General features: G+C 60.1%; 55 protein-coding genes and 1 pseudogene (2 of these 56 cut by a window edge). 32 read left to right on the top strand and 24 right to left on the bottom strand.

Going from position 1 to position 56,600, the window contains the following annotated elements:
- The 6 genes from AB4O36_RS22315 to AB4O36_RS22290 form a co-directional block, all read right to left on the bottom strand.
- On the bottom strand, positions 1 to 673 hold the 5' portion of the coding sequence (locus AB4O36_RS22315; RefSeq protein WP_460118175.1) for an ABC transporter permease subunit. 338 nt of this gene lie to the left of the window's left edge; 673 of the gene's 1,011 nt are visible here — the first part of the coding sequence; it begins with the start codon at positions 671 to 673; its stop codon lies beyond the left edge, outside the window.
- Positions 674 to 747: 74 nt separating this feature from the next.
- Complete coding sequence (locus AB4O36_RS22310; protein WP_460118173.1) at positions 748 to 2,343, bottom strand: ABC transporter substrate-binding protein; 1,596 nt, start codon at positions 2,341 to 2,343, stop codon at positions 748 to 750.
- Positions 2,344 to 2,416: 73 nt separating this feature from the next.
- A complete protein-coding gene (locus tag AB4O36_RS22305) occupies positions 2,417 to 3,796 on the bottom strand; it encodes an OprD family porin (RefSeq protein WP_460118171.1) in 1,380 nt (459 codons plus the stop codon).
- 175 nt (positions 3,797 to 3,971) lie between these two features.
- Positions 3,972 to 5,573 (bottom strand): ABC transporter substrate-binding protein, encoded by a 1,602-nt coding sequence (locus AB4O36_RS22300; RefSeq protein ID WP_460140288.1) that lies wholly within the window; start codon positions 5,571 to 5,573, stop codon positions 3,972 to 3,974.
- Between the two features lie 307 nt (positions 5,574 to 5,880).
- Positions 5,881 to 7,506: an ABC transporter substrate-binding protein gene (locus AB4O36_RS22295; RefSeq protein ID WP_460140287.1), complete on the bottom strand. Its 1,626-nt coding sequence runs from the start codon at positions 7,504 to 7,506 to the stop codon at positions 5,881 to 5,883.
- Between the two features lie 425 nt (positions 7,507 to 7,931).
- The gene (locus tag AB4O36_RS22290) at positions 7,932 to 8,648 is read right to left on the bottom strand and encodes an SIMPL domain-containing protein (RefSeq protein WP_460118165.1); all 717 of its coding nucleotides are present in this window, start codon (positions 8,646 to 8,648) and stop codon (positions 7,932 to 7,934) included.
- Between the two features lie 248 nt (positions 8,649 to 8,896).
- Here AB4O36_RS22290 and AB4O36_RS22285 point away from each other — a divergent pair, with 248 nt between their 5' ends.
- The 4 genes from AB4O36_RS22285 (at position 8,897) to AB4O36_RS22270 (ending at position 13,508) form a co-directional block, all read left to right on the top strand.
- Positions 8,897 to 10,159 carry an ATP-binding protein gene (locus AB4O36_RS22285; protein WP_460140286.1) on the top strand — a complete coding sequence of 421 codons (1,263 nt, stop codon included), beginning with the start codon at positions 8,897 to 8,899 and terminating at the stop codon, positions 10,157 to 10,159.
- Entirely contained in the window at positions 10,152 to 10,712 is a 561-nt protein-coding gene (locus tag AB4O36_RS22280) for a response regulator transcription factor (RefSeq protein WP_007942792.1), read from the top strand. The genes AB4O36_RS22285 and AB4O36_RS22280 overlap by 8 nt, the downstream gene beginning before the upstream one ends.
- Positions 10,713 to 10,809: 97 nt before the next feature.
- Entirely contained in the window at positions 10,810 to 12,537 is a 1,728-nt protein-coding gene (locus AB4O36_RS22275; RefSeq protein ID WP_460140285.1) for an ABC transporter ATP-binding protein/permease, read from the top strand.
- Between the two features lie 221 nt (positions 12,538 to 12,758).
- On the top strand, positions 12,759 to 13,508 hold the full coding sequence (locus tag AB4O36_RS22270) for a FadR/GntR family transcriptional regulator (RefSeq protein ID WP_460118158.1): 750 nt from the start codon (positions 12,759 to 12,761) through the stop codon (positions 13,506 to 13,508).
- Positions 13,509 to 13,562: 54 nt separating this feature from the next.
- On the opposite strand, the gene AB4O36_RS22265 is transcribed toward AB4O36_RS22270, so the two are convergent.
- On the bottom strand, positions 13,563 to 13,940 hold the full coding sequence (locus tag AB4O36_RS22265) for a hypothetical protein (protein WP_460140284.1): 378 nt from the start codon (positions 13,938 to 13,940) through the stop codon (positions 13,563 to 13,565).
- Between the two features lie 326 nt (positions 13,941 to 14,266).
- On the opposite strand from AB4O36_RS22265, the gene kdgD reads away from it, so the two are divergent.
- From kdgD to AB4O36_RS22240, 5 genes are all read left to right on the top strand, one after another.
- Positions 14,267 to 15,178, top strand: coding sequence for a 5-dehydro-4-deoxyglucarate dehydratase (kdgD, locus tag AB4O36_RS22260; protein WP_460118154.1), 912 nt, complete (start codon positions 14,267 to 14,269; stop codon positions 15,176 to 15,178).
- A gap of 75 nt (positions 15,179 to 15,253) precedes the next feature.
- On the top strand, positions 15,254 to 16,699 hold the full coding sequence (locus AB4O36_RS22255; protein ID WP_460118152.1) for an aldehyde dehydrogenase family protein: 1,446 nt from the start codon (positions 15,254 to 15,256) through the stop codon (positions 16,697 to 16,699).
- Between the two features lie 121 nt (positions 16,700 to 16,820).
- Positions 16,821 to 18,182, top strand: coding sequence for an MFS transporter (locus tag AB4O36_RS22250; protein WP_460140283.1), 1,362 nt, complete (start codon positions 16,821 to 16,823; stop codon positions 18,180 to 18,182).
- 11 nt (positions 18,183 to 18,193) lie between these two features.
- A complete protein-coding gene (garD, locus tag AB4O36_RS22245) occupies positions 18,194 to 19,747 on the top strand; it encodes a galactarate dehydratase (RefSeq protein WP_460118148.1) in 1,554 nt (517 codons plus the stop codon).
- A gap of 198 nt (positions 19,748 to 19,945) precedes the next feature.
- Positions 19,946 to 20,887, top strand: a complete 942-nt coding sequence (locus AB4O36_RS22240; RefSeq protein WP_460118146.1) for an AEC family transporter — start codon at positions 19,946 to 19,948, stop codon at positions 20,885 to 20,887.
- A 119-nt stretch (positions 20,888 to 21,006) separates the two neighbouring features.
- On the opposite strand, the gene AB4O36_RS22235 is transcribed toward AB4O36_RS22240, so the two are convergent.
- From AB4O36_RS22235 to gatC, 6 genes are all read right to left on the bottom strand, one after another.
- Positions 21,007 to 21,387 carry a carboxymuconolactone decarboxylase family protein gene (locus AB4O36_RS22235; RefSeq protein ID WP_017336520.1) on the bottom strand — a complete coding sequence of 127 codons (381 nt, stop codon included), beginning with the start codon at positions 21,385 to 21,387 and terminating at the stop codon, positions 21,007 to 21,009.
- Positions 21,384 to 22,445, bottom strand: a complete 1,062-nt coding sequence (locus AB4O36_RS22230; protein ID WP_460140282.1) for a calcium/sodium antiporter — start codon at positions 22,443 to 22,445, stop codon at positions 21,384 to 21,386. The genes AB4O36_RS22235 and AB4O36_RS22230 overlap by 4 nt, the downstream gene beginning before the upstream one ends.
- A 50-nt stretch (positions 22,446 to 22,495) precedes the next feature.
- A complete protein-coding gene (locus AB4O36_RS22225) occupies positions 22,496 to 22,867 on the bottom strand; it encodes a septal ring lytic transglycosylase RlpA family protein (protein WP_460118141.1) in 372 nt (123 codons plus the stop codon).
- 88 nt (positions 22,868 to 22,955) lie between these two features.
- Entirely contained in the window at positions 22,956 to 24,401 is a 1,446-nt protein-coding gene (gene gatB / locus AB4O36_RS22220; RefSeq protein WP_460140281.1) for an Asp-tRNA(Asn)/Glu-tRNA(Gln) amidotransferase subunit GatB, read from the bottom strand.
- A gap of 10 nt (positions 24,402 to 24,411) precedes the next feature.
- The gene (gene gatA / locus AB4O36_RS22215) at positions 24,412 to 25,863 is read right to left on the bottom strand and encodes an Asp-tRNA(Asn)/Glu-tRNA(Gln) amidotransferase subunit GatA (protein WP_460118137.1); all 1,452 of its coding nucleotides are present in this window, start codon (positions 25,861 to 25,863) and stop codon (positions 24,412 to 24,414) included.
- Between the two features lie 16 nt (positions 25,864 to 25,879).
- Positions 25,880 to 26,167, bottom strand: coding sequence for an Asp-tRNA(Asn)/Glu-tRNA(Gln) amidotransferase subunit GatC (gene gatC, locus AB4O36_RS22210; RefSeq protein WP_460118135.1), 288 nt, complete (start codon positions 26,165 to 26,167; stop codon positions 25,880 to 25,882).
- Between the two features lie 213 nt (positions 26,168 to 26,380).
- Between gatC and mreB the strand changes: the two genes are divergently transcribed.
- The 8 genes from mreB to tldD all read left to right on the top strand — a co-directional run bounded on the left by mreB (position 26,381) and on the right by tldD (position 37,627).
- Entirely contained in the window at positions 26,381 to 27,418 is a 1,038-nt protein-coding gene (gene mreB, locus AB4O36_RS22205; protein WP_460118133.1) for a rod shape-determining protein MreB, read from the top strand.
- Between the two features lie 140 nt (positions 27,419 to 27,558).
- Positions 27,559 to 28,662 (top strand): rod shape-determining protein MreC, encoded by a 1,104-nt coding sequence (gene mreC / locus AB4O36_RS22200; protein WP_460126817.1) that lies wholly within the window; start codon positions 27,559 to 27,561, stop codon positions 28,660 to 28,662.
- Positions 28,662 to 29,153, top strand: a complete 492-nt coding sequence (gene mreD, locus AB4O36_RS22195) for a rod shape-determining protein MreD (RefSeq protein ID WP_460118131.1) — start codon at positions 28,662 to 28,664, stop codon at positions 29,151 to 29,153. Before mreC ends, mreD begins: the two co-directional genes overlap by 1 nt.
- 43 nt (positions 29,154 to 29,196) lie before the next feature.
- Positions 29,197 to 29,793, top strand: a complete 597-nt coding sequence (locus tag AB4O36_RS22190; RefSeq protein WP_460140280.1) for a Maf family protein — start codon at positions 29,197 to 29,199, stop codon at positions 29,791 to 29,793.
- Positions 29,794 to 29,850: 57 nt separating this feature from the next.
- Positions 29,851 to 31,308: a ribonuclease G gene (rng, locus tag AB4O36_RS22185; protein ID WP_460140279.1), complete on the top strand. Its 1,458-nt coding sequence runs from the start codon at positions 29,851 to 29,853 to the stop codon at positions 31,306 to 31,308.
- 75 nt (positions 31,309 to 31,383) lie between these two features.
- A complete protein-coding gene (locus tag AB4O36_RS22180) occupies positions 31,384 to 35,187 on the top strand; it encodes a YhdP family protein (RefSeq protein WP_460140278.1) in 3,804 nt (1,267 codons plus the stop codon).
- Between the two features lie 130 nt (positions 35,188 to 35,317).
- Positions 35,318 to 36,166, top strand: a complete 849-nt coding sequence (locus tag AB4O36_RS22175; protein WP_460140277.1) for a carbon-nitrogen hydrolase family protein — start codon at positions 35,318 to 35,320, stop codon at positions 36,164 to 36,166.
- Between the two features lie 18 nt (positions 36,167 to 36,184).
- Complete coding sequence (gene tldD / locus AB4O36_RS22170; protein WP_460118122.1) at positions 36,185 to 37,627, top strand: metalloprotease TldD; 1,443 nt, start codon at positions 36,185 to 36,187, stop codon at positions 37,625 to 37,627.
- Between the two features lie 49 nt (positions 37,628 to 37,676).
- Here the strand turns inward: tldD and yjgA are convergent, their stop codons facing one another.
- Positions 37,677 to 38,201 carry a ribosome biogenesis factor YjgA gene (gene yjgA / locus AB4O36_RS22165; RefSeq protein ID WP_460140276.1) on the bottom strand — a complete coding sequence of 175 codons (525 nt, stop codon included), beginning with the start codon at positions 38,199 to 38,201 and terminating at the stop codon, positions 37,677 to 37,679.
- 108 nt (positions 38,202 to 38,309) lie between these two features.
- Here yjgA and pmbA point away from each other — a divergent pair, with 108 nt between their 5' ends.
- From pmbA to AB4O36_RS22135, 6 genes and pseudogenes are all read left to right on the top strand, one after another.
- A complete protein-coding gene (gene pmbA / locus AB4O36_RS22160; RefSeq protein ID WP_460118120.1) occupies positions 38,310 to 39,656 on the top strand; it encodes a metalloprotease PmbA in 1,347 nt (448 codons plus the stop codon).
- 160 nt (positions 39,657 to 39,816) lie between these two features.
- Positions 39,817 to 40,224 carry a FagA protein gene (locus AB4O36_RS22155; protein ID WP_460140275.1) on the top strand — a complete coding sequence of 136 codons (408 nt, stop codon included), beginning with the start codon at positions 39,817 to 39,819 and terminating at the stop codon, positions 40,222 to 40,224.
- Positions 40,205 to 41,581 carry a class II fumarate hydratase gene (locus AB4O36_RS22150; RefSeq protein WP_460118116.1) on the top strand — a complete coding sequence of 459 codons (1,377 nt, stop codon included), beginning with the start codon at positions 40,205 to 40,207 and terminating at the stop codon, positions 41,579 to 41,581. The genes AB4O36_RS22155 and AB4O36_RS22150 overlap by 20 nt, the downstream gene beginning before the upstream one ends.
- A gap of 27 nt (positions 41,582 to 41,608) precedes the next feature.
- Positions 41,609 to 42,039 (top strand): annotated as a pseudogene (locus AB4O36_RS22145) (hypothetical protein).
- Position 42,040: 1 nt separating this feature from the next.
- Entirely contained in the window at positions 42,041 to 42,652 is a 612-nt protein-coding gene (locus AB4O36_RS22140) for a superoxide dismutase (protein WP_460140274.1), read from the top strand.
- A 30-nt stretch (positions 42,653 to 42,682) separates the two neighbouring features.
- Entirely contained in the window at positions 42,683 to 43,576 is an 894-nt protein-coding gene (locus tag AB4O36_RS22135) for a ZIP family metal transporter (RefSeq protein ID WP_460118112.1), read from the top strand.
- Positions 43,577 to 43,624: 48 nt separating this feature from the next.
- On the opposite strand, the gene AB4O36_RS22130 is transcribed toward AB4O36_RS22135, so the two are convergent.
- From AB4O36_RS22130 to AB4O36_RS22085, 10 genes are all read right to left on the bottom strand, one after another.
- Positions 43,625 to 43,897: an HPr family phosphocarrier protein gene (locus AB4O36_RS22130; protein WP_192309666.1), complete on the bottom strand. Its 273-nt coding sequence runs from the start codon at positions 43,895 to 43,897 to the stop codon at positions 43,625 to 43,627.
- Positions 43,898 to 43,912: 15 nt separating this feature from the next.
- Positions 43,913 to 44,770, bottom strand: a complete 858-nt coding sequence (gene rapZ, locus AB4O36_RS22125; protein WP_460118110.1) for an RNase adapter RapZ — start codon at positions 44,768 to 44,770, stop codon at positions 43,913 to 43,915.
- 2 nt (positions 44,771 to 44,772) lie between these two features.
- Entirely contained in the window at positions 44,773 to 45,237 is a 465-nt protein-coding gene (gene ptsN, locus AB4O36_RS22120; protein ID WP_460118108.1) for a PTS IIA-like nitrogen regulatory protein PtsN, read from the bottom strand.
- Between the two features lie 12 nt (positions 45,238 to 45,249).
- Positions 45,250 to 45,558, bottom strand: a complete 309-nt coding sequence (gene hpf / locus AB4O36_RS22115) for a ribosome hibernation-promoting factor, HPF/YfiA family (protein ID WP_368557050.1) — start codon at positions 45,556 to 45,558, stop codon at positions 45,250 to 45,252.
- A 72-nt stretch (positions 45,559 to 45,630) separates the two neighbouring features.
- Positions 45,631 to 47,124 (bottom strand): RNA polymerase factor sigma-54, encoded by a 1,494-nt coding sequence (locus tag AB4O36_RS22110; RefSeq protein ID WP_460118106.1) that lies wholly within the window; start codon positions 47,122 to 47,124, stop codon positions 45,631 to 45,633.
- A 182-nt stretch (positions 47,125 to 47,306) separates the two neighbouring features.
- Complete coding sequence (lptB, locus tag AB4O36_RS22105) at positions 47,307 to 48,032, bottom strand: LPS export ABC transporter ATP-binding protein (RefSeq protein ID WP_460118103.1); 726 nt, start codon at positions 48,030 to 48,032, stop codon at positions 47,307 to 47,309.
- Positions 48,033 to 48,581, bottom strand: a complete 549-nt coding sequence (gene lptA / locus AB4O36_RS22100) for a lipopolysaccharide transport periplasmic protein LptA (RefSeq protein ID WP_460118101.1) — start codon at positions 48,579 to 48,581, stop codon at positions 48,033 to 48,035. It lies immediately after the preceding gene.
- Entirely contained in the window at positions 48,568 to 49,140 is a 573-nt protein-coding gene (gene lptC, locus AB4O36_RS22095) for an LPS export ABC transporter periplasmic protein LptC (RefSeq protein WP_460118099.1), read from the bottom strand. The genes lptA and lptC overlap by 14 nt, the downstream gene beginning before the upstream one ends.
- A 7-nt stretch (positions 49,141 to 49,147) precedes the next feature.
- Complete coding sequence (locus tag AB4O36_RS22090; protein WP_460118097.1) at positions 49,148 to 49,672, bottom strand: KdsC family phosphatase; 525 nt, start codon at positions 49,670 to 49,672, stop codon at positions 49,148 to 49,150.
- On the bottom strand, positions 49,672 to 50,646 hold the full coding sequence (locus AB4O36_RS22085) for a KpsF/GutQ family sugar-phosphate isomerase (protein ID WP_460118095.1): 975 nt from the start codon (positions 50,644 to 50,646) through the stop codon (positions 49,672 to 49,674). The genes AB4O36_RS22090 and AB4O36_RS22085 overlap by 1 nt, the downstream gene beginning before the upstream one ends.
- Positions 50,647 to 50,918: 272 nt before the next feature.
- Here AB4O36_RS22085 and AB4O36_RS22080 point away from each other — a divergent pair, with 272 nt between their 5' ends.
- The 9 genes from AB4O36_RS22080 to hisD all read left to right on the top strand — a co-directional run.
- Positions 50,919 to 51,728, top strand: a complete 810-nt coding sequence (locus AB4O36_RS22080) for an ATP-binding cassette domain-containing protein (RefSeq protein ID WP_460118093.1) — start codon at positions 50,919 to 50,921, stop codon at positions 51,726 to 51,728.
- A complete protein-coding gene (gene mlaE / locus AB4O36_RS22075) occupies positions 51,728 to 52,525 on the top strand; it encodes a lipid asymmetry maintenance ABC transporter permease subunit MlaE (RefSeq protein ID WP_460118091.1) in 798 nt (265 codons plus the stop codon). Before AB4O36_RS22080 ends, mlaE begins: the two co-directional genes overlap by 1 nt.
- Positions 52,525 to 52,992, top strand: a complete 468-nt coding sequence (mlaD, locus tag AB4O36_RS22070; protein ID WP_460118089.1) for an outer membrane lipid asymmetry maintenance protein MlaD — start codon at positions 52,525 to 52,527, stop codon at positions 52,990 to 52,992. The genes mlaE and mlaD overlap by 1 nt, the downstream gene beginning before the upstream one ends.
- Before the next feature lie 11 nt (positions 52,993 to 53,003).
- On the top strand, positions 53,004 to 53,645 hold the full coding sequence (locus tag AB4O36_RS22065; RefSeq protein WP_460118087.1) for an MlaC/ttg2D family ABC transporter substrate-binding protein: 642 nt from the start codon (positions 53,004 to 53,006) through the stop codon (positions 53,643 to 53,645).
- Entirely contained in the window at positions 53,642 to 53,947 is a 306-nt protein-coding gene (locus tag AB4O36_RS22060; protein WP_460118085.1) for an STAS domain-containing protein, read from the top strand. The genes AB4O36_RS22065 and AB4O36_RS22060 overlap by 4 nt, the downstream gene beginning before the upstream one ends.
- A gap of 114 nt (positions 53,948 to 54,061) precedes the next feature.
- The gene (locus tag AB4O36_RS22055) at positions 54,062 to 54,301 is read left to right on the top strand and encodes a BolA family protein (RefSeq protein WP_460118082.1); all 240 of its coding nucleotides are present in this window, start codon (positions 54,062 to 54,064) and stop codon (positions 54,299 to 54,301) included.
- A 22-nt stretch (positions 54,302 to 54,323) separates the two neighbouring features.
- A complete protein-coding gene (gene murA / locus AB4O36_RS22050; protein WP_460118079.1) occupies positions 54,324 to 55,589 on the top strand; it encodes a UDP-N-acetylglucosamine 1-carboxyvinyltransferase in 1,266 nt (421 codons plus the stop codon).
- Positions 55,590 to 55,717: 128 nt separating this feature from the next.
- Complete coding sequence (gene hisG, locus AB4O36_RS22045; protein ID WP_460140273.1) at positions 55,718 to 56,353, top strand: ATP phosphoribosyltransferase; 636 nt, start codon at positions 55,718 to 55,720, stop codon at positions 56,351 to 56,353.
- Between the two features lie 125 nt (positions 56,354 to 56,478).
- On the top strand, positions 56,479 to 56,600 hold the 5' portion of the coding sequence (gene hisD, locus AB4O36_RS22040; protein WP_460118073.1) for a histidinol dehydrogenase. Its footprint extends 1,216 nt past the window's final position; only the first 122 of its 1,338 coding nucleotides appear in the window; it begins with the start codon at positions 56,479 to 56,481; the stop codon falls past the right edge of the window.

The following is a 56,600-nucleotide window of genomic DNA, read 5'->3' as shown; positions in this document are numbered from 1 at the left end:
TCGACGAACGGGTCATACGCGCGATCACCGCCAGCGGGATGGTGCCGAGCACGATGGCCGGCAGGATCAGATGATGCAGGGCGTCGAGGAACGCGCCTTCTTCATCGGCCAGCAAGGTGTCGATGAGCATGAAGCCGGTGCGCGGCTCGATGTCATACAAAAGGTCGATCCGCCCGGATACCGGGGTCCAGCCCAGGGAAACGGAGAAGAACATGATCAGGATCAGGCCCCACCAGAAGATGGGCATCGAGTAACCCGTCAGGGAGATGCCCATCACGCCATGGTCGAACAGCGAGCCTCGCTTGAGTGCCGCGATCACGCCGGCCAGCAGGCCGAGAATACCGGCAAACAGCAGTGCGGCCATGGACAGCTCCAGGGTCGCGGGAAACAGGGAGGTGAACTCGGTCCAGACGCTTTCACGGGTACGCAGGGATTCCCCCAGGTCGCCGTGGGCCAGTTTCCCGACATAGTCCAGGTACTGGGCGTAGAGCGGTTTGTTGAGACCAAGGCGTTCCATTGCCTGAGCGTGCATTTCGGGGTCGACCCGACGTTCTCCCATCATGACTTCCACAGGATCGCCAGGGATCATGCGAATCAACGCGAAAGTCAGCAACGTGATGCCGAAGAACGTGGGGATCAACAACCCCAGTCGGCGGGCAATAAAACTAAACATTGTGCGGTGTACCTCATCAGCCGGTTAGGCGTGCCTGGTGTCCCTGGGGTCAGGGACACCGGGAGTTTTCTTATTTACTTCACCTGGGTGGTGGCGAAGTTATTCGTGGTCAGGGGGCTAATGTAATAACCCTCTACGTTGTTGCGCATTGCGGTGAACATTCTAGTGTGTGCAAGGCTGATCCATGGCTGGTCCTGGTTGAAGAGCGCCTGGGCCTGCTCATACAGGGCTGCGCGTTCGGCGGGGTCGGTTTTCTCCCGGGCCTGGTCGAGCAGGGCCTGAAACTTGTCGTTACACCAGCGCGCGTAGTTTTCGCCGTTTTTCGCCGCCTCGCAACTCAGCAATGGCGTGAGGAAGTTGTCCGGGTCGCCGTTGTCGCCCGCCCAACCGGCGGAAACCATATCGTGCTCGCCGTTTTTCGCGCGTTTGAGCATTTCGCCCCATTCCATCACGCGGATGTCGATCTTGATCCCGATCTTGGCCAGGTCGGCCTGCATCATCTGCGCGCCGAGCATCGGATTGGGGTTGGTCGCACCGCCACCGTTGCGGGTGAACAGGGTGAACGTGGTGCCTTCCGGCACGCCGGCTTCCTTGAGCAGGGCGCGGGCCTTGTCCAGGTCACGGGCCGGGTTTTTCAGGTTGTGGTTGTAGCCTAGCAGGGTGTCCGGATACGGGTTGACCGCGACGGTTGCATTGCCCTTGCCAAACAGCGCGTTGACGGCCGCTTCCTTGTCGAAGGCGATGTCGATGGCTTTGCGCACACGGACATCGCTCAGGTATTTGTGCTGGGTGTTCATGGCGATGTAGGCGACGGTCATCGCGTTCATTTCATCGACCTTGAGCTTTGGATCTTTCTTGATGCTCGGAATGTCATCGGGCTTGGGGTACAGCGCAACCTGGCACTCGTTGGCCTTGAGTTTTTGTAGACGCACGTTGTTGTCGGTGGCGATCGCGAAGATCAGCGATTCGGCCGGGACCTTGCCACGGAAGTACTCCGGGTTGGCCTTGAAGCGCACCTGGGCGTCCTTGTTGTAGCGCTGGAAGACGAACGGCCCGGTACCGATCGGCTTGCTGTTCAGGTCGCCCGTCTTGCCGGCCTTGAGCAACTGGTCGGCGTATTCGGCCGGGTAGATCGAGGAAAACGCCATGGCGATGTCGGCCAGGAAGGGCGCTTCGCGGCGGGTCAGGGTGAACTTGACCGTGTTGTCGTCGACTTTCTCGACGCTTTTGAGCAGCTCTTTGAAGCCCATGCTTTCAAAGTAGGGGAAGCCCACGCTCGATTTGTCATGCCACGGGTGTTTCGGGTCCAGCTGGCGCTGGAAACTCCAGACCACGTCGTCGGCATTCATGTCGCGGGTCGGCTTGAAGTATTCGGTGGTGTGAAACTTGACACCTTTGCGCAGATGGAACGTGTAGGTCAGGCCATCTTCGCTGATGTCCCAGGAGTCGGCCAGGGCCGGAACCACATCGGTGGTGCCAGGCTTGAAGTCGGCCAGGCGATTGAAAATGGTTTCAGCCACCGCGTCGGCTGTGACTGCAGTCGTGTACTGAACCATGTCGAAGCCTTCCGGACTGTTTTCGGTACAAACCACCAGGGGTTTGGCCGAGACACCCACCGCAACACTCAGCAAGGCGGCTGCGACGGCCGCACGTAGGGGAAGCATTTTCATCGAGAACCCTCTGCAATCGGTTAGAAAACAAAAAGCCGTGCGGCTTGGTTGAATCAGCCGCACGGCAGGTGCGTTACAGAATGTTGAACGGGATGGTGGTCACGAGACGGAACTCGTTGATGCTGCCATCGGACTGGTTTTCGCTGGCGCGGTGAGTGGTGTAGGTCGCGCGGATAGCGGTGGCCTTGAGCGGGCCACTCTGAATGGCGTAGGACGTACCAATGCCGTATTCGTAATGGTGTTCGCCGTCCATTGCCTTCACGTCGCCGTAGCCGGTGCTGTTGTAGTGAGTACCGTCGATACCCCAGCCGCGAGCCTGGTAGATGTTGAACTTCAGGCCAGGTACGCCGTATTCAGCCATGTTCAGGCCGTAGGCGATCTGGAACGATTTCTCGTTCGGGCCGTTGAAGTCCGACAGCAGGGAGTTGGCGAGGTAAATGCCGTTGGTTTCGTGCAGGTAGTCGAAGTATTCGTTACCGTTCACTTGCTGGTACGAGAAGGTCAGGCTATGAGCCTGGTGGGTCAGGCCGAGCGACAGGGAGTAGGTGTCGTTGTCGATCTGGCCCAGCTTGGCTTTACCTTCGTCTACGGTTTTGTAGTAGTTCAGGCCAGTGGTCAGGCTCAGCTCCTGGCTGTCACCCAATACGTGGCTGGCGCCGAAGTAGTACTGGTTCCAGAAGTCTTCGGCCTGGGTGGCCCAGAGGCTGGTAGTCAGGCTTTCCAGCGGATTGTAAGTGATGCCGCCGGTGTAGATGTGATCGGACTCAACGCTGCGGGTGCCGTACTCTGAGCGGAATTTTTGCTGGCTCTGTTCCATACGTGGCGAGACGCGGTCAAAGGTCGCGAAATCGAAGGTCAGATTGTCCAACTCGCCGATTTTCAGCGCGCCACCCTGGAAGCTCGAAGGCAGCGCACGGTTGCCGATGGTGTCGACTTGCGGGCTGCTGTAGCTCATGCGACCCACTGTCAGGGTGCTGTTGGAGATGCGCGCCTTGACGTTGGCCAGGCCCAGTTTGCTCCACTGATCGACGGCGTCGCCATCGGAGTGGGCGAGGGTACGGTTGGAACCGCCCTTGATGTCTTCGCGGCTACGATCCAGCGCGATGGCATTGTACGCCGCGACTTCAGTGCTCAAGCCTACGGTGCCTTGGGTGAAGCCCGAGGTGTAGTTGAGGATGGTGCCCTGGACCCAGTTGATCCGGCGAGTACCGGTCTCGGTGACTCCGTGGCGCTCGTAGGTGTAGAAGCCGCCACGCTGCTTGTCCTCGTTCGAGTACCAGTTACGGGTCGTACCGCTCAAGGACTGGCCATCGATGAAGCCGGTCGCTTCGCTCTGTGCACTTTTCTCTTTCACGGTAACCGGTGTGAAGGCCTGGCTTTGGGTTTCCGCGTAAGCCGTGGCGGTGATGCTACTGATGGCCAGGGCCAGTATCGCGGTGCTGCTCAGTTTCATGGGTGAAGCTCCTTAACTTTCTTTTTTTTATGCCGGTTTTTTGTGGTGGTCCGGCTACTTGGTTGGAACTCATTCACGCAGTGCAAACGTTTGCCTTGTGCCAAATTGGCGGATTACGGCAATACGCCTGCATGAGGGCGCAAGGCGCCCCCGGGCGTTTAGCTACACGGTTTGGTTATTTATCGATGCTGACACCCGAGAACACGTTGCGGCCGAACGGGCTGACCTTGAAGCCTTCGACTTTGGCGCTTAACGGCTGGTTGACCGTCGAGTGAGCGACAGGCGTGATTGGCACTTGCTGCTTGAGCAGTTGCTGGGCCTGTTTGTAGAGCACGGTGCGCTGGTCGCGATCAGTGACGATCTTGGCCTGCTTGATCAGCTTGTCGTAAGCCGGGTCACACCATTGGGAGTAGTTGTTGCCGCCGATGGCATCGCAGCTGTACAGCGTGCCCAGCCAGTTGTCCGGGTCACCGTTGTCACCGGTCCAGCCAATCAGGCTGATGTCGTGTTCGCCATTCTTGGTGCGCTTGATGTACTCGCCCCATTCGTAGCTGACGATCTTCACCTTGAGGCCAATCTTCGCCCAGTCGGCCTGGAGCATCTCGGCCATCAGCTTGGCGTTGGGGTTGTATGGACGCTGCACCGGCATTGCCCATAGAGTGATTTCGGTGCCTTCCTTGACGCCGGCGGCCTTGAGCAGTTGCTTGGCTTTTTCCGGGTTGTAGGCGGCGTCCTTGATAGTGTCGTCGTAGGACCATTGGGTGGGTGGCATGGCGTTGACCGCCAACTGCCCGGCGCCCTGGTAGACCGCGTTGAGAATACCCTGCTTGTTCACCGCCATGTCCAGCGCCTGGCGCACTTCGAGCTGGTCGAACGGTTTGTGACGCACGTTGTAGGCGATGTAGCCGAGGTTGAAACCCGGCTTCTCGATCAGGGTGAGTTTCGGGTCATTCTTGAGTGCATCGACGTCGGCGGGGCGGGGGTGCAGGGTGATCTGGCACTCATTGGCCTTGAGCTTTTGCACGCGCACCGAGGCGTCGGTGTTGATGGCAAAAATCAGGTTGTCGAGTTTGACCCGGCTCGGGTCCCAGTACTGCTTGTTGCCGCTGTAACGGATGTTGGAGTCTTTCTGATAGCTCTTGAACACGAACGGCCCGGTGCCGATCGGCTTCTGGTTGATCTCGCTGGGTTTGCCCGCGGCCAGCAATTGGTCGGCGTATTCGGCGGACAGGATGGAAGCGAAACTCATGGCGATGTTCTGGATGAACGCGGCGTCCACGCTGTTGAGCGTCATGACCACGGTCAGCGGCCCGGTCTTTTCGACCTTGGCAATGTTCTTGTTCAGGCTCATCCCGTTGAAGTAAGGGAATTCGGTGGCGTAGGCCTTACGGAAAGGATGTTGCGGGTCAAGCATGCGATTGAAGGTGAAGAGCACGTCGTCCGCGTTGAAATCGCGTGTCGGCGTGAAGTACTTGGTGGTGTGAAATTTCACTCCTTCACGCAAGTGGAAGGTGTATTTGAGACCGTCCTCGGAAATATCCCAGCTCTTCGCCAGCCCCGGTACCACGTTGGTCGCGCCTTTTTCGAACTCGGCCAACCGGTTGTACAACGGTTCGGCGGCATCATTATCGGTGGCGGTGGTGTACTGCGCGGTGTCGAAGCCCGCCGGGCTGCCTTCAGAGCAAAACACCAGACTGTTATTGGCGGCATGGCTCATGGAAGTGGCGGCCAACAGGCCGGTGCCCAGCAATGCGGATAAAACCAAGGTATGGCGCATGACGCTCCCTCTTTCTTTTCGCTAAGTGTTCAATGAACTGCAGCCCCGTCCGGGGGCATGGCAGCCTTTTTGATTTCAAACCATGACGAGCAGCAGTCAGCCGATAGCCTGCACATACATTGTTCAGATACCGACGGTAAGAGCCGAAGGTCTGTCAGTAAATGCGAAAAGTCCTAAAAGCTTGTGGGAAAGTTCAACGCACCAGGCACCGCTGCCGTAATACTCAGCGGAATTGGATGTAGGTAATTTCCCAGTCTATCGGCAGACAAAACGGCGGCGACGTTATAAGCGTCGCCGCCGCCCGGTCTTATTTGCTGACGCTGACGCCGTAGAAGGAATTCAAGCCAAATGGGCTGATCTTGAAGTCCTGCACGTTGGCGCGCATGGGTTGGAACACCGTCGAGTGAGCGATTGGTGTCATTGGAACAGCGTCCTTGAGGACGTGTTGCGCCTGCTTGTACAGTTCGGTGCGCTTGGCCTGGTCCGAAGTGCGCTTGGCTTGCTTGACGATGTCGTCAAACTTCTTGTCGCACCACTTGGAGAAGTTGTTGCCTTCCAGCGAGTCGCAACCGAACAGCACGTTGAGCCAGTTGTCCGGGTCACCGTTATCACCGCTCCAGCCAATCAGCATCGCGCCGTTTTCACCACCTTTGGAGCGCTTGATGTACTCGCCCCACTCGTAGCTCTGGATCTTGACCTTCAGGCCGATCTTGGCCCAGTCGGACTGCAGCATTTCAGCCATCAGCTTGGCGTTCGGGTTATACGGACGCTGTACCGGCATGGCCCACAGGACGATCTCGGTACCTTCCTTGACGCCCGCTTCCTTGAGCAGCGCTTTGGCTTTCTCAGGATCGTACTTGGCATCCTTGATAGTGGTGTCGTAGGACCATTGGGTAGGCGGCATGGCGTTGACTGCCAGTTGGCCAGCACCCTGGTAGACGGAGTCGATGATCTGCTGCTTGTTCACCGCCATGTCCATGGCCTGGCGCACTTTCAGCTCGGCCATCGGGTTCGGCTTGTCGTCGCCCTTGATCTTGGGCATCACGTTGTAGGCGATGTAGCCAAGGTTGAAGCCGGCCTGTTCAGGCATCTTCAGCGTATTGTCTTCTTTCAGTGCCTTCAAGTCGGCTGGACGCGGGAACAGGGTGACCTGGCACTCGTTCTTCTTCAGCTTCTGGATACGCACCGACGGGTCGGTGGTGATGGCGAAGATCAGGTTGTCGATCTTCACGTCTTCAGGCTTCCAGTAGTCCTTGTTCCCGGTGTAGCGGATGTTGGAGTCTTTCTGGTAGCTCTTGAACACGAACGGGCCAGTACCGACCGGTTTCTGGTTGATGTCGGCAGCTTTGCCTTCCTTGAGCAGTTGGGCAGCGTACTCGGCGGACTGCACGGAGGCGAAGCTCATGGCCATGTTCTGGATGAACGCGGCATCAACGTCCTTGAGGGTGAATTTGACCGTGTGATCGTCGACTTTATCGATCTTGGTGATGTTGGTATCCATCCCCATGTCGGTGAAGTACGGGAATTCGGTCGGGTACGCCTTACGGAACGGGTCATCCTTGTTAATCATGCGATTGAAGGTGAACAGTACGTCGTCGGCGTTGAACTCACGAGTGGGCTTGAAGTACGGCGTGGTGTGGAACTTGACGCCTTCGCGCAGGTGGAAAGTGTAGGTCAGGCCGTCATCGGAGACGTCCCAGCTGGTCGCCAAACCAGGAATAACGGCGGTGCCGCCACGCTCGAACTGAGTCAGACGGTTGAACATGGTCTCTGCAGAGGCGTCGAAGTCGGTTCCGGTGGTGTATTGACCTGGATCGAAACCGGCCGGGCTCCCCTCGGAGCAGAACACCAGGTTAGTCGCAGCTTGAGCGAAGGGCGCGCTAGCCAGCAGACTGGCGCCGACTAAAAACGGAATGACCGCGTGTTTGAGCATGGTGGCCTCATGATTTGTTGTCATTTTTTGATTTTGAGGACGACCTTGTGAGTCGTGCCTGCGGATACTTATGCAGGGGCTGTACCCATTGCAAGATCCCATGAGTGTACAAGCCTTAAACGGTGGCACGAACGTACCTTAATGTCGCATTTGTATAATTTTGATGCATTTTAACGTTTGCGTGACAGTTTCAGCGTGTATCTCGCGCCCTGTTTTGGTGCCTGGCAGTTGCCCGGTTGCCCGCGATCAGGGCATAGGTGTTACCGATTTAAACCCCATCCTTGTGCACTTCACTGGCATCGGGTCTTGTGGCACTGAAACCAATCGCGAGCGTTTAGTTGTACCAGGTGCAACTGATGTCGCTTTTCGGGGTTTTACTCACAAAAAAGGCGATCAATACGATCGCCTTTTTTCAAATTAGCCAATCACGGCATCTGGACTTCGATCGAACCATCGGCCGTCATGCTGACCTGGCTGGTGCCGGCTTCGACTTGCGGGGTCACTGATTCGCTGTCCATGCTTGCGGCCTTCATCATCATCGGCGCGCGCATATAAGGTTGCGGGAAACCGTTGCTGTTGAAGTTCAGGTTGACGATTTTGTAGCCCTTGCCCCCCAGCGCATCGGTTGCCAATTGGGCGCGAGCCTTGAAGGCCGTTACGGCTTCCTTGAGCAGCTCATCTTCGCTGGCCTTGCGGGTTGGCGTGGCGATGGCGAAATCCATGCCGCCCATCTTCAGGTCGGTCAACAGCTCGCCGGTCAGCTGCGACAGCGCGGCGAAGTCGGTGCTTTCCAGGCGCAGTTCGGCACGCTCACGCCAGCCAGTGATTTTCTGGCCCTTGGCATCGTAGATCGGATAGCTGTTGCGGCTGCCCTGGCGCAGGGTGATGTCCTTGACCTGCTTGGCCTGGGCCAGCGCCTTGTTCATGGTGGTACTGACGCCCGCGGCGAGCTTGGCCGGGTCCGTGTTCTGTTCTTCGGTGTAGAGGGTCACGATCATCAGGTCGCGAGCCACTTCCTGGCTGACTTCGGCGCGCAGGGAAATCTGGTTGTAATGGAGTTCGTCGGCAGCCAGGGCCGGGAGGCTGGCGACGGTGCCAGCACTGAGGGCAAGAAGGGCGACGCTGCGGCGCAATGTGTGCATGAAAGCTCCTTGGATGATGCGCAGGGGGTGAGTCGGGTCCTGCGTGAAACCATAAGACTGGGTTGCACAGCCGCAAGTTTCAAGCTGCAAGCTGCAAGCTGCAAGTTTGCGGGGTGCATTCAGCTTGCAGCTTGCCGCTTGAAACTTGCAGCCGTCGACATGTGGCCGTTTGCCGCACTTTTGCCTGTCAGCCCCTGCGGTTGGTTATACTCCGTGCGATTGCCCTGGAGCGCTCATCAGGAGAGCTCATGCTCGCCCCTTTTCAGATCACTTCCGCCACTCGCCAGAACCTCTGGCGGCTGACGTTCATCCGCATCCTGGTGCTCGTTGCCCAAGCCGGTTCCGTAGGATTGGCCTACTGGCTGGAGCTGTTGCCACTGCCCTGGTTTCAACTGGCCGCCACCCTCGGTTGTTCCCTGTTGCTGTGTGCCTTCACCGCGATTCGCCTGCGCACCACCTGGCCGGTCACCGAACTCGAATACGCCGTGCAGCTGGCCTGTGATCTGTTTATACACAGCGCCCTGTTGTATTTCTCCGGTGGCTCGACCAACCCCTTCGTTTCCTATTACCTGGTGCCACTCACCATCGCTGCCGTGACGCTGCCATGGCGCTATTCGCTGATTCTGTCGGGCATCGCGCTGGCGATGTACACCCTGTTGCTGGCGCGTTTCTATCCGCTGCAAACCTTCCCGATTGCCCGGGAAAATCTTCAGGTCTACGGCATGTGGCTGAGCTTCGCCCTGGCCGCCGCCGTTATCACTTTTTTCGCCGCACGCATGGCCGAAGAGTTGCGACGTCAGGAAGAACTGCGCGCCATTCGCCGCGAAGAAGGCCTGCGTGACCAGCAATTGCTCGCCGTAGCGACCCAGGCCGCGGGTGCCGCCCATGAACTGGGCACGCCGTTGGCGACCATGAGCGTGCTGCTCAAAGAGATGCGCCGCGACCATCATGACCCGATGCTGCAGGAAGACCTGGGCGTGCTGCAGGATCAGGTCATGCTGTGCAAGCAGACGTTGCAGCAACTGGTGCGCGCCGCCGAGGCCAATCGCCGTCTCGCCGTGGAGATGCAGTACGTCACCGACTGGCTGGATGAGGCGTTGAACCGTTGGCACTTGATGCGTCCCGAAGCCAGCTACCGTTTCCAGCGACTGGGCCAAGGGGTCGTCCCACGCCTGGCGCCGCCGCCTGACCTGACCCAGGCACTGCTGAATCTGCTTAACAATGCCGCCGATGCCTGTCCCGAAGGCCTGCAAGTGACGCTGGACTGGAATGACGAAGACCTGACCATCAGCATCCGTGATCACGGCGCCGGTGTGCCGCTGGCCATCGCCGAGCAGATCGGCAAACCGTTTTTTACCACCAAGGGCAAAGGCTTCGGCCTGGGCCTGTTTTTGAGCAAGGCCAGCGTGACACGCGCCGGCGGCTCAGTGAAACTCTACAGTCATGAGGAAGGTGGCACGCTCACCGAGCTGCGCCTGCCCCGTGTTGCCCGAGGAGAAGAGCATGAGTGACGAGATCCAAGTCGAAGGCGAAGAGCTGCCGCATTTGTTGCTGGTGGACGACGACGCCACGTTCACCCGAGTGATGGCCCGTGCCATGGCTCGCCGTGGTTTTCGCGTCTCCACGGCAGGTTCTGCCGAAGAGGGCCTGACCATTGCTCAGGCCGACCTCCCGGATTACGCGGCGCTGGACCTGAAGATGGACGGCGACTCGGGCTTGGTGCTGTTGCCCAAACTGCTGGAACTCGACCCTGAAATGCGCGTGGTGATTCTCACCGGTTATTCGAGCATCGCCACCGCGGTAGAAGCGATCAAGCGGGGCGCTTGCAACTACCTGTGCAAACCGGCGGATGCCGACGACGTGCTGGCCGCGCTGCTCTCCGAGCACGCCGACCTCGACACCCTGGTGCCGGAGAACCCGATGTCCGTGGATCGCCTGCAATGGGAGCACATCCAGCGCGTGCTGACCGAGCACGAAGGCAACATCTCCGCCACTGCCCGCGCCCTGGGCATGCATCGCCGCACCTTGCAGCGTAAATTGCAGAAGCGCCCGGTTCGCCGCTGAACCTGCGCTGAACAAAGCACTGACACATCTCGCGACAAAACGAACCGATCATCTATGATCGGTTCGTGCGTGTTCTTTTTTCTATCGAGCCTTTTTCATGAGTCAGAACGCTGAATATTCCGCGGTCAATGATGCTGTGCGCGGGCAGTTTTTTCGCAAAGTATGGGCGATGATCACGCCCTACTGGCGCAGTGAAGAAAAGGCCAGGGCCTGGACGCTGCTGATTGCAGTGATTGCCTTGTCGCTGCTGAGCGTGGGCATCTCGGTATGGTTCAACACCTGGTACAAGGATTTCTACAACGCCCTGCAACAGAAGGATGAGGCGGCGTTCTGGCGCCTCATCCTGTATTTCTGCGGGATCGCAGCGGTGGCGATTGTCGGCGCCGTCTATCGGCTTTACCTGACCCAGATGCTGACCATCCGCTGGCGGGCCTGGCTGACCGAGCAGCATTTTGCTCGCTGGCTGGGCAGCAAGAACTACTACCAGCTGGAGCAGGGCGGTTACACCGATAACCCCGATCAGCGGATCTCCGAAGACCTCAATAATTTCACCTCCAATACCCTGGAGCTGGGCATTGGCTTGCTGCGCAACATTGTCAGCCTGGTGTCGTTCTCGATCATCCTGTGGGGCGTATCGGGCAGTATCGAAGTGTTGGGTGTGACCATTCCCGGCTACATGTTCTGGTGCGTGCTGGTCTATGCCGTCGTGGGCAGTTGGCTGACGCACCTGATCGGCCGTCGCCTGATTGGCTTGAACAACCAGCAACAACGTTTCGAGGCCGACCTGCGTTTCTCCATGGTGCGCATTCGCGAGAACGCCGAGAGCATTGCGTTGTACAACGGCGAACCGAATGAAAACCGCCGCTTGAGCAACCGGTTCGGGATGGTCTGGCACAACTTCTGGGACATCATGAAAGTGTCCAAGCGCCTGACGTTCTTCACCGCCGGTTACAGCCAGGCCGCCATTATTTTCCCGTTCATGGTCGCCGCCCCGCGCTACTTTGCCGGCAAGATCGAGCTGGGTGAGCTGATGCAGATCAGTTCGGCATTCGGCAATGTGCAGGAGAGTTTCAGCTGGTTCATCAGCGCGTACCAAAGCCTCGCCTCCTGGCGGGCTACCTGTGATCGCCTGCTCAGTTTCCATCAGGCCATGACCGACAACGAACAGCGTGTGCCGGCCATTGACGTGCACAATTCGGGCTCTGCGCTTGAAGTGCAAAACCTGGGTCTTGACCTCGCTGACGGCCGCCATCTGCTGACCAGTGCCGACATGACCGTGGAGCAGGGCGAGCGGGTCATGCTCAGCGGTCGTTCCGGCAGCGGCAAGTCGACGTTGTTGCGAGCGATGGGGCATTTGTGGCCGGCTGGCCATGGCTCTATTCGCCTGCCAGCGGCGCGTTATCTGTTCCTGCCGCAAAAACCCTATCTGCCAATTGGCACCTTGCGTGACGCCCTGAGTTACCCACAGGCAAGTGACGTTTACCCGCAAGAGCGCTATGCCCGCGTGCTGGAAACCTGCCGCTTGCCACATCTGGTTGCCCGTCTGGATGAAGCCAATCACTGGCAACGCATGCTCTCGCCCGGCGAGCAGCAACGCCTGGCGTTCGCTCGTGCGCTGTTGTACGCGCCGCAATGGTTGTACATGGATGAAGCGACATCGGCGATGGATGAAGAGGATGAGGCCTCGTTGTATCAGGCATTGATCGATGAGATTCCGGGCTTGAGCATCGTCAGCGTCGGGCATCGCAGCAGCTTGAAACACTTCCATCCGCGGCATGTTCGAATCGATAATGGCCATTTGGTGGATCAGACCGCAACCGCCTGAGCCCACCGCCCCCCTGTAGGAGCGAGCTTGCTCGCGATTGGTCGTTAACGATAACGCTGGGCATCTGACACCCAGGGTGGTCTTGAGTCCATCGCGAGCAAGCTCGCTCCTACAGGGGGACAGGGGGCGTGGATCAGATATGAAAACGGGCGCAGGGTGATCGTACAACCGCGTTGCGCTATGATGCAGTTTCAGCCGAACTTTCGAGACAGACGTTCACCATGGAAAACCCGATCGAAGCTCCACGCCTCCCTCGCAAGCGCCGCAGCCTCGCACAGGAATTGGTGACGGTGCTGTCCGAGCAGATCCGCGATGGTCACCTCAAGCGGGGTGACAAATTGCCTACCGAGTCGGCGATCATGGATGCCCATGGTGTCAGCCGCACGGTGGTGCGTGAAGCGATTTCCCGCTTACAGGCCGCCGGGCAGGTGGAAACCCGTCACGGCATCGGCACCTTCGTGCTCGATACCCCAAGCCCGAGTGGCTTTCGTATTGACCCGGCGACGGTGGTGACGTTGCGCGACGTGCTGGCGATTCTTGAGCTGCGGATCAGCCTGGAAGTGGAGTCGGCAGGCCTCGCCGCACAACGGCGCAATCCTGAACAGTTGGCGCTGATGAGGGCGGCACTGGATGCGTTGAACGAAAGTGCGGCCCATGCCAGCGATGCGGTGGCCTCGGACTTCCAGTTCCACCTGCAAATCGCGCTGTCGACCGGCAACCGCTATTTCACCGATATCATGACCCACCTGGGTGCCAGCATCATCCCGCGTACACGCCTCAACTCGGCGCGCTTGGCTCACGATGACCAGCAGCACTACATGAACCGGTTGAGCCGTGAGCACGAAGAAATCTACGATGCGATTGCGCGCCAGGACTCCGATGCAGCGCGGGCGGCGATGCGCTTGCACCTGACCAACAGCCGTGAGCGGTTGCGTCATGCCCACGAAGAAGCGGAAGCGCAGCGGGGCTGACCCGCAGGATCGTTCCCGGGCGCACCGGGAACGATTTGTCTTGCAGCCCTAATCTCAGGGCTCGATACGTATCAGCAAGGCTTCCGAGGACAGCTCAAGGCTCGACTCATCGAGAAACTTGTAACGCAGTGCGACCTCTGAACCGAGATACGGCTCCAGGTCGGTCCTGGGGATCTCCAGTTCTATTCCCGTCAGTTCCACCATCTCGTCCGTTTTCTCGTCCCAGACGCCTGCTGGCTGTTCCTCACCGCGCCATTGCGGCTCATCGGGGTTCGCACCGAGGATTGGGTACACCTCCCAGTTCGGCGGAATATCGTGTGGGTCGGGTATTCGCACAATCAGCCCATCTGCCAGGTTCGACAGTGTGACGGTGACGGTCTTGTCCCGAGGGTCGGCGGGGAACTGAGGCAGCAGCGGTGAAGGAAAACACATCGTCGAGTACTCCATCTCTAAGTCGTCACGATCCGTTCGTGACGTCGGATGACTCTACGTGACGACCTGTCGGTGCGCCGTTCACGATGTTTTTCACAAAATTTCGCAGGGCCTTTCCCGTCGCATCCAAAGGCTCTAAGACACGGCAGACAAGGCTTCAGTGTGGTGCAATTAATTTCTGATGACCCTATTTGTGGCAGAAATTTCACGCCTGACGATGAAATGCAGTTGACGGTTGTTTTTTAAGTTGTACGATGACCTACAACTTCGGCGCAGGCTGAACGATTTCCTCACACAAAAACGTTGATACCCAGGGTGTTCGAATAATGAATCCACAAGAACTGAAGTCCATCCTCTCTTCCGGTCTGTTGTCTTTCCCGGTTACCGATTTCAATGCCCAGGGCGATTTCAACCGCGCTGGCTACATCAAGCGTCTGGAATGGCTGGCCCCATACGGCGCCTCGGCCCTGTTCGCCGCAGGCGGCACCGGTGAGTTCTTCTCCCTGGCGGCCAGCGAATATTCCGAAATCATCAAGACTGCCGTCGACACTTGCGCGACCAGCGTGCCAATTCTGGCCGGCGTGGGCGGTTCGACTCGTCAAGCCATCGAATACGCACAAGAAGCCGAGCGTCTGGGCGCCAAGGGCCTGTTGCTGCTGCCGCACTACCTGACTGAAGCCAGCCAGGACGGCGTTGCCGACCACGTCGAAGCCGTGTGCAAATCGGTCAACATCGGCGTCGTGGTCTACAACCGCAACGTTTGCCGCCTGACCGCCCCGTTGCTGGAACGTCTGGCCGAGCGCTGCCCGAACCTGATCGGTTACAAGGACGGCCTGGGTGACATCGAACTGATGGTGTCGATCCGTCGTCGCCTCGGCGATCGCTTCAGCTACCTGGGTGGTCTGCCGACCGCCGAAGTCTACGCCGCTGCCTACAAGGCACTGGGCGTACCGGTCTACTCCTCGGCAGTGTTCAACTTCATCCCGAAAACCGCGATGGACTTCTACCACGCCATTGCTCGTGAAGATCACGCCACCGTTGGCAAGATCATCGACGACTTCTTCCTGCCATACCTGGACATCCGTAACCGTAAATCGGGTTACGCGGTGAGCATCGTCAAGGCCGGGGCAAAAATTGCCGGCTATGACGCAGGTCCTGTGCGTGCGCCATTGACCGACCTGACCGGCGAAGAGTACGAAATGCTCGCCGCGCTGATCGACAAGCAAGGTGCGCAGTAATACACCCGATTGAACAAGGCCGCTGAGTGATCAGCGGCCTTTTGCGTGAGATCTCTTTGTTTCGAGGGCAGTCCCGTGACAACAGCAAAACGTTACGACAACTACATCAACGGCGAATGGGTTGCCGGTGCCGACTATTCGGCCAACATCAACCCGTCAGAGCTGACCGACACTATTGGCGACTACGCCAAGGCTGACCTGGCCCAGGTCAACGCCGCCATCGACGCCGCCCGTGCCGCTTTCCCGGCATGGTCTACTTCCGGTATCCAGGCCCGTCACGATTCCTTGGACAAAGTCGGTACCGAAATCCTTGCCCGTCGCGAAGAGCTCGGCACCCTGCTGGCCCGGGAAGAGGGCAAGACCCTGCCGGAAGCCATCGGCGAAGTGACTCGCGCCGGTAATATCTTCAAGTTCTTCGCCGGTGAATGCCTGCGCCTGTCGGGCGACTACGTGCCGTCGGTGCGTCCAGGTGTCAACGTTGAAGTCACCCGTGAAGCCCTTGGCGTGGTCGGCCTGATCACCCCGTGGAACTTCCCGATTGCCATCCCGTCGTGGAAGATCGCCCCGGCCCTGGCCTATGGCAACTGCGTCGTGCTCAAGCCGGCCGACCTGGTACCCGGTTGCGCCTGGGCCCTGGCCGAAATCATCTCCCGCGCAGGCTTCCCGGCCGGCGTGTTCAACCTGGTGATGGGCAGTGGTCGGGTCGTGGGTGATGCGCTGGTCAACAGCCCTAAAATCGACGGTATCAGCTTCACCGGTTCCGTGGGTGTGGGTCGTCAGATCGCCGTCAGCTGCGTCTCTCGCCAGGCCAAGGTCCAACTGGAAATGGGCGGCAAGAACCCGCAGATCATTCTCGACGACGCCGACCTGAAACAAGCGGTCGAGCTGTCGGTCCAGAGCGCGTTCTACTCCACCGGCCAGCGTTGCACCGCTTCGAGCCGCCTGATCGTCACCGCCGGTATCCACGACAAGTTCGTCGAGGCCATGGCCGAGCGCATGAAGTCGATCAAGGTCGGTCACGCGTTGAAAGCCGGCACCGACATTGGTCCGGTGGTTTCGCAAGCCCAGCTTGAACAGGACATGAAGTACATCGACATCGGCCAATCCGAAGGCGCTCGCCTGGTGAGCGGCGGCGGCCTGGTGACCTGCGACACCGAAGGTTACTTCCTGGCACCAACACTGTTCGCCGACAGCGAAGCGTCGATGCGCATCAGCCGTGAAGAGATCTTCGGCCCGGTCGCGAACATCGTTCGCGTAGCTGACTACGAGGCCGCGCTGGCCATGTCCAACGACACCGAGTTCGGTCTGTCGGCAGGCATCGCCACCACGTCCCTGAAGTACGCCAACCACTTCAAGCGCCACTCCCAGGCCGGGATGGTGATGGTCAACCTGCCAACCGCCGGCGTGGATTACCACGTGCCGTTCGGCGGGCGCAAAGGCTCGTCCTACGGTTCGCGCGAGCAGGGTCGCTACGCGCAAGAGTTCTACACCGTGGTGAAAACCAGCTACATCGGTTCGTAAGGCAATACCCGCGGTATTGTCATGGATACCGCAATCCCTGTAGGAGCGAGCAAGCTCGCTCCTACAGGCACAACTACATCGTTATTACCCGCATAAAAATAATCAGTGGGAGTACATCTACATGCAAGCCACCCAAAAGCCGACTCACGTCCGCTATTTGATCCTGCTCATGCTGTTCCTGGTGACCACGATCAACTACGCCGACCGGGCGACTATCGCAATCGCCGGCTCCAGCCTGCAAAAAGACCTCGGCATTGACGCGGTCACCCTCGGTTACATCTTCTCTGCTTTCGGTTGGGCCTACGTGGCCGGGCAAATCCCCGGCGGCTGGTTGCTGGACCGTTTTGGTTCGAAAAAAATCTACGCATTGAGCATCTTCACCTGGTCGCTGTTCACCGTGCTGCAAGGCTTTGTCGGTGAGTTCGGCATGTCCACGGCGGTGGTTGCACTGTTCATGCTGCGCTTCCTGGTAGGTCTGGCCGAAGCGCCATCCTTCCCGGGCAACGCTCGCATCGTGGCGGCGTGGTTCCCCACCGCTGAACGCGGCACGGCCTCGGCGATCTTCAACTCGGCGCAATACTTTGCCACCGTGCTGTTCGCACCGCTGATGGGCTGGATCGTGTACTCCTTCGGTTGGGAGCACGTGTTCATCGTCATGGGTATCCTGGGCATCATCTTCTCGCTGGTCTGGCTGAAAGTGATCTACAGCCCGCGTGAACACCCGAAAATCAACGAGGCCGAGTTCAAGCACATCTCCGAAAACGGCGGCATGGTCGACATGGACCAGAAGGGCAAGAAGGCCGACGGTCCGAAGTGGGATTACATCCGTCAGTTGCTGACCAACCGCATGATGCTCGGCGTCTACCTGGGCCAATACTGCATCAACGGCATCACCTACTTCTTCCTGACCTGGTTCCCGGTGTACCTGGTACAGGAACGCGGCATGACCATCCTCAAGGCGGGTTTCATCGCTTCGTTGCCGGCCATCTGCGGGTTCATCGGTGGTGTACTGGGCGGGGTGATTTCCGACTACCTGCTGCGCAAGGGCCACTCGCTGACCTTCGCCCGCAAGGCGCCAATCATTGCCGGCCTGCTGGTCTCCAGCAGCATCGTGGCGTGCAACTACGTGGAAGTGGAATGGATGGTCGTTGGCTTCATGGCCCTGGCATTCTTCGGCAAAGGCGTAGGCGCGTTGGGCTGGGCTGTGGTGTCCGACACCTCGCCGAAGCAGATCGCCGGTCTGAGCGGTGGCCTCTTCAACACCTTTGGTAACCTCGCGTCGATCACCACGCCGATTGTTATCGGCTACATCATCAGCTCCACCGGTTCGTTCAAGTGGGCGTTGGTATTTGTCGGTTGCAACGCACTGGTTGCGGTGTTCAGCTACCTGGTTATCGTGGGTCCGATCAAGCGCGTTGTGCTCAAGGAACCACCGGTCGCAGGTCCTGAAACCAACAACAAATTGTCTGAAGCGCAATCCTGAGGAGCGGCGTTATGCAGTTGATTGAACATTCCGACTCGCCGCGCTACATCCGCCTGCACGAGCGCGACAACGTAGTGATCGTGGTCAACGATCAGGGCGTTCCGGCTGGCACCGAGTTTGCCGATGGCCTGGTGACCGTGGACTTCGTGCCACAGAGCCACAAGGTCACCCTGGAAGACATCCCAGAGGGTGGTCAGGTGATTCGTTACGGCCAGACCATTGGCTACGCCTTACAGCCGATTCCACGCGGCAGCTGGGTCAAGGAAGATCAACTGCGCATGCCGACCGCGCCACCGCTGGACAGCTTGCCGCTGTCCACCGAAGTGCCGGCCGCGCAAGCACCGCTGGAAGGTTATACCTTCGAGGGTTACCGCAATGCCGACGGCACCGTCGGCACGCGCAACATCCTGGGCATTACCACCACCGTGCAATGTGTGACCGGGGTGCTGGACCATGCGGTCAAGCGCATCAAGGACGAATTGCTGCCCAAGTACCCACACGTCGATGACGTGGTGGCCCTGACCCACAGCTACGGCTGTGGTGTGGCGATCACCGCGACGGACGCGTACATCCCGATCCGTACCGTGCGCAACCTGGCACGCAACCCGAACCTGGGTGGCGAAGCCCTGGTGATCAGCCTGGGCTGCGAGAAATTGCAGGCAGGGCAGGTGATGCACGAGAACGACCGTTCGGTGGACTTGAGCGATGAGTGGCTGTATCGCTTGCAGGATTCCAGCCACGGTTTTACCGAAATGATCGAACAGATCATGGCGCTGGCCGAGGTTCGCCTGAAGAAGCTCGATCAACGTCGCCGGGAAACCGTGCCGGCGTCCGAGCTGATCCTGGGCATGCAATGCGGTGGCAGCGATGCGTTTTCCGGCATCACCGCCAACCCGGCGCTGGGTTACGCCTCTGACTTGCTGCTGCGCGCCGGTGCGACGGTGATGTTTTCCGAAGTCACCGAAGTGCGCGATGCCATCTACCTGCTGACGTCCCGAGCCGAAACCGAGGAAGTCGCCCAGGAACTGGTGCGCGAAATGGACTGGTACGACCGTTACCTGGCCAAGGGTGAAGCGGACCGCAGCGCCAACACCACGCCGGGCAACAAGAAAGGCGGGTTGTCGAACATCGTCGAGAAGTCCCTGGGCTCCATCGTCAAGTCCGGCAGCAGCGCGATCAACGGCGTGCTTGGCCCTGGTGAACGCTTCAAGAGCAAAGGCCTGATCTTTTGCGCGACCCCGGCCAGCGATTTTGTCTGCGGGACTTTGCAGTTGGCGGCGGGGATGAATCTGCACGTGTTCACCACCGGTCGTGGTACACCGTACGGCCTGGCGATGGCGCCCGTGGTGAAGGTTTCGACCCGAACCGAACTGGCTCAGCGCTGGCCGGACCTGATCGACATCGATGCCGGGCGGATTGCCACCGGTCGTGCTTCCATCGAAGACCTCGGCTGGGAGTTGTTCCATTACTACCTGGACGTGGCCAGCGGCAAGAAGCAGACATGGTCGGAGCAGCACAAGCTGCATAACGACATTACGCTGTTCAATCCGGCGCCGATTACCTGAGACCGCGTTATCGTTCATCGCGGGCAAGTCGGATCGCTGCACCGCCGCTCCTACAGGTTTTGTGATTGCTGCAAATCTCTGTGGGAGCGGCGGTGCGGCGATCCGACTTGCTCGCGAAGACTTTCTCCCAGACGCCGGTGTCATTAGTGGCTTATCATTAGCCCCCTAACGACACCCACCTCACAGGTCCTCCCCGGCATGCTGGCAATTTTCCTCGAAACCCTGAACATCACCGCTCCGGTGTTTGCCATGCTGTTTCTGGGAGTACTGCTCAAGCGCGTCAACTGGATCAATGACAACTTCATTCACACCGCGTCGGCGCTGGTGTTCAACGTCACCATGCCGGCGTTGCTGTTCCTGGGGATCCTGCATGCCGACCTGCACGCCGCGTTGCAACCGGCGCTGCTGATCTATTTCGCCATTGCCACGCTGGTGAGCTTCGCGGTCGCTTGGGGCTGGGCGATTTTCAAGTGCCCGAAGGAGGATCGCGGGATCTACACCCAGGGCGCCTTTCGCGGCAACAACGGGGTGATCGGGCTTGCACTGGCGGCAAGCATGTACGGCGACTACGGGATTTCCCTGGGGGCAATCCTCGCGGCGCTGGTGATCCTGTTCTACAACACCCTGTCGACCATCGTGCTGGCGGTCTACAGCCCGGTGATCAAGTCCGATCCGTGGAGCATCTGCAAAAGCGTGATGAACAATCCGCTGATCATCAGCGTGATTGCCGCCGCGCCGTTCGCCTACTTCAAGATCCCCCTGCCGGGCTGGTTGGAGACCTCGGGCCAGTACCTGGCGCAAACCACCTTACCCCTGGCGCTGATCTGCATCGGTGGCACGTTGTCACTGGCGGCGATGCGCAAGAGTGGTTCGTTGGCGTTGAGTTCGAGTCTGGTGAAAATGGTCGGCCTGCCGGTGCTGGCGACGCTGGGCGCGTGGCTCTGGGGCTTTCGCGGGGCCGAGCTGGGGATTCTGTTCCTGTACTTCGGCAGCCCGACGGCGGCGGCCAGTTTTGTCATGGCCCGCCAGGCCAATGGCAACCATGAACTGGCGGCGGCGATCATTGTGATCACCACCCTGATGGCGGCGGTGACCACCAATATCGGGATCTTTCTGTTGCAGTGGGGTGGGTGGATCTAGGTCCGGCATTTTCGGCGTTCTTTAGGGCCCCATCGCGAGCAAGCTCGCTCCTACAGAGGATTTATGAACAACATGACCCCCCTGTAGGAGCGGGCTTGCCCGCGAAGGGGCCAGACCTGTCACTCAGGCTTCTGATAACTGTCGATCACTTCCTGCGCCGCCCGAAACGCGTCGATCGCCGCCGGCACACCCGCATACACCGCACAATGCAGCAGCGCCTCGCGAATCTCTTCCACGGTGCAACCGTTGTTCAGCGCACCGCGCACGTGGCCTTTCAGTTCCTGCGGGCACTTCAGCGCGGTCAGTGCCGCAAGGGTGATCAGGCTGCGGGTTTTCAGCGGCAGACCTTCGCGGTTCCATACGCTGCCCCAGGCATGCTCGTTGACGAAATCCTGCAGCGGCTGGGTGAACTCGGTGGCATTGCCCAGGGCGCGGTCGACGAACGCATCGCCCATCACCTGTCGGCGCACTTCAACACCGGGCTTTTTGTGATCGGTCATGGCAACTCCTTTTTGTGATGTTGGCGGCGCCAGGCGCGCAGCGACGTGAACAGTAGAAACGCCACCAGTGCTGGCAAAACGAAAAACAGCATCAGGCGCTCAAGCTTGCCGGCCAGCGGCATACCGGTGGTGAACGACACCACGTGCAGGCCATAAACCAGGTACAAACCCAGAAACACCAGGCCTTCGGCGCGGGTCACCCGATAACCGGAATAGAACACCGGCAGGCATAGTGCCGCGACGCCAAGCATCACCGGCAAGTCGAAATCCAGCGCGTTGGGTGACACTGACAGCGGCGTGGGTGCAATCAGCGCCGTCACACCCAGCACGCCCAGCAGGTTGAACAGGTTGCTGCCGATCACGTTACCCACGGCAATGTCGCGCTGTCCGCGCAGGGCGGCAATCAAGGAGGTTGCCAGTTCAGGCAGGGAGGTGCTCACCGCGACAACGGTGAGACCGATGATTCGCTCCGACAGCCCGAGGTCGGTGGCCACCGATACGGCGGCTCCCAGTAGCAGATGGCCGGCATACACCAGCAGGGCGAGGCCGCCGACGATCATCAGCAGGCTACTCAGCCAGGAGGCCTCGGGGCCTTCATGTGGCGTCGATTGCGGGCGTGCCGAATGCTGCGACTGGCGCAGCAGCAAGCCCAGATACAATGCCAGCGCCGTCAGCAGGAAGACGCCATCGGTGCGCGTCAGTTCTTCGTTCCACGCCAACAGGAACACCAGCAGGCTGGCGCCAATCATCAACGGAATGTCCAGGCGCACCAGTTGGCGGGACACCCGCAGCGGGATGATCAGCGCCGATAACCCGAGGGTGACGAGGATGTTGAAGATGCTGCTACCGATCACGCTGCTGACCGCGATGTCGACGTTCTGCGCCAGGGTGGCTTGCAGGCTGACCGCCATTTGCGGGGCACTGCTGCCGAGGGCGACGATGGTCAGGCCGATGATCAATGGCCGTACATGCAGGCGGGCGGCGACGCGGACGGCGGCGCGCACCATCAGCTCTGCGCCGATGATCAGCAGCACCAGGCCGCTGAGCAGTTCCAGCACGCTGAGCAGGGGAAGGTCGGCAAGTCCGAAAATGGTCGCGGCTCCCTGGGTCAGTCGAGGGCTTGCACACGAACCCGCGCGGTGCCGCTACGGATCATGCCCAGTTGCTCGGCGGCTTCGTGAGACAAGTCGATCAGGCGTCCACGGGTATGTGGCCCGCGATCATTGATGCGTACGACGCAGGATCTGTCGTTTGAAAGGTTGGTGACCTTCACCCGGGTGCCGAATGGCAACTGGCGATGGGCGGCGGTCAGGGAATTCTTGTCGAAGCGCTCACCACTGGCGGTGCGCTTGCCCTGGTGTTTGGCACCGTAATAGGAGGCGACGCCCGTCTGGTCGTAGCCGTGCGGGTCGACGGTGTCGGTGCTGGCGCAACCGGCCAGGAGCGAGAGCAGGGCGCAGGTGCCGAGGAGACGCTTCATAAACGGTTTCCCAGTTGTAAATGTGGGAGCGGCGCACCGCCGCTCCCACAGGGATTTGAGCCAGGCTTGGGTACTGGCTCCATTCTCATCAGCCCTCGAGCTTGCTTTTCAGCAGTTCGTTGACCTGTTGCGGGTTGGCCTTGCCTTTGGAGGCTTTCATGGCCTGGCCGACGAAGAAGCCGAACATTTTGCCGCGTTTGGCTTCATCTGCCGCACGGTATTGCTCGACCTGTTCTGCATTGGCCGCCAGCATTTCGTCCAGCACCGCCGAGATAGCGCCGCTGTCGGTCACCTGCTTGAGACCGCGCTTGTCGATGATTTCGTCCGCGCTGCCTTCACCGGCGGCCATCGCCTCGAACACCACTTTGGCGATCTTGCCGGAAATGGTGTTGTCCTTGATGCGCAGCAGCATGCCGCCCAAATGCTCGGCCGACACCGGCGACTCGTCGATGTCCACGCCTTGCTTGTTCAACAGGCTGCCCAGCTCGACCATGACCCAGTTGGCCGCCAGCTTGGCGTCGCCGCCGATGCTCGCGACTTTCTCGAAGTAATCGGCTTGCTCGCGGCTGGTCGCCAACACGCTCGCGTCGTAGACCGAGAGGCCGAATTGCTCCTGGAAACGCTCGCGTTTCTGTGGCGGCAATTCCGGCAGGGTGGCGCGTACGTCATTGAGGAACGAGTCCTCGATAACCACCGGCAGCAGGTCCGGATCCGGGAAGTAACGGTAGTCGTTGGCTTCCTCCTTGCTACGCATCGGACGGGTTTCGTCCTTGTTCGGGTCGTACAGGCGGGTCTGCTGGATGACCTTGCCACCGTCCTCGATCAGCTCGATCTGGCGCTGGATTTCGCTGTTGATCGCCTTCTCGATGAAGCGGAACGAGTTGACGTTCTTGATCTCGCAGCGGGTGCCAAACTCGACCTGGCCTTTTGGACGGATCGACACGTTGCAGTCGCAACGCAGCGAACCTTCGGCCATGTTGCCGTCGCAGATGCCCAGGTAACGTACCAGCGCGTGGATCGCTTTGACGTAAGCCACGGCCTCCTTGGCGCTGCGCATGTCCGGCTCGGAAACGATTTCCAGCAGCGGCGTGCCAGCACGGTTCAGGTCGATGCCACTGGCACCGTTGAACTCTTCGTGCAGGCTCTTGCCGGCGTCTTCTTCCAGGTGCGCACGAGTGATGCCGACGCGCTTGACCGTGCCGTCTTCCAAGGCGATGTCCAGGTGGCCCTTGCCGACGATCGGCAATTCCATCTGGCTGATCTGATAGCCCTTGGGCAGGTCGGGGTAGAAATAGTTTTTACGGGCGAACACGTTGTGCTGTCCGATCTCGGCATCGATGGCCAGGCCGAACATCACCGCCATGCGCACCGCTTCCTGGTTCAGCACCGGCAGGACGCCAGGCATACCGAGGTCAACCAGGCTGGCCTGGGTGTTCGGTTCGGAACCGAAGGTGGTGGAACTACCGGAAAAGATTTTCGACCGGGTGGTGAGCTGAGTATGAATCTCCAGCCCGATCACGACTTCCCATTGCATGTGTGTCTCCTCAGAAGCCGGTTGGGGTGCGGGTGTGCCAATCAGTGTTGAGTTGGTACTGATGGGCAACATTGAGCAAGCGGCCTTCCTGGAAATACGGGGCGAGCAGTTGCACGCCAACCGGCAGACCGTCGACAAAACCGGCCGGCATTGACAGGCCTGGCAGGCCCGCGAGGTTCGCGGTGATGGTGTAGACGTCTTCCAGGTACGCAGCGACCGGGTCGCTGTTCTTGGCGCCCAGCTTCCAGGCCGGGTTCGGCGTGGTTGGGCCGAGAATGATGTCGACCTCGTTGAAGGCGGCCATGAAGTCGTTCTTGATCAGGCGACGGATTTTTTGCGCCTTCAGGTAGTAAGCGTCGTAGTAACCGGCCGACAGCGCGTAGGCGCCGACCATGATCCGGCGCTGCACTTCCGGGCCGAAACCTTCGCCACGGGAGCGCTTGTACAGGTCGATCAGGTTTTTCGGGGCTTCGCAGCGGTAGCCGAAACGCACGCCGTCGAAACGCGACAGATTGGAAGAGGCCTCCGCCGGGGCAATCACGTAGTACGCCGGAATGGCGTGCTGCATGTTCGGCAGGCTGATTTCCTTGACCACGGCACCGAGCTTTTGCAGCTCCTTGACGCTGTTGTGGATCAGCTCGGCGATGCGCGGGTCGAGACCGGCGCTGAAGTATTCCTTCGGCACGCCAATGCGCAGGCCTTGCAGCGAGCCGTTGAGGCTGGCGCTGTAGTCGGGCACCGGTTCGTCGATGCTGGTGGAGTCGTTAGGGTCGAAGCCGGCCATGCCTTGCAGCAGGATCGCGCAGTCTTCGGCGGTGCGCGCCAACGGGCCGCCCTGATCGAGGCTGGAGGCGTAGGCGATCATGCCCCAGCGTGAAACGCGACCGTAGGTCGGTTTCAGGCCAGTGAGGTTGGTCAGCGCCGCGGGTTGGCGGATCGAACCGCCGGTGTCGGTGCCTGTGGCCGCCGGCAGCAGGCGCGCTGCCACTGCCGCCGCCGAACCGCCCGACGAACCACCCGGAACGTGTTCCAGGTTCCACGGGTTTTTCACTGCACCGTAGTAGCTGGACTCGTTGGCCGAACCCATGGCGAATTCGTCCATGTTGGTCTTGCCCAGGGTCACGGCGCCGGCGGCGGCCAGTTTGGCAACCACGGTCGCGTCGTACGGGGCCTTGAAGTTGTCGAGCATCTTCGAGCCGCAGCTGGTGCGAATGCCCTGGGTGCAGAACAGGTCTTTGTGGGCGATCGGCGCACCGAGCAGGGCACCGCTCTCACCATTGGCCCGACGTGCGTCAGCGGCTTTGGCCTGCTGAAGCGCCAGCTCTTCGGTGAGGCTGATGAAACTGTTGAGTTGAGGGTCGAGCTGGGTAATGCGCGCCAGCAGGGACTTGGTCAGCTCTTCGGAAGAAAACTTTTTATCGGCGAGTCCGCGGGCGATCTCGGCCAGGGTCAATTGATGCATTGCAGGCTCTTTCCCTTTAGTCGATGACTTTCGGAACCAGGTACAGGCCGTTTTCGACCGCTGGTGCGATGGATTGGTACGCCTCGCGATGATTGGACTCGGTCACGATGTCGGCACGCAGGCGCTGGCTGGCTTCCAATGGATGGGCCAGCGGCTCGATATCGTCGGTATTGACCGCCTGCATTTCGTCGACCAGACCCAGAATACTGTTCAGGGCCGAAGTAATATGTGGAAGATCGTCTTCATTCAGGCCAAGACAGGCCAAATGAGCGATTTTTTCCACGTCGGAGCGTTCAAGCGCCATGGGATTCTCCAGTGGAAAACAGGACGGACGGTGTCCGTGTGTTAGTGTTGTCGGAACACTACCGCACTTCTACGGTCAATAAGGCCGCGATTGTGGGGCTTGGTGCACAGAAAAGCGGCCAATTTAACATATTGGCGCCTTGCCCAAAATCCCTGTCGTTGTTAGAGTTTGCCGCACTTTTTTTACCCACGCGTTGCCTAGGGTCCCTTTCCCATGTTCAAGAAACTGCGTGGCATGTTTTCCAGCGATCTTTCCATTGACCTGGGCACTGCCAACACCCTTATTTACGTGCGCGAGCGCGGTATCGTCCTGAATGAGCCATCGGTTGTGGCTATTCGGACACACGGTAACCAGAAAAGTGTCGTCGCTGTCGGCACCGAGGCCAAGCGCATGCTCGGTCGTACGCCGGGCAATATCGCGGCCATTCGTCCGATGAAGGATGGCGTGATCGCCGACTTCAGCGTCTGCGAAAAGATGCTGCAATATTTCATCAACAAGGTTCACGAGAACAGTTTCCTGCAGCCAAGCCCTCGCGTGCTGATCTGCGTTCCGTGCAAATCCACCCAGGTTGAGCGCCGTGCCATCCGTGAGTCGGCCCTCGGTGCCGGTGCACGTGAAGTGTTCCTGATCGAAGAGCCAATGGCGGCTGCGATCGGTGCCGGCCTGCCGGTTGAGGAAGCACGCGGTTCGATGGTCGTCGATATCGGTGGTGGTACCACCGAGATCGCGCTGATCTCCCTGAACGGTGTGGTTTACGCCGAATCCGTACGGGTAGGTGGCGACCGCTTCGACGAAGCGATCATCACCTACGTGCGTCGCAACTATGGCAGCCTGATCGGTGAGTCCACCGCCGAACGCATCAAGCAGGAAATCGGTACGGCCTACCCAGGCGGCGAAACGCGTGAAGTCGACGTTCGTGGCCGTAACCTGGCTGAAGGCGTTCCGCGCGCGTTCACCCTGAACTCCAATGAAGTGCTGGAAGCTCTGCAAGAGTCCCTGGCCACCATCGTTCAGGCCGTGAAGAGCGCCCTGGAGCAATCGCCTCCGGAGCTGGCTTCCGACATCGCCGAGCGTGGCCTGGTGCTGACTGGCGGTGGCGCCCTGTTGCGTGACCTCGACAAGTTGCTGGCCCAGGAAACCGGTCTGCCGGTCATCGTTGCCGAAGACCCGCTGACCTGCGTGGCTCGCGGCGGTGGTCGTGCACTGGAAATGATGGACAAACACACCATGGACCTGCTGTCGAGCGAGTGATTTCGCTTGATGCATCCTTGCTGTAGCGCCCGCAGGCGGCACTTTGCAGTGCCGCCTGTTGGCGTTTATCTTCTGTCAGTCTTATCCCGGCCGGTCTTGGCGTATGAATAAACGGAATATTTGCCTGGGAGGAGCGGCTTATTAAACCGCTTTTCACCAAAGGGCCTTCACTAGGCGTGCGCTTGTTGGTGCTGGCCGTGCTATCGGTCGCGCTGATGGTGGTCGATGCCCGCTTCGCGCTGCTCAAGCCCGTCCGTAGCCAGATGTCGTTGGTGCTGATGCAGTCCTACTGGATCACCGACCTGCCGCAGCGGCTGTGGCAAGGTGTGGCCAGCCAGTTTGGCAGCCGTACCGAACTCGTCGCCGAAAACGAAAAACTCAAGACTGAAAACCTGCTGTTGCAGGGCCGCATGCAAAAGCTTGCCGCCCTCACCGAGCAGAACGTGCGTCTGCGCGAGTTGCTCAATTCTTCCGCGCTGGTCAACGAGAAGGTCGAAGTGGCCGAGTTGATCGGTATGGACCCCAACCCCTTCACCCATCGCATCATCATCAACAAAGGTGAGCGCGATGGCGTGGTGCTCGGTCAGCCGGTACTCGATGCCCGTGGCCTGATGGGCCAGGTAGTCGAGTTGATGCCGTACACATCCCGCGTATTACTGCTGACCGACACCACCCACAGCATACCGGTACAGGTGAACCGTAACGGCCTGCGGGCGATCGCCAGCGGCACCGGCAACCCGGAGCGCCTTGAACTGCGTCACGTGGCCGACACCGCCGACATCAAGGAAGGCGACCTGCTGGTCAGCTCTGGTCTTGGCCAGCGTTTCCCGGCGGGTTATCCCGTTGCAACGGTCAAGGAAGTGATCCACGACTCCGGTCAGCCGTTTGCCATTGTCCGCGCCGTACCGACGGCCGCCCTGAACCGCAGCCGCTACCTGCTGCTGGTGTTCAGCGATAACCGCACCGCCGAAGAGCGTGCCAATGACGCCGCTCAGGCCCAGGAACACCTTGACGCACTGGGCGGTGGGCCGATCATTCCGCCTGCCGTGGCGAAGCCTGTCGGCGTGATTGCCCCGGCAGCGACGACGCCAGCTGCAACCCCTGCGCCTGCTCCGGCCGCGCCGGCGACTGCGACTCCGGCCAAGCCTGCTGCCACACATCCCGCCGCCAAGCCGCCGGCTGCGGCGAAACCTGCCGCCAAACCGCCTGTCTCCGCGCCAGCCGCTACAGGGGGGAGAGAATAATGCCCGGTGCTACCGCCTCCCGAAACGGCTGGATGGTCTGGCTGACATTCGCCATCGGCCTGTTGCTCAGTGTTTCGCCTTTGCCACAGTTCATGGAAATCCTGCGCCCGTTGTGGCTCGCGTTGCTCCTGGCATTCTGGGCGCTGGCGATGCCGCAGAAAGTCGGCATGGTTACCGCGTTTTGCCTGGGCCTGGCTGAAGACGTGCTCTACGGCACGTTGCTGGGTCAGAACGCACTCATCCTGACACTCATCACGTTCCTGGTGCTCTCGTTGCAACAACGGCTGCGGATGTTCCCGATGTGGCAGCAGAGCCTGGTGATCCTGGTGATCTTCGGCCTGGCGCAGCTGGTGCAGCTATGGCTGAGCGCCCTGACCGGCAATCGTCAGCCCACGTTGGCGCTGGTCTTGCCAGCCCTGGTCAGTGCCTTGCTCTGGCCGTGGATCAGCTTCGGTTTGCGCGGGTTGCGTCGACGCTACAAAATCAACTGATTCGGTCAGGCATTAGCCCGCACCTCGACAGGGAGATGTCTGGATGAAAGCGCTTTACCTTGCCTCAGGTTCGCCACGTCGGCGCGAGCTGCTTACGCAGATCGGCGTGCCGTTCACCGCCATCAGCGCGGACATTGATGAAACCCCCTTGAATCACGAATCGCCGTCGGCCTATGTCGAGCGCCTTGCGCGCGGCAAGGCCGAAGCGGGCCGCCGTTTTGTGGTGTCCGACGCCCCGTTTTGCGTGCTCGGTGCCGATACCGCTGTGGTGCTGAACGGGAAAATTCTCGGTAAACCGGTGGACGAAGCCGATGCGTGCGCCATGCTTATGATGTTGGCCGGTCAAGAACATGAAGTATTGACCGCCATTGCGGTGCTGGACGGCGAACGTAGTGCGTCGCGGGTGGTGCGCAGTCTGGTGCGTTTTCGCCCCATCGACCGTGCTGAAGCGGCGGCCTATTGGGCCAGCGGCGAACCCCGGGACAAGGCGGGAGGCTATGGTATTCAAGGACTGGGCGCGGTGTTTGTCGCAGGGCTCGATGGCAGCTATTCGGCGGTCGTCGGACTGCCACTGTGTGAAACCGCACAGTTGCTGGGCCGTTTCGACATACCCTGTTGGCAAACCCTTGGCGCGCCCTGAGCGTCGTAATGACAAGATGCGACCATAATCGTGAACATGCCTGGACGAGACCCTGCCATGAGTGAAGAGATCCTGATCAACATCACGCCGATGGAATCGCGCGTGGCGGTGGTTGAAAACGGTGTTCTGCAAGAGGTCCATGTCGAGCGCACGCAAAAGCGCGGCATCGTCGGCAATATCTACAAAGGCAAGGTCGTGCGCGTATTACCGGGCATGCAAGCGGCCTTCGTCGATATCGGCCTGGACCGTGCGGCGTTCATTCACGCGTCAGAGATTTCCTTGCGTGAGGGGCCTGCGGTCGAAAGCATCAGCGCGCTGGTGCATGAAGGCCAGAGCCTGGTGGTGCAAGTGACCAAGGACCCTATCGGCTCCAAGGGCGCACGCCTGACCACCCAGTTGTCGATCCCTTCGCGGTACCTGGTGTACATGCCGCGCACTGCACATGTCGGCATTTCCCTGAAGATCGAAGACGAAGCCGAGCGCGAGCGTCTCAAGCAGGTGGTTTCAGATTGCGTGGCCAGGGAAGGGATCACGGAAACCGGTGGGTTCATCCTGCGCACCGCCGCCGAAGGGGCGGGCGCCGATGAAATCCTTATGGACATCCGCTACCTGCGCAGGCTCTGGGACCAGATCAGCGATCAGATCAAGACCATCAGCGCGCCGAGCGTGATCTACGAAGACCTTGGCCTGGCGTTGCGCACACTCCGCGATCTGGTCAGCCCCAAGATCGAAAAAATCCGGATTGACTCCCGGGAAACCTTCCAGAAAACCACACAATTTGTCGGCGAGCTCATGCCGGAAATTGCTGATCGCCTGGAGCATTACCCGGGCGAGCGACCCATTTTCGACTTGTACGGCGTCGAAGATGAAATCCAGAAAGCCCTGGAGCGCAAGGTTCCGCTGAAGTCCGGCGGCTACCTGGTGGTGGACCCGGCGGAAGCCATGACCACCATCGACGTCAACACCGGGGCGTTCGTGGGTCATCGCAACCTTGAAGAAACCATTTTCAAGACCAACCTCGAAGCCGCGACCGCCATCGCGCGTCAACTGCGCCTGCGCAACCTGGGCGGGATCATCATCATCGACTTCATCGACATGGAAGACGAAGAACACCAGCGCCAGGTCCTGCGCACACTCGAGAAGCAACTGGAGCGCGATCACGCCAAGACCAACATCATCGGCATCACCGAACTCGGCCTGGTGCAGATGACGCGCAAGCGCACCCGTGAAAGCCTGGAGCAAGTCCTTTGCGAGCCGTGCAACAGCTGCCAGGGGCGCGGCAAGCTGAAAACCCCGGAAACTGTTTGCTACGAAATCTTCCGCGAAATCCTGCGCGAAGCTCGCGCTTATCAGGCGGAGGGCTATCGTGTATTGGCGAACCAGAAAGTCGTTGACCGCCTGCTCGATGAAGAATCGGGCAACGTCGCCGAGCTGGAAGGTTTTATCGGGCGCACCATCCGATTTCAGGTAGAAACCATGTATTCCCAGGAACAATACGACGTGGTGCTGCTCTGAATCCCTGTGTTTCATCCTCACTAGTACGGCTGGCCTCAGCTTGTCGCAGTTTTCTTGCCATGGGAGCCAACTGACATGGACCGTCTGACACGCCTCATGGCCGTGCTGACCCGCTGGGGACTGGGCCTGTGCGCGTTGGTTTTGGTGTTGATGGCGCTGTATGTCAGCCTGGGGCGTGAACTGACGCCGCTGGTAGCCGAATACCAGGCCGAAGTCGAAGCCAAGGGCAGCGCAGCCCTGGGTATGCCACTGAACATCGGATCGCTGGAAGGCAGTTGGGCGGGTTTCGCGCCGATTCTGTTCGCCCGCGACGTCATGGTCGGTGAGGGCGCCAACGCCTTGCACCTGGATCAGGTGCGCGTGGTGCCGGATATCTGGGCCAGCCTGCTGGCGCGTGAAGTGCGCATCGCCCACCTCGAGCTCAACGGCCTGAAAATCAACCTCAAGGAAGGCGAAGACGGTCATTGGGCGCTGGAAGGTTTGCCGGTGCAGGGGGACCAGCCACTGGACCCCGAGCAGTTGCTCAATCGTATGCAAATCGTGCAGCAGTTGTCGGTGCTCGACAGCCAGGTGACTTTGCAGCCGCTGGACCAGCCGCCGCTGACCTTTACCTACGTGGGGCTGAACCTGAAAACCGGTGCGTACCGCCAGCGCCTCGATGCGCGGCTGAACCTGCCTGATGGCCAGCCGGTAGCGATGAGCCTGCGCACCCGTATCCGCGCCAGCCAGTGGCAGGATGGCGAAGTGGACGCTTATTTGAGCCTGCCGCAAAGCGATTGGTCGAAATGGCTGCCCAAACGCGCGACCCGGCAATGGGATTTTTCCCGGATCAAGGCCGGCGGGGAACTCTGGTTCAACTGGAACAAGGGTGCTTTGCAAAGTGGTGCGGTGCGCTTGAATGCGCCGTTGCTCAAGGGTGCCTACGCCGACCGTAAGCCTGTCCAGATCAACAATCTGGCGCTCAACGGTTACTTCCAGAGCAGCTCCGAAGGCTTGCTGATGACCGTGGATTCCCTGGCCATGAACGTTGGCGAAACCCGCTGGGAATCGCGCCTGCAATTGCGCCAGAGTGTGGCGACCGACAAGGCCGAAGAACTTTGGCATCTGCAAGCCGACCGCCTCGACCTGACCCCGCTGACACCCTTGCTCAATGCCCTGGCGCCCCTCCCCCAGGGCGTTGCCACGGCGGTTGAGCGGCTCAAGGTGACCGGTGGGCTGCGCAACGTGCTGCTCGATTTCCGCCCCAATGCCACCGACGACACCAAGGTCAGCTTTGCCGCCAACCTCGACCAGGTCGGTTTTGACGCCTACCACGGCGCGCCGGCAGCGCGAAACGTCAGCGGCAGTATCAGCGGCGATCTGGGTCACGGCGAACTGCGCATGGACAGCAAGGATTTTGTCCTGCATCTGGACCCGATCTTCGCCAAGCCATGGCAATACATCCAGGCCAATGCGCGGCTGACCTGGAAGCTCGACAAGGAAGGCTTCACCCTGATTGCGCCCTATCTGAAGGTGCTGGGCGAGGAGGGCAAGATCGCCGGTGACTTCCTGATCCGCCTGCATTTCGACCACACTCAGGAAGACTACATGGACCTGCGGGTCGGCCTGGTGGAAGGGGATGGCAAATACACCGCCAAATACCTGCCGCAGGTGCTCAGCCCGGAACTGGATGAATGGTTGCGAACGGCGATCCTGAAGGGCGCCGTGGATCAGGGGTTTTTCCAGTATCAGGGCTCGCTCAACCATGGCGCTGCCGACGCAGATCGCAGCATCAGCCTGTTCTTCAAGGTGCATGATGCCGAACTGGCCTTCCAGCCCGGTTGGCCACATGTCAGCAAGGTCAGTGGCGATGTGTTCATCGAAGACAGTGGCGTGCGAATTCTGGCGAGCAAAGGCCAATTGCTCGACACCCAGGTCAGCGACATCTACGTCAATATCCCCCATGCACCCGCCGGACAAAGTGTTCACCTGTTGCTCGACGGCGGGTTCGAGGGTGGCCTGGGCGATGGCCTGAAAATCCTCCAGGAGGCACCGATAGGCACGGCGGACACCTTTGCCGGCTGGCAAGGTGAAGGGGACCTCTCCGGGAAGTTGAAGCTGGACATCCCGCTGGCCAAGGGTGAGGAGCCCAAGATCCTGGTCGACTTCAAGACTGCCAAGGCGCGTTTGAAACTCGCCGAGCCAGCCCTTGAACTGACACAGCTCAAGGGCGATTTCCGCTTCGACAGTGCCAAGGGGCTGAGCGGACAAAACATCAGCGCCCGCGCTTTTGATCGACCGGTTACGGCGCAGATTTTCGCGGACGGCAGCCCTGGCAAGATCAAGACGAGAGTGGCTGCCTCGGGGCAGGTGGAGGTCAAGAAGCTCACCGACTGGCTGAGCGTGACCCAACCGTTGCCGGTGTCCGGGTTGATTCCCTACCAACTGCAATTGAACCTGGGCGGCGATGACAGTCAGTTGATGGTCAATTCCAGTCTCAAGGGCGTGGCCGTCGATTTGCCGGCGCCGTTCGGCATGACTGCGGATGTCGGGCGCGACACGATGTTCCGCATGACCCTGCAAGGGCAGGAGCGTCGGTACTGGGCCCGGTACGGCGAGTTGGCGAGTTTCACCTATGCGGCGCAGCCCGCCAGCTTCGCCGACGGTCGTGGCGAGTTGTTCCTTGGCAATGGCGAGGCGGTCCTGCCCGGTGCCAAGGGCCTGCGGGTCCGTGGTTCGTTGTCCGAGCTGGACCTCGGCCCCTGGAAAGACCTGGTGGACAAGTACGCCGGGCAGGATCCAGGCAGCAGCGCCAAGCAGTTGCTCAGTAGCGTTGACGTCAAAGTCGGTAAGCTCAGCGGTTTAGGCACCACGCTGGATCAGGCGTCGGTGCAATTGAATCGCAAGCCGGCCGCCTGGGCCTTGCAACTCGACAGCCAGCAGGTGAAGGGCAGCGTCGGTATCCCCGATGCGAAAGCCGCGCCGATAGCGGTGAACCTGCAATCGGTGCGTTTGCCGGCGCCGGATCCGACGGTCCAGGCCGATGAAAACGCCCCGGACCCGCTGGCCAACGTCGATCCGACGAAGATTCCCGCTCTGGATATCACCATCAATCAGTTGTTTCTGGGACCTGACCTGGTGGGTGGCTGGTCACTGAAAGTGCGCCCGACCGGCAAGGGCATCAACCTCAATACCATGGATATGGGGCTCAAGGGCATTCTGTTGCAGGGAGACGGTGGGTGGGAAGGCGCGCCCGGCGCATCAGCCAGTTGGTTCAAGGGGCGCGCCAGCGGCAAGAACCTGGCCGATGTACTCAAGGGCTGGGGGTTTGCGCCGAGCGTCACCAGTGAGGATTTCCACATGGACATCGACGGGCGGTGGCCCGGTTCACCGGCGTGGCTCGCCACCAAGCGGTTCTCGGGCACTCTCGACGCGTCGCTCAATAAAGGTCAGTTCGTCGAAGTCGAGGGCAGTGCCCAGGCATTGCGGGTGTTTGGCCTGCTCAACTTCAATTCCATCGGACGCCGCTTGCGCCTGGACTTTTCCGACCTGTTCGGCAAAGGGTTGAGCTACGATCGGGTCAAGGGGCTCTTGACGGCTACGAACGGCGTCTATGTGACCAGCAAGCCGATCGTGATGACAGGCCCATCGAGTAACGTAGAACTGGATGGCACGCTCAGTCTGGTGGACGAGAAGATCGACGCCAAGCTCCTGGTGACACTGCCGGTGACCAATAACTTGCCGATTGCTGCTCTGATCGTTGGCGCCCCGGCTGTCGGCGGCGCGTTGTTCCTCATCGACAAGCTGATCGGTGACCGCGTGGCGCGTTTCGCGAGTGTAAAATACACCGTCAAAGGGCCCTACAAAGAGCCGCAAATTACCTTCGACAAGCCGTTTTGAATCACGCCTGTCTGTAGGAGCGAGCTTGCTCGCGATGCAATCACAGGCACCGCTGGGAGTCAGACATCCCGCGTTATCGTTAACGACCATCGCGAGCATGCTCGCTCCTACAGGTAATCAGGAACCCGTCATGTCCCTAGCGGTGATTCAAATGGTCAGCCAGAGCGATGTGCTGGCCAACCTGGTACAGGCCCGTCGCCTGCTCGAGCGGGCCGCTGCCCAGGGCGCGAAGCTGGCCGTGCTGCCGGAAAACTTCGCTGCCATGGGGCGTCGTGATATTGCCGAAATCGGCCGGGCCGAAGCGCTGGGTGAAGGTCCTATCCTGCCCTGGTTGAAACAGACCGCCCGCGACCTCAAGTTATGGATAGTGGCTGGCACATTGCCGTTGCCGCCGGCGGATCAACCGACGGCCAAAGTGCACGCCTGCTCGTTGCTGGTCGACGATCAGGGCGAAATCGTGGCCCGCTACGACAAGCTGCACCTGTTCGATGTGGATGTGGCGGATAATCGTGGGCGTTATCGTGAATCCGATGACTATGCTTTTGGAAGTGGTGTCGTGGTGGCGGATACGCCCGTCGGCCGGTTGGGCCTGACAGTGTGTTACGACCTGCGCTTCCCCGAGCTGTACAGTGAATTGCGTGCCGCCGGTGCCGAGTTGATCACCGCCCCGTCGGCCTTTACCGCCGTCACGGGGGCGGCGCATTGGGAAGTACTGATTCGTGCCCGGGCCATCGAAACACAATGTTATGTGCTCGCGGCTGCCCAGGGGGGAACGCACCCCGGGCCGCGAGAAACCTGGGGGCATGCGGCGATTGTCGACCCATGGGGCCGGATACTGTCACAACAGGATCAAGGCGAAGCCGTGCTGCTGGCTGAACGCGATAGCAGCGAACAGGCGTCCATCAGGGCGCGGATGCCGGTGTCCAATCACCGGCGCTTTTTCTCGCAGGGCGCCCGGCGACCTGCCTCAGAACGATGAATTTAAGGCGTAAAGTATATGAGCGAGTTGTTGTCCTCAGTCAGTGAACACCTTCTGGCGCCCGGTGGCGTCACCCTCGAGAGCCTGCAAGGTGTGCTCGGCGACCTGGCCGGCCCGGGCATCGATGCTGCCGACCTGTATTTCCAGGGGCAAATTTCCGAGTCGTGGGCGCTGGAAGACGGGATCGTCAAGGAAGGCAGCTTCAACCTTGATCAAGGCGTGGGCGTGCGCGCGCAATCGGGTGAAAAAACCGGTTTCGCCTACAGCAACGCCATCACCCTGGAAGCGTTGGGCGCGGCGTCCCGCGCCGCCCGTTCCATCTCCCGCGCCGGTCAGAACGGCACGGTGCAGGCATTCACTGCGCAGGATGTCGCGCAGTTATACGCGCCGGACAATCCTCTGGAAGTGCTGAGCCGTGCCGAAAAAGTCGAGTTGCTCAAGCGCATCGACGTTGCGACCCGCGCCCTCGACCCCCGTATCCAGCAAGTGACCGTGAGCATGGCCGGGGTCTGGGAGCGCATCCTGGTAGCCGCCACCGACGGCAGCCTGGCAGCGGATGTGCGTCCGCTGGTGCGTTTCAATGTCAGCGTGATCGTTGAGCAGAACGGTCGTCGCGAGCGCGGTGGGCATGGTGGCGGCGGTCGTACCGACTACCGTTATTTCCTCGCCGAAGACCGCGCCATGGGGTATGCCCGTGAAGCGTTGCGTCAGGCATTGGTCAATCTGGAGGCCATTCCAGCGCCGGCCGGTACATTGCCGGTGGTGCTGGGTTCGGGGTGGTCCGGCGTGCTGCTGCACGAGGCGGTGGGCCATGGCCTGGAAGGCGATTTCAACCGCAAGGGCAGCTCTGCCTACAGCGGTCGCATGGGTGAAATGGTTGCGTCGAAACTCTGCACCATCGTCGATGACGGCACGCTGGCCGGTCGTCGCGGGTCGCTGAGCGTCGATGACGAAGGCACACCCACCGAGTGCACCACGCTGATCGAAAACGGCGTGCTCAAGGGTTACATGCAGGACAAGCTCAACGCTCGCCTGATGGGCGTGGCGCGCACCGGCAACGGTCGTCGCGAGTCTTACGCACACCTGCCGATGCCGCGCATGACCAACACCTACATGCTGGCGGGCGAGAGCGATCCGGCGGAAATCATCGCCTCGGTGAAACGCGGTATCTACTGCGCCAACCTCGGCGGTGGCCAGGTCGATATCACCAGTGGCAAGTTCGTGTTCTCCACCAGCGAGGCCTACCTGATCGAGGACGGCAAGATTACTGCGCCGGTCAAGGGCGCGACCTTGATTGGCAACGGCCCGGAAGCGATGAGCAAGGTGTCGATGGTCGGCAACGACCTGTCGCTGGACAGCGGCGTGGGCACGTGCGGTAAGGATGGGCAGTCGGTGCCGGTGGGTGTCGGCCAGCCAACGTTGAAAATCGACGCGATCACCGTGGGTGGCACGGGCGCGTAGGACGTGGAGCTGCGGGTGAGTTGCCTGGACAACTCACCCGCTCGGACACTCAGCGCAGGCCGCGTAGGGTCTCGTCCAGCTCACGGATGTATTTGAAGATTTTACGGCTCGACGCAGGAGGCTTGTTTTGCGCCACCTCGTGCTGGGCCTGGCGGATCAGGGAACGTAGCTGCTGGCGATCGGCGTCCGGGTATTCGGAAACGAATTTTTCCAGTACGGCATCGTCACCGGCAATCAGGCGATCGCGCCAGCGTTCCAGGTTATGGAAACGTTCGTTGTATTGGCGAGTGGAGGCATCGAGTTGATCGAGCAGTACCAGAATCGCGTCAGTGTCCTGATCGCGCATCAGTTTGCCGATGAACTGCAGGTGCCGTTTACGCGCGATGTGCGCAACGTGCTTGGGCGCATCCGCCAGGGCCCGGCGCAAGGCGTCGGTCAGGGGCAGTTTTGCCAGCAAGTCAGGCTTGAGTGTTGTAAGGCGCTCGCCGAGGTCAACCAGAGCATGCAGCTCGCGTTTGACCTGGGATTTGCTTTTTTCTCCCGTATCGAGGGAGTCGTCGTAAGAATCAACCATGGTGGCCGTCCGCAAGAAAACGCCGCCATGATAACCAGTCGGGGGCCGCTTGTCCGGCCCGGTCGCTCGAAGGCCTACACCGACAGCAGAATTTGAGTGGAGAACAGCATGAGTGCAGTTGAAAGCGTCGGCCCCCAAGCATTGCCGGCACTGCAGGAGCAAGTCGAGCAGATCATCGCCGAAGCCAAGCGACAGGGCGCCAGTGCCTGTGAAGTGGCGGTGTCACTGGAGCAGGGCCTGTCGACTTCGGTACGCCAACGCGAAGTCGAAACGGTCGAGTTCAACCGCGACCAGGGTTTTGGCATCACGCTGTATGTGGGCCAGCGCAAAGGCTCGGCCAGCACCTCGGCCAGTGGGCCACAAGCCATTCGCGAAACCGTCGCCGCGGCACTGGCCATCGCCAAACACACTTCCGAAGACGAAGCGTCCGGGCTGGCCGATGCCGCATTGATGGCCAGGGATCTGCAGGATTTTGATCTTTTCCACCAATGGGACATCACGCCGGAGCAGGCCATCGAGAAGGCCTTGATCTGCGAGGCGGCCGCCTTTGACGCCGACCCACGGATCAAGAACGCTGACGGCACCACGCTGAGCACCCATCAGGGCTGCCGGGTCTACGGCAACAGCCATGGCTTCATCGGTGGTTATGCGTCGACGCGCCATAGCCTGAGCTGCGTCATGATTGCCGAGGCCGATGGCCAGATGCAGCGCGATTATTGGTATGACGTGAATCGCCTGGGCAATTTGCTCGCCGATCCGGTGAGCATTGGCCAGCGTGCGGCGCAACGGGCGGTCAGCCGTTTGGGCGCGCGTCCGGTGCCGACCTGTGAAGTGCCGGTGCTGTTTTCCGCCGAGCTGGCCGGTGGCTTGTTCGGCAGTTTTCTTTCGGCGATTTCCGGTGGCAGCCTTTACCGTAAATCCTCGTTCCTGGAAGGCACTCTCGGGCAGAAGCTGTTCCCCGAGTGGCTGACCATCGATGAGCGACCGCATCTGGCCCGTGCCCTGGGCAGTGCCTCGTTCGACGGTGATGGTCTGGCCACTTACGCCAAGCCGTTCGTCGAAAAGGGTGAGCTGGTGTCCTACATCCTCGGCACTTATTCCGGTCGCAAGCTGGGCATGCCGAGTACCGCCAACGCGGGTGGCGTGCACAACCTGTTCGTCACCCATGGCGACGAAGACCAGGCGGCCTTGCTGCGGCGCATGGGCCGTGGGCTGCTGGTGACCGAACTGATGGGCCATGGCCTGAACATGGTCACCGGCGATTACTCGCGGGGCGCCGCAGGCTACTGGGTGGAAAACGGCGAAATCCAGTTCGCGGTCCAGGAAGTCACCATCGCCGGCAACATGCGCGACATGTTCAAACAGATTGTCGCAGTGGGTAACGATCTGGAACTGCGCAGCAACATCCGCACCGGCTCGGTGCTGATCGAGCGGATGACGGTGGCGGGTAGCTAAAACCGCTCGTCGCATGACAAAGGCGCGCCATCCATTGGGTGGCGCGCCTTTTTTGTTGGCCGGACACCTCCCACAAAGAAATGACATACATCTGCGCAGGCTTGTTTTGGTTCTCATTATCATCTAATAATAAATCTCATTATCGAATGAGCCCAGGATCATGAGTTCTGCCTTGCACGAGCAGCCGTACCTCGACAGCTGGCGCTGGATGAGTCGCCAGATTCGGTGTGCGCTGGACCCCGACGAGCCTCGCCTGATTGAACATTACCTGGCCGAAGGGCGCTACCTGGCGTGTTGCACGGCCACTTCACCCTGGACCATCGCCGAAACCACTTTCCGTCTGCTGCTCGACACCGCCGCCGATGTTGCGCTGCCTTGGCACTGGCGCACGTTCTGCCTGGATCAGGCGTGGCGCCCACTGCGCGATCTCGAACGCCTGTCGCTGTGCAAGTGCCGCCTCAAGCGCTGGCAGAGCTACACCTGGCAACTGGCGACCTGCGAGTTGCAACCCTCGATTCCCCTCATAGAACTGGTGCAAGGATTTTCTGATGAACAAGACTCGTATTGAGCGCGACAGCATGGGCGAGCTGCAGGTCCCGGTGGACGCACTTTACGGCGCACAGACCCAGCGTGCTGTGGATAACTTCCCGATCAGCGGCAAGCCGATGCCGACGCAGTTCATCCGTGCGTTGATCCTGGCCAAGGCCGCCGCCGCTCGTGCCAACATCGAACTCGAGCAGATCAGCGAAGCCCAGGGCAGTGCCATCGTCGAAGTCGCACTGGAACTGCTCAAGGGCGATTTCATGCAGCACTTCCCCGTGGACATCTTCCAGACCGGGTCCGGCACCAGCTCCAACATGAACGCCAACGAAGTGATCGCGACCCTCGCCAGTCGCCGGCTCGGCGAGTCGGTGAACCCCAACGACCACGTCAATTGCGGCCAGAGCAGCAACGACATTATCCCGACTACCATCCACGTCAGCGCGGCGCTGGCCCTGCATGAGCAACTGCTGCCGGCGTTGACGCGCCTGGTGCAGGTGATTGAGCACAAGGCGCAGGAGGTTCATCACCACGTCAAAACCGGCCGCACCCATTTGATGGACGCGATGCCGGTACGCATGAGCCAGGTGCTCAACGGCTGGGCGCAACAACTCAAAGCCAATATCGCTCATCTGCAAGGCCTGCTGCCGAGCCTGCAATCGCTGGCGCAGGGCGGCACGGCGGTCGGGACCGGAATCAACGCACACCCGCAGTTCGCCGCTCGGTTCAGCCAGCAACTGAGCAAGCTGACCCAGGTGCAATTCCAGCCGGGCACCAACCTGTTCGCCCTGATCGGCTCCCAGGACACCGCCGTGGCCGTTTCGGGGCAACTGAAAACCACTGCTGTGTCGTTGATGAAGATCGCCAACGATCTGCGCTGGATGAACTCCGGTCCACTGGCGGGTCTGGGTGAAATCGAACTTGAGGCCTTGCAGCCGGGGTCGTCGATCATGCCGGGCAAAGTTAATCCTGTTATCCCGGAGGCCACCGCGATGGTCGCTGCGCAAGTGATCGGCAACGATACGGTCATCGCGATTGCCGGTCAGTCCGGCAATTTCGAACTGAACGTGATGCTGCCGATCATCGCCCAGAACCTGCTGAGCAGCATCGAGTTACTGGCTAACTCCAGCCATCTGCTGGGTGAAAAGGCCATCGCCAGCTTCAAGGTCAACGACGCCCGTCTCAAGGAGGCGTTGTCGCGCAACCCGATCCTGGTGACCGCGCTCAACCCGATCATCGGTTACCAAAAAGCCGCTGAAATTGCCAAGAAGGCTTACCAGCAAGGTCGTCCGGTGATCGATGTCGCCCTGGAGCACACCGACCTGAAACGCGGCCAACTGGAAGAACTGCTCAATCCGGAAAAACTCACCGCAGGCGGCGTGTAACCACTGCCATCGCTTTGGAGGCTCATCATGGAACACTGGAAACGCACAATCGAAAGGGCAAACCGCTGTTTCATGCAGGGCGAACTGGTGGATGCCCGCGAGGCCTACCTGCAAGCACTCGCACTGGCGCAGGTGCTGTTCGAGCGGTGGCCGGATGCCGATGAGGCGGTGGCGGCCTGCGTGATTTCCCATCACAACCTGGCGGACCTGCACCTGAGTCTGAACCAGCCGGAGGAGAGCGCCGAGTACCTGTGCGCCATCCACCAACGGTTGCTCAAGACCCTACAGGACCCGCGCCTTTCGCCGGCGCTGCGTGAAGCAGCGTTGCGCCAGAGCAGCAAGACCTACGTCGAGCTGCTGAATTTCATCAGCGAACACGGCGAGTATCCCCGTACCCATCGTCTGCTGCACATGGACGCCGCGTCGCCGTCCACCCCCTTCATCACGGAGTTCATTGAAATGGCCTTTAGCTTGCCCGCCTTGCCGTACGCGTACGATGCCCTGGAGCCGCACATCGATGCGCAAACCATGGAAATCCACTACACCAAGCATCATCAAACCTACATCAACAACCTCAACGCTGCCGTCGAGGGCACCGAGTTCGCTGAATGGCCGGTGGAGAAACTCGTGGCAGCCGTGCAGCAACTGCCGGAAAACCTGCGCGCCGCCGTCATCAACCAGGGCGGCGGTCATGCCAACCATTCATTGTTCTGGGAAGTCATGGTGCCCAACGGCGGCGGCCAGCCGGATGGCGAGTTGGCCAAGGCGTTCGACGAGCAATTGGGCGGCCTCGATCGCTTCAAGGAAGCCTTCACCAAGGCGGCGCTGACCCGCTTCGGCAGTGGCTGGGCCTGGCTGAGCGTGACCCCGCAAAAGACCCTGATAGTGGAAAGCAGTGGCAACCAGGACAGCCCGTTGATGAGTGGCAATACGCCGATACTCGGTCTGGACGTCTGGGAACACGCCTATTACCTGCAATACCAGAACCGTCGGCCTGAATACATCAACGCTTTTTACAACGTGATCAATTGGCCAGAAGTCGCTGCGCGCTATCAGGCTGCACTGGTTTAAGGCTCCTATAACAACAATCCAGGGCTGATTATGGGCACTGAAACACTGGCGACCGGAAGTGGGCGGATGTTTCGCTATGCGTTGGGGTCGCTTTTACTGCTGGCGGGCATGAGCTTGCTGGTTGCCCAGGGCCTCACGTGGTTGGGGCTTGAGCCGAAACTGTTGCGCGCGTTACAGGGCGGTGCGATCTGCGCGCTGGGCACGGCATTGGGTGCAGTGCCGGTGTTGGTGATCCGGCGCATGCCCCAGGCGCTCAGCGACACGCTGCTCGGCTTTGGTGCCGGTGTGATGCTTGCGGCAACAGCATTTTCGCTGATCGCTCCGGGCATCTCTGCGGCCGAAAACCTCGGGCTGACCCCTTGGGCGGCCAGCGGGCTGATCAGTTTTGGCATCCTGCTGGGCGCGTTCGGGTTGTTCCTGGTGGATCGGAAAGTCTCCGGTGCGTCACCGGAAATGCTCGTTGGTACACCGCAGCGACCGGTCATCCCGCCACGGATCTGGTTGTTCGTGTTTGCCATCGTCGCTCACAACATTCCCGAAGGCATGGCTGTGGGCGTTTCTGCGGGGGGCGGCATGCCCGACGCCGACAGCCTGGCCATGGGTATCGCTTTGCAAGATGTGCCAGAAGGGTTGGTCATCGCGTTGGTATTGGCAGGGGCGGGCATGTCGCGAGTGAAGGCATTCCTGATCGGCGCGGCGTCCGGATTGGTCGAACCGGTCTTTGCCCTGTTGTGCGCCTGGCTGGTCAGCCTGGCCGAGTTGATCTTGCCGTTGGGCCTGGCGTTGGCTGCTGGGGCCATGCTGTTGGTGGTCACCCATGAAGTCATCCCGGAGTCGCGCCGCCATGGTCACGACAAGTTGGCGAGCCTTGGCCTGCTGGTCGGGTTCTGTCTGATGATGGTGATGGATACAGCGCTGGCTTAGCGGGGGAGGGTGTAGCAGCGGCACAGGCCCGTTGCTACAGGATGCTCGTTACTCGCCTTCGTCGAAATAGTTGTTGATCAACGCCACCAGCGCATCGAGCGCTTCCTGTTCCTGTTCGCCTTCGGTGCTCAGGTGGATTTTGGTGCCCTTGCCCGCGGCGAGCATCATCATGGCCATGATGCTTTTGCCGTCGACCATGGACGTCGGTGTGCGTCCGGCCCTGATCTGGCAAGGAAACTGGCCCGCCACGCCAACGAACTTGGCGGAAGCGCGGGCATGCAGGCCCAGCTTGTTGATGATTTCAATTTCCAGAGCAGGCATCGCGATGTGAATCCTTTAGCTGAGGTCGCGGTGGCGGACCTGGACGTTCTTCAGAGTTTTTTGCAGGACCTGGCCCAGACGTTCAGTCAGGTAGACGGACCGATGATGTCCGCCTGTGCAACCAATGGCAATGGTGACGTAGGCGCGGTTGCTGGCGGCGAAGCGGGGCAACCATTTGAGCAGGTACGTGGAAATGTCCTGGTACATCTCCTCGACGTCCGGCTGGGCGGCCAGGTATTCGGCTACCGGCTGATCGAGCCCGGATTGCTCGCGCAATTCAGGCTTCCAATAAGGGTTGGGCAGGCAGCGTACGTCGAATACCAGGTCGGCATCTACCGGCATACCGCGCTTGAATCCGAAAGACTCCACGAGGAACGCCGTGCCGGGTTCTGGCTGGTTCAGCAGGCGCAGCTTGATGGTATCGCGCAACTGATACAGGTTAAGACTGGTGGTATTGACCTTGAGGTCAGCGAGGTCGGCAATCGGCCCGAGTAGTGCTGTCTCATCGGTGATTGCCTCGGCCAGTGAGCGATTGGCGCTGCTCAGTGGGTGACGGCGACGGGTTTCCGAAAAACGTTTGAGCAGCGTCTCTTCGTCGGCATCCAGATACAGCACATCCACCTGGATATGCCGGCTGCGGACTTCTTCGAGCAGTTCCGGGAAACGGCTCAAGTGGCTTGGCAGGTTACGTGCGTCAATGGAGACGGCCACCAGCGGTTGCGTCAGTTCGGTGTGGATCAGCGCGCGTTCAGCCAGTTCCGGCAGCAGCCCTGCGGGCAGGTTGTCGATGCAGTAGTAGCCGTTGTCTTCGAGCACATCGAGCGCGGTACTTTTACCTGAGCCGGAGCGGCCACTGACGATGATCAAGCGCATGATTAGTGCCCGTTTTGCTCGTCCAGGACAACCTGATACAAGGCTTCATTGCTCGCGGCGCTGCGCAGGCGATCACGGACTTCCTTGCGATCGAGCATGCTGGCGATCTGGCGGAGCAACTCAAGGTGCGCATCGGTAGCAGCTTCCGGGACCAGCAGCACGAACAACAGGTCTACCGGCGCGCCGTCGATGGCGTCGAAATCGATGGGTGCATCCAGGTGCATCAAGGCGCTGACGGGCGAGGTGCAACCCTTGAGCCGGCAGTGCGGAATGGCGATGCCGTTGCCAAAACCGGTCGAGCCGAGTTTTTCACGGGCGATCAGTGCCTCGAAGACATCTTGCATTTCCAGATCGGGGACTTCCCGTGCGATCAGGTTGGCAATTTGCTCAAGGGCTTTCTTTTTGCTGCCGCCCGGCACGTTCACGAGGGAACGGCCGGGGGTCAGTATGCTTTCAAGTCGGATCATGGGTAGGGAGTGTTAACGACCGGTTGCGCCCTGGAGGAGGCTCTGGGTCTTTTCCTTATGCTTTTTGAGTTGTTTATCCAGCTTGTCGGTCAGTGCGTCGATGGCCGCGTACATATCGGTATGTTCCGCGTTGGCGACCACTTCACCGCCAGGAATATGCAAGGTGGCTTCGATTTTCTGTTTGAGCTTTTCGACGGTCATCGTGACCTGGACATTGGTGATCTTGTCGAAGTGTCGCTCCAGCCGATCGAGTTTTTCGCCGATGTAGGTGCGAAGAGGTTCGGTCACTTCCAGTTGGTGTCCACTGATGTTGACTTGCATACAGCTTCTCCTTCGTTGCCAGTGCATAAAGCGGCAAACAAATGTTTGCCACTGGAACGCTGTGGCGTGGCCCTACATCAACCGCTTGCGTTCGCTTGAAGGCGCGATCCCGAGGGATTCGCGGTACTTGGCGACGGTGCGGCGAGCCACCTGAATGCCTTGTGCCTCCAGTAAACCAGCGATCTTGCTGTCACTCAACGGCTTTTTCTGATTTTCCGCCGCTACCAGTTTTTTGATGATCGCGCGGATCGCCGTGGACGAGCATTCACCGCCTTCGGAGGTGCTGACATGGCTGGAGAAAAAGTATTTCAGCTCATAAATACCCCGCGGGGTATGCATGAACTTTTGCGTCGTCACGCGGGATATCGTCGATTCGTGCATGCCCACCGCTTCGGCGATGTCATGCAACACCAGCGGTTTCATCGCTTCGTCGCCGTACTCCAGAAAACCGCGCTGATGCTCGACGATCTGGGTGGCTACTTTCATCAGTGTTTCGTTTCGGCTCTGCAGGCTCTTGATGAACCAGCGCGCTTCCTGCAACTGATTGCGCATGAAGGTGTTGTCGGCACTGGTGTCGGCGCGGCGCACGAAACCGGCGTACTGGGCGTTGACCCGCAGGCGTGGCACCGATTCCTGGTTCAGCTCCACCAGCCAACGCTCGTTGTCCTTGCGTACGATGACGTCGGGGACGACGTATTCGGCTTCGGTGGACTCGATTTGCGAGCCCGGGCGCGGGTTCAGGCTTTGCACCAGCTCGATCACCTGGCGCAGTTCGTCTTCCTTGAGCTTCATGCGGCGCATCAGCTGGCTGTAGTCGCGGCCGCCGAGCAGGTCGATGTAGTCGGTGACCAGACGCTTGGCCTCTGCCAGCCAGGGTGTCTTGGCGGGGAGCTGGCGCAATTGCAGCAGCAGGCACTCACCCAGGTTTCGGGCGGCGATGCCGGCAGGTTCGAATTGCTGGATGCGGTGCAGGACGGCTTCGATTTCGTCCAGTTCGATGTCCAGTTCCGGATCGAAGGCTTCGAGGATCTCCTCGAGCGTTTCGTCCAGGTAGCCCTGATTGTTGATGCAATCGATCAGGGTCACGGCGATCAAACGATCGGTATCGGACATCGGTGCCAGGTTCAACTGCCACAGCAGGTGACTTTGCAGGCTTTCGCCGGCCGATGTGCGGGTGGTGAAATCCCACTCGTCGTCATCGCTGCTGGGCAGGCTGCTGGCACTGGTCTGATAGACGTCTTCCCAAGCGGTGTCGACGGGCAGTTCGTTGGGAATACGCTCGTTCCAGTCGCCTTCTTCGAGGTTGTCGACCGTCGGCGCGCTTTCCTGGTAGGAGGTTTCCTGAGTGTCGGGGGTGGGCTTCTGTTCGACGTTGTCGGCCATCGGGTCGGTGTTGTCGAAGTCGTCGCCTTCCTCCTGGCGTTCGAGCATCGGATTGGACTCCAAGGCCTCCTGGATTTCCTGTTGCAGGTCCAGGGTCGACAATTGGAGCAGGCGGATGGCCTGTTGCAGCTGCGGTGTCATCGTCAGCTGCTGGCCCATTCTCAAGACTAGCGATGGTTTCATGGCAGGGGCTTAACACCTTTTTCCGGCGCACATGCGCCATCCACTACAGGGCGCCGAAGCGCCAAACATAAGCAAATTATATGCCTGAAACAGCAGCGTTTGCCTAGAGCGCTGTAACAATAAAAAAGCCTTGATTTTTTATTGATACAAGCGCTCGGTAGATCAGCCAGGGACCTCGACGCTTAAAGGCGGAACTCGTGGCCCAGGTACACTTCCTTGACCAGGTCGTTGGCCAGGATGGTTTCAGCGTCACCTTCGGCAATCAGTTGGCCATCGTTGACGATGTAGGCGGTTTCGCAGATATCCAGGGTCTCACGGACGTTGTGGTCGGTGATCAGCACGCCAATGCCTTTGGCCTTGAGGTGATGGATGATCTGCTTGATGTCACCGACCGAGATCGGGTCCACGCCGGCGAAAGGTTCGTCGAGCAGGATGAATTTCGGGCTGGTCGCCAGGGCGCGAGCAATTTCCACGCGGCGGCGTTCACCACCGGACAGGCTCATACCGAGGTTGTCGCGGATGTGGCTGATGTGGAATTCCTGCAACAGGCTTTCCAATTCCTTGCGACGGCCGGCCTTGTCGAGTTCCTTGCGGGTCTCGAGGATCGCCATGATGTTGTCGGCGACCGAGAGCTTGCGAAAGATCGACGCTTCCTGCGGCAGATAGCCGATACCGGCTTTTGCGCGGCCGTGCATCGGCTGGTGGCTGACGTCGAGGTCATCGATCAGGACGCGGCCCTGATCGGCCTGGACCAGGCCAACGATCATGTAGAAGCAGGTGGTCTTGCCGGCGCCGTTAGGGCCAAGCAGGCCGACGATCTGACCGCTGTCGATGGACAGGCTGACGTCGCGCACGACCTGGCGGCTCTTGTAGCTCTTGGCCAGATGCTGAGCTTTCAGAGTTGCCATTTACGGGGCCTTTTGCTCTTCGGTTTTCTTTTTAGGCTGGATCACCATGTCGATACGCGGACGCGACTCTGTCACGTTGGTACCCGTGGCGCGGCCGGCACTGGCAAGTTTCTTGTTGGTGTCATAGACGATTTTCTCGCCCTGGGTCACGTTGCCGTCCTTGTCGATGACCTTGGCGCGGTCGATCAGCACGACGCGGTCCTGCGTGGCGTGGTACTGGATGGTCACGCCGTAGCCCTGCACCGGCTTGGTGTCGCCCGCCGTTTGCAGTTGCTCGAAGTAGGCGAGGTTGCCCACCGAGGTCACCACGTCGATGTCACCGTTGGGCGCCCGGGTCATGGTGACCTTGTTGCCGGTGACCTTCATCGAGCCCTGGGTGATGACCACGTCGCCCGTATAGGTGGCCACGCCGTTCTTGTCGTCCAGTTGGGCGTCGTCGGCCTGGATGCGGATAGGCTGCTGCTGATCGTTCGGCAGAGACCAGGCGCTCACGCTTCCCAGTGCTGCGCTCAGACCGAGCAAAATAGGGAGGGTTTTAACGAGCCTCATACTGTCCTCTTACGTTCGATAGCAGGTGAATCCTGCTGTCCTTCAGATACGCTTTCATTCCTACGCCAGTCGATACGCCGCCAGCGCCGTCGATTCTAACGGGTTGCTGGGTCTGCGCATATTGCTGCTGTGGGAACACTGTCATGCGGGTGGAAGTGATCAGGGTGTCGCGTTTCTTTTCGTCAGTGCGCTTGACGCGTACGTTGTCGATCAGTTCAACCTCGGTACCGCCTGGGTTCACTTCACCGCGATCGCTGGTCACGTGCCATGGAAAATCGGTGCCACGGTACATGTTCAGGTCCGGCTTGGTGACCAGTGTGACGTCGGTGGCTTTCACGTGCTCGGCCTTGTCGGACGTCATTTCGTACTGCACGCGCCCGTCTTCGAGGTATTGCAGGGTGTGCGTGTTGGTCGCATACCAGTCGATGGGACTGTCTTCGGATTTGGCCACCGGCTTGTCGAGGAAGCGTTCCGGGCTGATGTTCCAGTAGCCGACCGCAGCGAAGATGGCTGCGATGCAGGCGAATATCACTATGTTGCGAAATTTCTTGCTCAGCATAATTGGCTCACAGGTACGCGGCGTTAGCCGCATCGAGGCGGCCCTGGGCGCGCAGGATCAGTTCGCAGAACTCGCGAGCGGCACCGTGGCCACCACGGGCCAGGGTAACGCCGTGAGCGTGTTCACGGACAAAACTGGCGGCATTGGCCACCGCGATGCCCAGGCCGACGCGACGAATCACCGGCAGGTCCGGCAGGTCGTCGCCCAGGTAGGCGACTTGCTCGTAGCTCAGGTTGAGCTGGGCCAGCAGCCCGTCCAGCACGACCAGTTTGTCTTCGCGACCTTGATACACATGGGGAATGCCCAGGTTCATCGCCCGGCGCTCGACCACCGGGCTCTTGCGGCCGCTGATGATCGCCGTTTGCACGCCAGCGGCCATCAGCATCTTGATGCCCTGGCCGTCGAGTGTGCTGAACGACTTGAATTCGCCGCCATCTTCAAGGAAGTACAGGCGCCCATCGGTCAGGACGCCGTCGACATCGAATACCGCCAGTTTGATCTGTTTACCGCGTTGCAGCAGGTCCGCACTCATTACATTACTCCTGCGCGCAGCAAGTCGTGCATGTTCAGGGCGCCGACCGGACGATCGTCACCGTCAACCACGACCAGTGCGCTGATTTTGTTGTCTTCCATGATTTTCAAGGCTTCGGCCGCGAGCATTTCCGCGCGGGCGGTCTTGCCGTGGACGGTCATGATCGCATCGATGGCGGTGTGGTGAACGTCGATGGCGCGGTCCAGGGAGCGGCGCAAGTCGCCGTCAGTGAAAATCCCGGCCAGCTTGCCATCGGCCTCGAGGATGACTGTCATGCCCAGGCCCTTGCGAGTCATTTCCATCAAGGCGTCCTTGAGCAGCGTGCCCCGCTGGACCTTGGGCAGTTCCTCGCCCGCGTGCATGACATGTTCCACTTTAAGCAGCAGGCGTCGGCCCAGTGCGCCGCCCGGATGGGAGAACGCAAAATCTTCGGCGGTGAAGCCGCGGGCTTCGAGCAGTGCGACCGCCAGGGCATCGCCCATCACCAGCGCCGCGGTGGTCGAGGACGTCGGTGCCAGGTTCAGCGGGCAGGCTTCGTGTTCGACGTGCACGTTGAGATTGACTTCGGCGGCCTTGGCCAGCGGTGAAGCGGGATTGCCGGTCATGCTGATCAATTGGATGCCCAGGCGCTTGATCAATGGCAGCAGGGTGACGATTTCATTGGTGGAGCCGGAGTTCGACAGGGCCAGGATGATGTCGTCGCGGGTGATCATGCCCATGTCGCCGTGGCTGGCTTCGGCCGGGTGCACGAAGAAAGCCGTGGTGCCGGTGCTGGCCAGGGTGGCGGCGATCTTGTTGCCGATGTGCCCGGATTTGCCCATGCCGACCACGACCACGCGGCCTTTGCTGGCCAGAATCATCTCGCAAGCGCGTACGAAATCAGCGTCGATATGGGGTAGCAAGCCTTGCACGGCTTCCAGTTCGAGGCGGATGGTGCGTTGTGCTGATTGAATCAGGTCGCTGGATTGGCTCATGTCTGAAATCGTTTAGCCCGATGAAAAGGCGGCGATTATAGCGGTAATGATCAAAACCCTCACGCAAGTTCGTCACGCTTTGTCATTCCTTGTTACGCAATGCGTGTAATTGACGTCATTTATCCATCATCGATTAAACATGGCCGGCTTGACCCTTGGGCGCTCGACCTTTGCAGTGATATAGTTCGCCGCCAGTTCGGTCCGCCCGCACGTATGTGCTTTCGCCAGAAAGTCAGGCGTCCGAGGGAGAGGCTGCATCGCAAGGAGTTTAGATGAGTGCCGATAACGCCTACGCGGTCGAGCTGAAGGGAGTGACCTTCAAGCGCGGTGCGCGCAGCATTTTCAATAACGTCGATATCCGTATTCCGCGCGGCAAGGTCACCGGCATCATGGGGCCTTCCGGGTGTGGCAAGACCACGCTGTTGCGTTTGATGGGCGCCCAGTTGCGTCCGTCCAAGGGCGAAGTCTGGGTCAACGGTCAGAATCTGCCCAAGTTGTCGCGCAGTGATCTGTTCGATGCACGCAAGCACATGGGTGTGCTGTTTCAGAGTGGCGCGCTGTTCACCGATCTCGATGTGTTCGAGAACGTCGCTTTTCCGCTACGAGTTCATACCGAACTTCCCGAGGAAATGATCCGCGACATCGTGTTGCTCAAGTTGCAGGCCGTCGGCCTGCGTGGCGCCATCGACCTGATGCCCGAGGAGTTGTCCGGCGGCATGAAGCGTCGTGTCGCCCTGGCTCGGGCGATTGCCCTGGACCCGCAGATCCTCATGTATGACGAGCCCTTCGTTGGCCAGGACCCGATCGCCATGGGCGTACTGGTGCGTCTGATCCGTCTGCTCAACGATGCCCTGGGCATCACCAGCATCGTGGTTTCCCACGACCTGGCCGAGACCGCGAGCATCGCGGACTACATATATGTGGTCGGCGAGGGCAAGGTGCTGGGGCAGGGTACGCCGCAAGAGTTGATGAACTCCCAGGAACCGCGCATTCGCCAATTCATGACCGGGGAGCCCGACGGCCCGGTTGCATATCACTTTCCAGCGACGGACTACCGCGCAGATCTTCTGGGGAAGCGTTGATGCGCAAGACTTCACTGTTGGAACGCATACGCCGCTTCGGCCACGCCGGCATCGACGTGCTGGCCGCGTTCGGTCGTTCGACCATTTTCCTGTTCCACGCTCTGTTGGGGCGCGGCGGCATCGGCGGTGGTTTCGGGCTTCTGGTCAAGCAACTGCATTCGGTGGGCGTGATGTCCCTGGTGATCATTGTGGTCTCCGGGGTGTTCATCGGCATGGTGCTGGCGCTGCAAGGGTTCAATATCCTGTCCAGCTACGGCTCGGAGCAGGCGGTCGGGCAGATGGTCGCCCTGACGCTGCTGCGCGAACTGGGGCCGGTGGTCACCGCGTTGCTCTTCGCCGGACGTGCCGGTTCGGCCCTGACGGCGGAAATCGGCAACATGAAATCCACCGAGCAGTTGTCCAGCCTGGAAATGATCGGTGTCGACCCGCTCAAGTACATCATTGCCCCGCGCTTGTGGGCCGGTTTCATTTCCCTGCCTGTGCTGGCGATGATTTTCAGCGTGGTGGGGATCTGGGGTGGTTCGTGGGTAGCCGTCGACTGGCTGGGTGTGTATGAAGGGTCCTATTGGTCCAACATGCAAAACAGCGTGACGTTCACCGATGATGTGCTCAACGGCATTATCAAAAGTGTCGTCTTTGCCTTCGTCGTGACCTGGATTGCCGTATTCCAAGGCTATGACTGCGAGCCCACTTCCGAGGGGATCAGTCGTGCCACTACCAAGACCGTTGTGTATGCCTCGTTGGCTGTACTCGGCCTGGACTTTATTCTGACCGCCTTGATGTTTGGAGATTTCTGATGCAAAACCGCACCCTGGAAATCGGTGTCGGCCTTTTCCTGCTGGCTGGCATCCTGGCTTTGCTGCTGTTGGCACTGCGGGTCAGTGGCCTGTCCCCGAGCCCGAGCACCGAGACTTATAAACTTTACGCCTATTTCGACAATATCGCCGGTTTGACGGTCAGAGCTAAAGTGACCATGGCCGGTGTGACCATCGGCAAGGTCACGGCGATCGATCTGGACCGCGACAGTTTCACTGGGCGGGTGACGATGCAGCTGGAAAAGCGTGTGGATAATCTGCCGACTGATTCCACTGCATCTATTCTGACTGCTGGCCTGTTGGGCGAGAAATACATCGGCATCAGCGTGGGTGGCGAGGAGACTCTGCTCAAGGAGGGCGGCACCATTCATGACACCCAGTCGTCACTGGTGCTCGAGGACCTGATCGGTAAATTCCTGCTCAATACCGTTAGCAAAGACGCCAAATGAGGAGCTTTTGAATGATCTCTACCTTGCGACGTGGCCTGTTTGTACTGCTCGCGGCCGTGCCGTTGATGGCTAACGCCGTGGCGGCGCCTTCCGCGCATGATCTGGTCGAGGACACCACGAACCGGTTGCTGGCAGACCTGTCGGCCAATAAGGAACAGTACAAGCAGGACCCGAACGGCTTTTATAAGGCGCTGAACGAAATCGTCGGTCCGGTGGTGGATGCCGAGGGCATCTCCAAAAGCATCATGACGGTCAAGTACTCGCGCAAGGCCACGCCTGCGCAAATGAAGACCTTCGAAGAGAACTTCAAGCGGGGCCTGTTCCAGTTCTATGGCAATGCCCTGCTCGAGTACAACAACCAGGGCATCACCGTCGATCCGGCCAAGGATGAGTCGGGCGACCGTACCAGCGTCGGCATGACCGTCAAAGGCAACAATGGTGCGATCTACCCCGTGTCCTACACCCTGGAGAAGATCAACGGCGAGTGGAAGTTGCGTAACGTGATCATCAACGGCATCAACATCGGCAAGTTGTTCCGCGATCAGTTCGCCGACGCGATGCAGCGCAATGGCAACGACCTGGACAAGACCATCAACGGTTGGGCCGGTGAAGTCGCCAAAGCCAAGCAGGCCAGCGAGAAGTCGTCCCAATGAGTGTATCGGCCATTCGCATGAGCGAAGCCGGCGAGCTGATGCTCAGTGGCATGCTGGACTACATGACCGGCCCCGGCCTGCGCAAGCAGGGTCAGGCGCTGATCAAGGCGAGCAAGGCCGCTGCGCTGGTGGTGGATTGCTCGGCGGTGCTCAAGTCCAGCAGTGTTGGCTTATCGCTGTTACTGTGTTTCATGCGTGACGCACAGGAGGTCGGCAAGACGCTGACCATCCGTGCCATGCCTGAAGACATGCGCGAAATTGCCCAGGTCAGCGAGTTGACCGAGCTGTTGGCGCACCCCTAAACAGCATCGACAGGGAAGCCCCCCGTCAGAGTCCTGCTTCGCGGGGTTCGCAGGCGCGGGGCTTTTTTGTATGATGTCCGACCCGCGCGCACAGGGCGCCGATTGAGGTTGAGCATGCAGGCCGTAGAAGTTAAGAGCTTCCTTGAAGCAAAGCTGCCGAACACGCAAGTGGAAGTTGAAGGCGAAGGCTGCAATTTCCAGTTGAACGTGATCAGCGATGAACTGGCGGCATTGAGCCCGGTGAAGCGTCAGCAGCAGGTCTATGCCCATTTGAACCCATGGATCACCGATGGCAGCATCCATGCGGTCACTATGAAATTTTTCAGCAGCACGGCTTGGGCCGAGCGCACCTGAGCCCAAGGGCGTCGAGATTCTTATGGATAAATTGATTATTACCGGTGGCGCTCGTCTTGATGGCGAGATCCGCATCTCCGGGGCAAAGAACTCTGCCCTGCCGATCCTGGCGGCCACCTTGCTGTGCGATGGCCCGGTCACGGTTGCCAACCTGCCGCACCTGCACGACATCACCACCATGATCGAGCTGTTCGGCCGCATGGGCATTGAGCCGGTGATCGACGAGAAGCTGGCGGTCGAAATCGACCCGCGCACCATCAAGACCCTGATCGCGCCTTACGAACTGGTGAAAACCATGCGTGCGTCGATCCTGGTGCTGGGGCCGATGGTCGCCCGTTTCGGCGAAGCTGAAGTCGCGCTGCCTGGCGGTTGCGCCATCGGTTCGCGTCCGGTTGACCTGCACATCCGTGGCCTTGAAGCCATGGGCGCGGTGATCGACGTCGAAGGCGGCTACATCAAGGCCAAGGCGCCTGAGGGCGGCTTGCGCGGTGCGCACTTCTTCTTCGACACCGTCAGTGTGACCGGTACCGAAAACATCATGATGGCCGCTGCCCTGGCCAAGGGCCGCAGTGTTCTGGCCAACGCCGCGCGCGAGCCGGAAGTGGTCGACCTGGCGAACTTCCTGAACGCCATGGGTGCCAAGGTTTCCGGCGCTGGCACCGACACCATCACCATCGACGGTGTCGAGCGTCTGCACACCACCACCTTCAAGGTCATGCCTGACCGTATCGAAACCGGCACCTACCTGGTGGCCGCAGCTGTGACCGGCGGGCGTGTGAAGGTCAAGGACACCGATCCGACCATCCTCGAAGCCGTCCTCGAGAAGCTGCGTGAAGCCGGCGCCGAGGTCACCACCGGTGATGACTGGATCGAGCTGAACATGCACGGCAAGCGGCCGAAAGCCGTCAACGTGCGGACCGCCCCGTACCCGGCGTTCCCGACCGACATGCAGGCACAGTTCATTTCGCTCAACGCCATTGCCGAAGGTACGGGCGCGGTGATCGAGACGATCTTCGAAAACCGCTTCATGCACGTTTACGAACTGCACCGCATGGGCGCCAAGATCCAGGTCGAGGGCAACACCGCCATCGTCACCGGTACCGAAAAGCTCAAGGGCGCGCCAGTGATGGCCACCGACCTGCGTGCGTCGGCCAGCCTGGTGATTTCGGCCCTGATTGCCGAAGGCGATACCCTGATCGACCGCATCTACCACATAGATCGTGGTTACGAGTGCATCGAAGAGAAACTGCAGATGCTGGGCGCCAAGATCCGTCGCGTTCCGGGCTAGTTGCTGCTGCATGGGCATAAGGACATGCCCGTTGAATTGTTCCGAGTCGAGGGTGGTTGCACCCTCGATCTGTGTCCGGCGCCGTTTGTGACCGGGCATGAGTACCTTGATAAGGACTGACGTTTCCCATGTTGACCATCGCACTGTCCAAGGGCCGCATCCTTGACGACACCCTGCCGCTTCTCGCTGAAGCAGGCATCGTGCCGACCGAGAATCCGGACAAGAGCCGCAAGCTGATCATTCCCACGACCCAGGACGATGTCCGCCTGTTGATCGTGCGCGCCACCGACGTGCCGACTTATGTCGAACATGGTGCCGCTGATCTGGGCGTCGCCGGTAAAGATGTGCTGATGGAATATGGCGGCCAGGGCCTGTACGAACCGCTGGACCTGAAAATTGCCCGGTGCAAGCTGATGACCGCTGGCAAGGTCGGCGCCATCGAGCCCAAGGGCCGCCTGCGCATCGCCACCAAATTCGTTAACGTCGCCAAGCGCTACTACGCCGAACAGGGCCGCCAGGTCGACATCATCAAGCTGTACGGCTCGATGGAACTGGCACCGCTGATCGGCCTGGCCGACAAGATCATCGACGTGGTCGACACCGGCAACACGCTACGGGCCAACGGCCTGGAGCCACAGGATTTCATTGCCGACATCAGCTCCCGGCTGATCGTCAACAAGGCTTCGATGAAAATGCAGCACGCCCGTATCCAGGCGTTGATCGACACCCTGCGCAACGCAGTGGAGTCTCGACACCGCGGCTGATTCACCTGCGCGACGTTGAGTCGCGCCGTCTATCCGCCTCATAGCCAGAATTCTCAGGTGCCCAAGCGGATCGAATGTTAGCTTCGGGCGCCTGAGTTTTTTGCCAATCCTATGAGGCTCTCGCTATGACCGCACTGACTGCAATTCGCCGACTCAACGCTGCTGACCCGGATTTCGCGCATCATCTGGATCATCTGCTGAGCTGGGAAAGTGTGTCTGACGACTCGGTCAATCAGCGGGTGCTGGA

Source organism: Pseudomonas sp. S2_E01 (genome assembly GCF_054668365.1).
Note: the sequence above shows the minus strand (reverse complement) of the source record. Positions and strands in the feature narration are given on the sequence as shown.

Bases quoted from the DNA above. Each gene is read 5' to 3' on its own strand.
- gatA (WP_460118137.1), bottom strand. From the start codon at position 25,863: ATGCATCAATTGACCCTGGCCGAGATCGCCCGCGGACTCGCCGATAAA.
- AB4O36_RS22275 (WP_460140285.1), top strand. From the start codon at position 10,810: ATGAGTCAGAACGCTGAATATTCCGCGGTCAATGATGCTGTGCGCGGG.
- AB4O36_RS22305 (WP_460118171.1), bottom strand. From the start codon at position 3,796: ATGAAACTGAGCAGCACCGCGATACTGGCCCTGGCCATCAGTAGCATC.
- AB4O36_RS22235 (WP_017336520.1), bottom strand. From the start codon at position 21,387: ATGACCGATCACAAAAAGCCCGGTGTTGAAGTGCGCCGACAGGTGATG.
- AB4O36_RS22280 (WP_007942792.1), top strand. From the start codon at position 10,152: ATGAGTGACGAGATCCAAGTCGAAGGCGAAGAGCTGCCGCATTTGTTG.
- AB4O36_RS22175 (WP_460140277.1), top strand. From the start codon at position 35,318: ATGTCCCTAGCGGTGATTCAAATGGTCAGCCAGAGCGATGTGCTGGCC.
- ptsN (WP_460118108.1), bottom strand. From the start codon at position 45,237: ATGATCCGACTTGAAAGCATACTGACCCCCGGCCGTTCCCTCGTGAAC.
- kdgD (WP_460118154.1), top strand. From the start codon at position 14,267: ATGAATCCACAAGAACTGAAGTCCATCCTCTCTTCCGGTCTGTTGTCT.
- AB4O36_RS22110 (WP_460118106.1), bottom strand. From the start codon at position 47,124: ATGAAACCATCGCTAGTCTTGAGAATGGGCCAGCAGCTGACGATGACA.
- garD (WP_460118148.1), top strand. From the start codon at position 18,194: ATGCAGTTGATTGAACATTCCGACTCGCCGCGCTACATCCGCCTGCAC.
- AB4O36_RS22080 (WP_460118093.1), top strand. From the start codon at position 50,919: ATGAGTGCCGATAACGCCTACGCGGTCGAGCTGAAGGGAGTGACCTTC.
- AB4O36_RS22140 (WP_460140274.1), top strand. From the start codon at position 42,041: ATGGCCTTTAGCTTGCCCGCCTTGCCGTACGCGTACGATGCCCTGGAG.
- AB4O36_RS22085 (WP_460118095.1), bottom strand. From the start codon at position 50,646: ATGAGCCAATCCAGCGACCTGATTCAATCAGCACAACGCACCATCCGC.
- mreD (WP_460118131.1), top strand. From the start codon at position 28,662: ATGCCCGGTGCTACCGCCTCCCGAAACGGCTGGATGGTCTGGCTGACA.
- rapZ (WP_460118110.1), bottom strand. From the start codon at position 44,770: ATGCGCTTGATCATCGTCAGTGGCCGCTCCGGCTCAGGTAAAAGTACC.
- AB4O36_RS22055 (WP_460118082.1), top strand. From the start codon at position 54,062: ATGCAGGCCGTAGAAGTTAAGAGCTTCCTTGAAGCAAAGCTGCCGAAC.
- mlaE (WP_460118091.1), top strand. From the start codon at position 51,728: ATGCGCAAGACTTCACTGTTGGAACGCATACGCCGCTTCGGCCACGCC.
- AB4O36_RS22130 (WP_192309666.1), bottom strand. From the start codon at position 43,897: ATGCCTGCTCTGGAAATTGAAATCATCAACAAGCTGGGCCTGCATGCC.
- rng (WP_460140279.1), top strand. From the start codon at position 29,851: ATGAGTGAAGAGATCCTGATCAACATCACGCCGATGGAATCGCGCGTG.
- AB4O36_RS22090 (WP_460118097.1), bottom strand. From the start codon at position 49,672: ATGAGTGCGGACCTGCTGCAACGCGGTAAACAGATCAAACTGGCGGTA.
- AB4O36_RS22190 (WP_460140280.1), top strand. From the start codon at position 29,197: ATGAAAGCGCTTTACCTTGCCTCAGGTTCGCCACGTCGGCGCGAGCTG.
- AB4O36_RS22265 (WP_460140284.1), bottom strand. From the start codon at position 13,940: ATGTGTTTTCCTTCACCGCTGCTGCCTCAGTTCCCCGCCGACCCTCGG.
- AB4O36_RS22060 (WP_460118085.1), top strand. From the start codon at position 53,642: ATGAGTGTATCGGCCATTCGCATGAGCGAAGCCGGCGAGCTGATGCTC.
- AB4O36_RS22270 (WP_460118158.1), top strand. From the start codon at position 12,759: ATGGAAAACCCGATCGAAGCTCCACGCCTCCCTCGCAAGCGCCGCAGC.
- tldD (WP_460118122.1), top strand. From the start codon at position 36,185: ATGAGCGAGTTGTTGTCCTCAGTCAGTGAACACCTTCTGGCGCCCGGT.
- pmbA (WP_460118120.1), top strand. From the start codon at position 38,310: ATGAGTGCAGTTGAAAGCGTCGGCCCCCAAGCATTGCCGGCACTGCAG.
- AB4O36_RS22295 (WP_460140287.1), bottom strand. From the start codon at position 7,506: ATGCTCAAACACGCGGTCATTCCGTTTTTAGTCGGCGCCAGTCTGCTG.
- mreB (WP_460118133.1), top strand. From the start codon at position 26,381: ATGTTCAAGAAACTGCGTGGCATGTTTTCCAGCGATCTTTCCATTGAC.
- hpf (WP_368557050.1), bottom strand. From the start codon at position 45,558: ATGCAAGTCAACATCAGTGGACACCAACTGGAAGTGACCGAACCTCTT.
- mlaD (WP_460118089.1), top strand. From the start codon at position 52,525: ATGCAAAACCGCACCCTGGAAATCGGTGTCGGCCTTTTCCTGCTGGCT.
- AB4O36_RS22150 (WP_460118116.1), top strand. From the start codon at position 40,205: ATGAACAAGACTCGTATTGAGCGCGACAGCATGGGCGAGCTGCAGGTC.
- AB4O36_RS22300 (WP_460140288.1), bottom strand. From the start codon at position 5,573: ATGCGCCATACCTTGGTTTTATCCGCATTGCTGGGCACCGGCCTGTTG.
- AB4O36_RS22065 (WP_460118087.1), top strand. From the start codon at position 53,004: ATGATCTCTACCTTGCGACGTGGCCTGTTTGTACTGCTCGCGGCCGTG.
- AB4O36_RS22225 (WP_460118141.1), bottom strand. From the start codon at position 22,867: ATGAAGCGTCTCCTCGGCACCTGCGCCCTGCTCTCGCTCCTGGCCGGT.
- AB4O36_RS22240 (WP_460118146.1), top strand. From the start codon at position 19,946: ATGCTGGCAATTTTCCTCGAAACCCTGAACATCACCGCTCCGGTGTTT.
- lptB (WP_460118103.1), bottom strand. From the start codon at position 48,032: ATGGCAACTCTGAAAGCTCAGCATCTGGCCAAGAGCTACAAGAGCCGC.
- AB4O36_RS22310 (WP_460118173.1), bottom strand. From the start codon at position 2,343: ATGAAAATGCTTCCCCTACGTGCGGCCGTCGCAGCCGCCTTGCTGAGT.
- AB4O36_RS22290 (WP_460118165.1), bottom strand. From the start codon at position 8,648: ATGCACACATTGCGCCGCAGCGTCGCCCTTCTTGCCCTCAGTGCTGGC.
- AB4O36_RS22285 (WP_460140286.1), top strand. From the start codon at position 8,897: ATGCTCGCCCCTTTTCAGATCACTTCCGCCACTCGCCAGAACCTCTGG.
- gatB (WP_460140281.1), bottom strand. From the start codon at position 24,401: ATGCAATGGGAAGTCGTGATCGGGCTGGAGATTCATACTCAGCTCACC.
- AB4O36_RS22135 (WP_460118112.1), top strand. From the start codon at position 42,683: ATGGGCACTGAAACACTGGCGACCGGAAGTGGGCGGATGTTTCGCTAT.
- lptC (WP_460118099.1), bottom strand. From the start codon at position 49,140: ATGCTGAGCAAGAAATTTCGCAACATAGTGATATTCGCCTGCATCGCA.
- hisG (WP_460140273.1), top strand. From the start codon at position 55,718: ATGTTGACCATCGCACTGTCCAAGGGCCGCATCCTTGACGACACCCTG.
- AB4O36_RS22250 (WP_460140283.1), top strand. From the start codon at position 16,821: ATGCAAGCCACCCAAAAGCCGACTCACGTCCGCTATTTGATCCTGCTC.
- lptA (WP_460118101.1), bottom strand. From the start codon at position 48,581: ATGAGGCTCGTTAAAACCCTCCCTATTTTGCTCGGTCTGAGCGCAGCA.
- murA (WP_460118079.1), top strand. From the start codon at position 54,324: ATGGATAAATTGATTATTACCGGTGGCGCTCGTCTTGATGGCGAGATC.
- AB4O36_RS22180 (WP_460140278.1), top strand. From the start codon at position 31,384: ATGGACCGTCTGACACGCCTCATGGCCGTGCTGACCCGCTGGGGACTG.
- gatC (WP_460118135.1), bottom strand. From the start codon at position 26,167: ATGGCGCTTGAACGCTCCGACGTGGAAAAAATCGCTCATTTGGCCTGT.
- AB4O36_RS22155 (WP_460140275.1), top strand. From the start codon at position 39,817: ATGAGTTCTGCCTTGCACGAGCAGCCGTACCTCGACAGCTGGCGCTGG.
- yjgA (WP_460140276.1), bottom strand. From the start codon at position 38,201: ATGGTTGATTCTTACGACGACTCCCTCGATACGGGAGAAAAAAGCAAA.